Source organism: Chryseobacterium sp. c4a (assembly GCF_009900745.1).
Lineage (GTDB): Bacteria > Bacteroidota > Bacteroidia > Flavobacteriales > Weeksellaceae > Chryseobacterium.
Genome location: NZ_WXVU01000011.1, coordinates 115,344 through 171,949 on the forward strand (window position 1 = coordinate 115,344; position 56,606 = coordinate 171,949).

61 protein-coding genes and 1 pseudogene (2 of these 62 cut by a window edge) are annotated in these 56,606 nt (G+C 36.0%); 31 read left to right on the forward strand and 31 right to left on the reverse strand.

Going from position 1 to position 56,606, the window contains the following annotated elements:
* The 3 genes from GTR01_RS14915 to GTR01_RS14925 form a co-directional block, all read right to left on the reverse strand.
* On the reverse strand, window positions 1-1,156 hold the 5' portion of the coding sequence (locus GTR01_RS14915) for a serine hydrolase (RefSeq protein WP_160138606.1). The gene continues 332 nt to the left of window position 1, outside the view; only the first 1,156 of its 1,488 coding nucleotides appear in the window; it begins with the start codon at window positions 1,154-1,156; its stop codon lies off the left edge, out of view.
* A gap of 87 nt (window positions 1,157-1,243) precedes the next feature.
* The gene (locus GTR01_RS14920; protein ID WP_160138607.1) at window positions 1,244-1,828 is read right to left on the reverse strand and encodes a helix-turn-helix domain-containing protein; all 585 of its coding nucleotides are present in this window, start codon (window positions 1,826-1,828) and stop codon (window positions 1,244-1,246) included.
* A 275-nt stretch (window positions 1,829-2,103) separates the two neighbouring features.
* Window positions 2,104-3,582 carry a hypothetical protein gene (locus tag GTR01_RS14925; protein ID WP_160138608.1) on the reverse strand — a complete coding sequence of 493 codons (1,479 nt, stop codon included), beginning with the start codon at window positions 3,580-3,582 and terminating at the stop codon, window positions 2,104-2,106.
* Between the two features lie 402 nt (window positions 3,583-3,984).
* Between GTR01_RS14925 and GTR01_RS14930 the strand changes: the two genes are divergently transcribed.
* The 11 genes from GTR01_RS14930 (at window position 3,985) to GTR01_RS14980 (ending at window position 8,966) form a co-directional block, all read left to right on the forward strand.
* On the forward strand, window positions 3,985-4,200 hold the full coding sequence (locus GTR01_RS14930) for a RebB family R body protein (RefSeq protein ID WP_047400697.1): 216 nt from the start codon (window positions 3,985-3,987) through the stop codon (window positions 4,198-4,200).
* 18 nt (window positions 4,201-4,218) lie between these two features.
* Entirely contained in the window at window positions 4,219-4,953 is a 735-nt protein-coding gene (locus GTR01_RS14935) for a hypothetical protein (RefSeq protein WP_160138609.1), read from the forward strand.
* Window positions 4,950-5,774 (forward strand): hypothetical protein, encoded by an 825-nt coding sequence (locus GTR01_RS14940; protein ID WP_160138610.1) that lies wholly within the window; start codon window positions 4,950-4,952, stop codon window positions 5,772-5,774. The genes GTR01_RS14935 and GTR01_RS14940 overlap by 4 nt, the downstream gene beginning before the upstream one ends.
* 29 nt (window positions 5,775-5,803) lie before the next feature.
* Window positions 5,804-6,178: a hypothetical protein gene (locus tag GTR01_RS14945; RefSeq protein ID WP_160138611.1), complete on the forward strand. Its 375-nt coding sequence runs from the start codon at window positions 5,804-5,806 to the stop codon at window positions 6,176-6,178.
* A gap of 23 nt (window positions 6,179-6,201) precedes the next feature.
* Entirely contained in the window at window positions 6,202-6,429 is a 228-nt protein-coding gene (locus GTR01_RS14950) for a RebB family R body protein (protein WP_160138612.1), read from the forward strand.
* Window positions 6,430-6,918: 489 nt separating this feature from the next.
* Window positions 6,919-7,179 carry a RebB family R body protein gene (locus GTR01_RS14955; protein WP_160138613.1) on the forward strand — a complete coding sequence of 87 codons (261 nt, stop codon included), beginning with the start codon at window positions 6,919-6,921 and terminating at the stop codon, window positions 7,177-7,179.
* Between the two features lie 72 nt (window positions 7,180-7,251).
* Complete coding sequence (locus GTR01_RS14960) at window positions 7,252-7,512, forward strand: RebB family R body protein (RefSeq protein WP_068944076.1); 261 nt, start codon at window positions 7,252-7,254, stop codon at window positions 7,510-7,512.
* Window positions 7,513-7,594: 82 nt separating this feature from the next.
* On the forward strand, window positions 7,595-7,873 hold the full coding sequence (locus GTR01_RS14965; protein ID WP_160138614.1) for a RebB family R body protein: 279 nt from the start codon (window positions 7,595-7,597) through the stop codon (window positions 7,871-7,873).
* 85 nt (window positions 7,874-7,958) lie between these two features.
* The gene (locus GTR01_RS14970; protein WP_068944078.1) at window positions 7,959-8,237 is read left to right on the forward strand and encodes a RebB family R body protein; all 279 of its coding nucleotides are present in this window, start codon (window positions 7,959-7,961) and stop codon (window positions 8,235-8,237) included.
* Window positions 8,238-8,323: 86 nt separating this feature from the next.
* Window positions 8,324-8,602: a RebB family R body protein gene (locus GTR01_RS14975; protein WP_068944079.1), complete on the forward strand. Its 279-nt coding sequence runs from the start codon at window positions 8,324-8,326 to the stop codon at window positions 8,600-8,602.
* An 85-nt stretch (window positions 8,603-8,687) separates the two neighbouring features.
* On the forward strand, window positions 8,688-8,966 hold the full coding sequence (locus tag GTR01_RS14980) for a RebB family R body protein (protein ID WP_068944080.1): 279 nt from the start codon (window positions 8,688-8,690) through the stop codon (window positions 8,964-8,966).
* A gap of 67 nt (window positions 8,967-9,033) precedes the next feature.
* Here the strand turns inward: GTR01_RS14980 and GTR01_RS14985 are convergent, their stop codons facing one another.
* From GTR01_RS14985 to GTR01_RS15000, 4 genes are read right to left on the reverse strand one after another with little or no spacing between them, the layout of a single operon-like run.
* Complete coding sequence (locus GTR01_RS14985) at window positions 9,034-9,711, reverse strand: response regulator (protein ID WP_160138615.1); 678 nt, start codon at window positions 9,709-9,711, stop codon at window positions 9,034-9,036.
* A gap of 7 nt (window positions 9,712-9,718) precedes the next feature.
* The gene (locus tag GTR01_RS14990; protein ID WP_160138616.1) at window positions 9,719-10,468 is read right to left on the reverse strand and encodes a sensor histidine kinase; all 750 of its coding nucleotides are present in this window, start codon (window positions 10,466-10,468) and stop codon (window positions 9,719-9,721) included.
* Entirely contained in the window at window positions 10,438-11,082 is a 645-nt protein-coding gene (locus tag GTR01_RS14995; RefSeq protein ID WP_160138617.1) for a hypothetical protein, read from the reverse strand. Before GTR01_RS14995 ends, GTR01_RS14990 begins: the two co-directional genes overlap by 31 nt.
* Window positions 11,069-11,779 (reverse strand): hypothetical protein, encoded by a 711-nt coding sequence (locus GTR01_RS15000; protein ID WP_160138618.1) that lies wholly within the window; start codon window positions 11,777-11,779, stop codon window positions 11,069-11,071. The genes GTR01_RS14995 and GTR01_RS15000 overlap by 14 nt, the downstream gene beginning before the upstream one ends.
* A 202-nt stretch (window positions 11,780-11,981) precedes the next feature.
* On the opposite strand from GTR01_RS15000, the gene GTR01_RS15005 reads away from it, so the two are divergent.
* The 3 genes from GTR01_RS15005 to GTR01_RS15015 all read left to right on the forward strand — a co-directional run bounded on the left by GTR01_RS15005 (window position 11,982) and on the right by GTR01_RS15015 (window position 14,406).
* Window positions 11,982-12,617 carry a LysE family translocator gene (locus tag GTR01_RS15005; RefSeq protein ID WP_160138619.1) on the forward strand — a complete coding sequence of 212 codons (636 nt, stop codon included), beginning with the start codon at window positions 11,982-11,984 and terminating at the stop codon, window positions 12,615-12,617.
* Window positions 12,618-12,660: 43 nt separating this feature from the next.
* Window positions 12,661-13,524, forward strand: a complete 864-nt coding sequence (locus GTR01_RS15010; RefSeq protein WP_160138620.1) for a helix-turn-helix domain-containing protein — start codon at window positions 12,661-12,663, stop codon at window positions 13,522-13,524.
* Between the two features lie 159 nt (window positions 13,525-13,683).
* A complete protein-coding gene (locus GTR01_RS15015; RefSeq protein WP_160138621.1) occupies window positions 13,684-14,406 on the forward strand; it encodes a siderophore-interacting protein in 723 nt (240 codons plus the stop codon).
* Window positions 14,407-14,477: 71 nt separating this feature from the next.
* Here the strand turns inward: GTR01_RS15015 and GTR01_RS15020 are convergent, their stop codons facing one another.
* The 4 genes from GTR01_RS15020 to GTR01_RS15035 form a co-directional block, all read right to left on the reverse strand.
* Window positions 14,478-15,056 (reverse strand): NAD(P)H-dependent oxidoreductase, encoded by a 579-nt coding sequence (locus GTR01_RS15020; RefSeq protein WP_160138622.1) that lies wholly within the window; start codon window positions 15,054-15,056, stop codon window positions 14,478-14,480.
* Window positions 15,053-16,078, reverse strand: coding sequence for a saccharopine dehydrogenase (locus tag GTR01_RS15025; protein WP_160138623.1), 1,026 nt, complete (start codon window positions 16,076-16,078; stop codon window positions 15,053-15,055). Before GTR01_RS15025 ends, GTR01_RS15020 begins: the two co-directional genes overlap by 4 nt.
* A gap of 53 nt (window positions 16,079-16,131) precedes the next feature.
* On the reverse strand, window positions 16,132-16,698 hold the full coding sequence (locus GTR01_RS15030) for a Crp/Fnr family transcriptional regulator (RefSeq protein WP_160138624.1): 567 nt from the start codon (window positions 16,696-16,698) through the stop codon (window positions 16,132-16,134).
* Between the two features lie 475 nt (window positions 16,699-17,173).
* A complete protein-coding gene (locus GTR01_RS15035; RefSeq protein ID WP_160138625.1) occupies window positions 17,174-18,943 on the reverse strand; it encodes an aminopeptidase P family protein in 1,770 nt (589 codons plus the stop codon).
* A 441-nt stretch (window positions 18,944-19,384) separates the two neighbouring features.
* Here GTR01_RS15035 and GTR01_RS15040 point away from each other — a divergent pair, with 441 nt between their 5' ends.
* Both GTR01_RS15040 and GTR01_RS15045 read left to right on the forward strand, forming a co-directional pair.
* Complete coding sequence (locus tag GTR01_RS15040; RefSeq protein WP_160138626.1) at window positions 19,385-19,822, forward strand: DUF6526 family protein; 438 nt, start codon at window positions 19,385-19,387, stop codon at window positions 19,820-19,822.
* A gap of 201 nt (window positions 19,823-20,023) precedes the next feature.
* Window positions 20,024-21,133 carry a DNA topoisomerase IB gene (locus GTR01_RS15045; protein ID WP_160138627.1) on the forward strand — a complete coding sequence of 370 codons (1,110 nt, stop codon included), beginning with the start codon at window positions 20,024-20,026 and terminating at the stop codon, window positions 21,131-21,133.
* A 283-nt stretch (window positions 21,134-21,416) separates the two neighbouring features.
* Here the strand turns inward: GTR01_RS15045 and GTR01_RS15050 are convergent, their stop codons facing one another.
* The 13 genes from GTR01_RS15050 to GTR01_RS15110 form a co-directional block, all read right to left on the reverse strand.
* Entirely contained in the window at window positions 21,417-22,304 is an 888-nt protein-coding gene (locus tag GTR01_RS15050) for a helix-turn-helix domain-containing protein (protein ID WP_160138628.1), read from the reverse strand.
* Between the two features lie 126 nt (window positions 22,305-22,430).
* Window positions 22,431-24,677: a TonB-dependent receptor gene (locus tag GTR01_RS15055; protein WP_160138629.1), complete on the reverse strand. Its 2,247-nt coding sequence runs from the start codon at window positions 24,675-24,677 to the stop codon at window positions 22,431-22,433.
* Window positions 24,678-24,864: 187 nt separating this feature from the next.
* Window positions 24,865-25,752 (reverse strand): urea transporter, encoded by an 888-nt coding sequence (locus GTR01_RS15060; RefSeq protein ID WP_160138630.1) that lies wholly within the window; start codon window positions 25,750-25,752, stop codon window positions 24,865-24,867.
* 220 nt (window positions 25,753-25,972) lie between these two features.
* Window positions 25,973-26,674: a hypothetical protein gene (locus GTR01_RS15065; RefSeq protein WP_160138631.1), complete on the reverse strand. Its 702-nt coding sequence runs from the start codon at window positions 26,672-26,674 to the stop codon at window positions 25,973-25,975.
* A gap of 157 nt (window positions 26,675-26,831) precedes the next feature.
* The gene (locus GTR01_RS15070) at window positions 26,832-27,620 is read right to left on the reverse strand and encodes an urease accessory protein UreD (protein WP_160138632.1); all 789 of its coding nucleotides are present in this window, start codon (window positions 27,618-27,620) and stop codon (window positions 26,832-26,834) included.
* Window positions 27,621-28,259 carry an urease accessory protein UreG gene (gene ureG, locus GTR01_RS15075; protein ID WP_047094673.1) on the reverse strand — a complete coding sequence of 213 codons (639 nt, stop codon included), beginning with the start codon at window positions 28,257-28,259 and terminating at the stop codon, window positions 27,621-27,623.
* A gap of 141 nt (window positions 28,260-28,400) precedes the next feature.
* A complete protein-coding gene (locus GTR01_RS15080) occupies window positions 28,401-29,090 on the reverse strand; it encodes an urease accessory protein UreF (RefSeq protein WP_160138633.1) in 690 nt (229 codons plus the stop codon).
* A gap of 4 nt (window positions 29,091-29,094) precedes the next feature.
* Window positions 29,095-29,604, reverse strand: coding sequence for an urease accessory protein UreE (gene ureE, locus GTR01_RS15085; protein ID WP_160138634.1), 510 nt, complete (start codon window positions 29,602-29,604; stop codon window positions 29,095-29,097).
* Entirely contained in the window at window positions 29,594-30,244 is a 651-nt protein-coding gene (locus GTR01_RS15090) for a hypothetical protein (protein WP_160138635.1), read from the reverse strand. The genes ureE and GTR01_RS15090 overlap by 11 nt, the downstream gene beginning before the upstream one ends.
* Before the next feature lie 113 nt (window positions 30,245-30,357).
* Window positions 30,358-32,079: an urease subunit alpha gene (gene ureC / locus GTR01_RS15095; RefSeq protein ID WP_160138636.1), complete on the reverse strand. Its 1,722-nt coding sequence runs from the start codon at window positions 32,077-32,079 to the stop codon at window positions 30,358-30,360.
* A 1-nt stretch (window position 32,080) separates the two neighbouring features.
* A complete protein-coding gene (gene ureB / locus GTR01_RS15100; protein WP_027374325.1) occupies window positions 32,081-32,449 on the reverse strand; it encodes an urease subunit beta in 369 nt (122 codons plus the stop codon).
* Between the two features lie 12 nt (window positions 32,450-32,461).
* On the reverse strand, window positions 32,462-32,764 hold the full coding sequence (ureA, locus tag GTR01_RS15105; RefSeq protein ID WP_034697260.1) for an urease subunit gamma: 303 nt from the start codon (window positions 32,762-32,764) through the stop codon (window positions 32,462-32,464).
* 158 nt (window positions 32,765-32,922) lie between these two features.
* A complete protein-coding gene (locus GTR01_RS15110) occupies window positions 32,923-33,288 on the reverse strand; it encodes a hypothetical protein (protein ID WP_160138637.1) in 366 nt (121 codons plus the stop codon).
* 412 nt (window positions 33,289-33,700) lie between these two features.
* Here GTR01_RS15110 and pruA point away from each other — a divergent pair, with 412 nt between their 5' ends.
* The 3 genes from pruA to GTR01_RS15125 all read left to right on the forward strand — a co-directional run bounded on the left by pruA (window position 33,701) and on the right by GTR01_RS15125 (window position 36,506).
* Window positions 33,701-35,326 carry an L-glutamate gamma-semialdehyde dehydrogenase gene (pruA, locus tag GTR01_RS15115; protein WP_160138638.1) on the forward strand — a complete coding sequence of 542 codons (1,626 nt, stop codon included), beginning with the start codon at window positions 33,701-33,703 and terminating at the stop codon, window positions 35,324-35,326.
* 397 nt (window positions 35,327-35,723) lie between these two features.
* Window positions 35,724-35,933, forward strand: coding sequence for a cytochrome C551 (locus GTR01_RS15120; RefSeq protein WP_160138639.1), 210 nt, complete (start codon window positions 35,724-35,726; stop codon window positions 35,931-35,933).
* Between the two features lie 363 nt (window positions 35,934-36,296).
* A complete protein-coding gene (locus GTR01_RS15125; protein ID WP_160138640.1) occupies window positions 36,297-36,506 on the forward strand; it encodes a hypothetical protein in 210 nt (69 codons plus the stop codon).
* A 394-nt stretch (window positions 36,507-36,900) separates the two neighbouring features.
* On the opposite strand, the gene GTR01_RS15130 is transcribed toward GTR01_RS15125, so the two are convergent.
* A complete protein-coding gene (locus GTR01_RS15130; RefSeq protein WP_160138641.1) occupies window positions 36,901-38,529 on the reverse strand; it encodes a helix-turn-helix domain-containing protein in 1,629 nt (542 codons plus the stop codon).
* 294 nt (window positions 38,530-38,823) lie between these two features.
* On the opposite strand from GTR01_RS15130, the gene GTR01_RS15135 reads away from it, so the two are divergent.
* Together GTR01_RS15135 and GTR01_RS15140 are read left to right on the forward strand one after the other, a co-directional pair.
* Window positions 38,824-39,984: a thioredoxin family protein gene (locus GTR01_RS15135; protein ID WP_160138642.1), complete on the forward strand. Its 1,161-nt coding sequence runs from the start codon at window positions 38,824-38,826 to the stop codon at window positions 39,982-39,984.
* A 107-nt stretch (window positions 39,985-40,091) separates the two neighbouring features.
* Window positions 40,092-41,344 (forward strand): annotated as a pseudogene (locus tag GTR01_RS15140) (IS3 family transposase).
* Between the two features lie 76 nt (window positions 41,345-41,420).
* Here the strand turns inward: GTR01_RS15140 and GTR01_RS15145 are convergent.
* Window positions 41,421-42,443, reverse strand: a complete 1,023-nt coding sequence (locus tag GTR01_RS15145; protein WP_160138643.1) for a 3-oxoacyl-ACP synthase III family protein — start codon at window positions 42,441-42,443, stop codon at window positions 41,421-41,423.
* 73 nt (window positions 42,444-42,516) lie between these two features.
* Here GTR01_RS15145 and GTR01_RS15150 point away from each other — a divergent pair, with 73 nt between their 5' ends.
* The 5 genes from GTR01_RS15150 (at window position 42,517) to GTR01_RS15170 (ending at window position 47,550) form a co-directional block, all read left to right on the forward strand.
* Complete coding sequence (locus tag GTR01_RS15150; protein WP_160138644.1) at window positions 42,517-43,416, forward strand: CorA family divalent cation transporter; 900 nt, start codon at window positions 42,517-42,519, stop codon at window positions 43,414-43,416.
* A 235-nt stretch (window positions 43,417-43,651) separates the two neighbouring features.
* Window positions 43,652-45,238, forward strand: coding sequence for a patatin-like phospholipase family protein (locus GTR01_RS15155; protein ID WP_160138645.1), 1,587 nt, complete (start codon window positions 43,652-43,654; stop codon window positions 45,236-45,238).
* A gap of 37 nt (window positions 45,239-45,275) precedes the next feature.
* A complete protein-coding gene (locus GTR01_RS15160) occupies window positions 45,276-45,776 on the forward strand; it encodes a DUF2199 domain-containing protein (protein ID WP_160138646.1) in 501 nt (166 codons plus the stop codon).
* 25 nt (window positions 45,777-45,801) lie between these two features.
* Window positions 45,802-46,776: a hypothetical protein gene (locus tag GTR01_RS15165; protein ID WP_160138647.1), complete on the forward strand. Its 975-nt coding sequence runs from the start codon at window positions 45,802-45,804 to the stop codon at window positions 46,774-46,776.
* An 18-nt stretch (window positions 46,777-46,794) separates the two neighbouring features.
* Window positions 46,795-47,550 (forward strand): hypothetical protein, encoded by a 756-nt coding sequence (locus GTR01_RS15170; RefSeq protein ID WP_160138648.1) that lies wholly within the window; start codon window positions 46,795-46,797, stop codon window positions 47,548-47,550.
* On the opposite strand, the gene GTR01_RS15175 is transcribed toward GTR01_RS15170, so the two are convergent.
* The gene (locus tag GTR01_RS15175) at window positions 47,495-48,082 is read right to left on the reverse strand and encodes an NAD(P)H-dependent oxidoreductase (protein ID WP_160138649.1); all 588 of its coding nucleotides are present in this window, start codon (window positions 48,080-48,082) and stop codon (window positions 47,495-47,497) included. The two genes, GTR01_RS15170 and GTR01_RS15175, sit on opposite strands and share 56 nt — an antisense overlap.
* Before the next feature lie 92 nt (window positions 48,083-48,174).
* Between GTR01_RS15175 and GTR01_RS15180 the strand changes: the two genes are divergently transcribed.
* Together GTR01_RS15180 and GTR01_RS15185 are read left to right on the forward strand one after the other, a co-directional pair.
* Window positions 48,175-48,552 carry a winged helix-turn-helix transcriptional regulator gene (locus tag GTR01_RS15180; RefSeq protein ID WP_160138650.1) on the forward strand — a complete coding sequence of 126 codons (378 nt, stop codon included), beginning with the start codon at window positions 48,175-48,177 and terminating at the stop codon, window positions 48,550-48,552.
* Between the two features lie 114 nt (window positions 48,553-48,666).
* Window positions 48,667-49,176: a hypothetical protein gene (locus GTR01_RS15185; RefSeq protein WP_160138651.1), complete on the forward strand. Its 510-nt coding sequence runs from the start codon at window positions 48,667-48,669 to the stop codon at window positions 49,174-49,176.
* Window positions 49,177-49,303: 127 nt separating this feature from the next.
* On the opposite strand, the gene GTR01_RS15190 is transcribed toward GTR01_RS15185, so the two are convergent.
* Window positions 49,304-49,855: a DNA-3-methyladenine glycosylase I gene (locus tag GTR01_RS15190; RefSeq protein ID WP_160138652.1), complete on the reverse strand. Its 552-nt coding sequence runs from the start codon at window positions 49,853-49,855 to the stop codon at window positions 49,304-49,306.
* 232 nt (window positions 49,856-50,087) lie between these two features.
* Between GTR01_RS15190 and GTR01_RS15195 the strand changes: the two genes are divergently transcribed.
* Genes GTR01_RS15195 through GTR01_RS15205 form a run of 3 tightly spaced genes read left to right on the forward strand, consistent with a single transcriptional unit; the run spans window position 50,088 to window position 52,460 of the window.
* Window positions 50,088-51,002, forward strand: a complete 915-nt coding sequence (locus tag GTR01_RS15195) for an alpha/beta hydrolase (RefSeq protein ID WP_160138653.1) — start codon at window positions 50,088-50,090, stop codon at window positions 51,000-51,002.
* 38 nt (window positions 51,003-51,040) lie between these two features.
* Window positions 51,041-51,397 (forward strand): hypothetical protein, encoded by a 357-nt coding sequence (locus GTR01_RS15200; protein WP_160138654.1) that lies wholly within the window; start codon window positions 51,041-51,043, stop codon window positions 51,395-51,397.
* A gap of 49 nt (window positions 51,398-51,446) precedes the next feature.
* Window positions 51,447-52,460 carry a TQO small subunit DoxD gene (locus GTR01_RS15205; RefSeq protein ID WP_160138655.1) on the forward strand — a complete coding sequence of 338 codons (1,014 nt, stop codon included), beginning with the start codon at window positions 51,447-51,449 and terminating at the stop codon, window positions 52,458-52,460.
* Window positions 52,461-52,731: 271 nt separating this feature from the next.
* Here the strand turns inward: GTR01_RS15205 and GTR01_RS15210 are convergent, their stop codons facing one another.
* From GTR01_RS15210 to GTR01_RS15220, 3 genes are all read right to left on the reverse strand, one after another.
* Window positions 52,732-53,328 (reverse strand): hypothetical protein, encoded by a 597-nt coding sequence (locus GTR01_RS15210; protein ID WP_160138656.1) that lies wholly within the window; start codon window positions 53,326-53,328, stop codon window positions 52,732-52,734.
* Window positions 53,329-53,793: 465 nt separating this feature from the next.
* Window positions 53,794-55,371 carry a DHA2 family efflux MFS transporter permease subunit gene (locus tag GTR01_RS15215; RefSeq protein WP_160138657.1) on the reverse strand — a complete coding sequence of 526 codons (1,578 nt, stop codon included), beginning with the start codon at window positions 55,369-55,371 and terminating at the stop codon, window positions 53,794-53,796.
* Window positions 55,372-55,515: 144 nt separating this feature from the next.
* A protein-coding gene (locus GTR01_RS15220) for an HlyD family secretion protein (protein WP_160138658.1) crosses the window boundary here: on the reverse strand, window positions 55,516-56,606 show its 3' portion. It continues 13 nt past the right edge of the window; 1,091 of the gene's 1,104 nt are visible here — the last part of the coding sequence; its start codon lies beyond the right edge, outside the window; it ends in the stop codon at window positions 55,516-55,518.

The following is a 56,606-nucleotide window of genomic DNA, read 5'->3' on the forward strand; positions in this document are numbered from 1 at the left end:
CGATTGTAGTATGCAAATCGTCTGCAGCATTGGCCTTTTTATTTTTTTCTGTTGGATATGATTTTCCGTCTGTATTATATCCGATTACAAATCTTGATTCATCAGTCTTCTGATCCCAAATATAATTGGTATCATTCATTTTAAAAGGCTGAAAGATCAGTTCTTTTGCAAGTTCTTCCAATGGTTTTCCAAATTTCTTTTCAAGGGCTTTTCGCAGGTATTCAAAACCTTCTCCTGAATAGTGGTATTGTGTTCCCGGTTCAAATTGAAAGTTCAGTTTTTTATCAGGGTTCATCCATCTCCAATTGGGAAATCCTGTTTGGTGGGAAAGAATGAGCCTTGTTGTTATCTTTTTATGTCTTGGATCATTCACAATATCTGGATCTGTCCAATAAGTATCGAGAGGCTCATCCAAATTCCATTTCCCAAGGCTTATCAAGCGTAATGCAACCATTGCCGTAACGGGTTTGGTAAGAGAGGCTACATTAAAAAGGGCATTATCGGGAGCTGAAAGCCCTTTTGAAATATCTCCGAAAACTTTCACCTCCTGTAGTTTTCCGCCCTTGATGATCCCTAATCCAAGCACAGGAATATGATTTTCTTTAAGCCAGCTTTCCATTGACTGATCATTATCAAACATAGTTTCATGATCTGTAGTTTGCTTTGGATGATGATTAAAACTTAAGGAATTCTTCAGTTTCCACTCCTTATTTTCCAGTATCCACAAATGAGTAAAACTGGCTTCTCCTACTAGTTTTTCAGCATGATTTTCTACTTTTTCATAAAACAGATGGTCTCCGTTCTGAATGGCTGCATATATCTTACCGTCTTTATACATAGGATAGACCTGAGTGCTTTTCTCGATAAGGACTCTCTTTAATTGATATGTTTCCGGAGATTTGCATAAGCCATTTTTAAAATCGGTTATAAATTTATTTTTTTCTGCAAAGCCACCTTTATCGTGATAAAATTCAAATTTTTCACTTAGAAAACTTTCCATCTTCGGAACATCGCAGGTATTGTAAGCTACTGAAAAAAACATGCTGTCTTTAGACATAATGTTTCGGTAGAGCGAATCTGTTTTGGGTAATTGCGCCTGAATAGGATTAAAAAGAAAGGTAAAAAAAAGAAGTGCCAATGAAGCTGTCTTTGTCATGATTAAATTTTTGACAAAGATTATATTTTCATCTGCTTTACAACGAAAAATGAACCCGACAAAAACCCGACAAAGTGACGACAATTTTTATATCATACTGAAATTCAGATTTATATACAACTTCCTTTTCCTGTCAATCTCTGCAGCATTGCGAAGGATAATAAAAATATTAGAGAGCACAATTACAACCATAAGAATCAAGGTAAAAGGTCTTCCTAGTTTTAAAAATATCCCCAGGATGAATACAATGGGTGCCATTACTGTCCATATCATCTGAACTGAAATGATTTGTCTCACCAGATTATTTCGTTGCTTCATGGTAAACATCAGAATAAGAGGAACGAGAATATTCAATGGTGGCAGTAATGTAAATAACAGTGATGAAAGATTGATGATCTTAATGAGAGAATAATTAATATCAGGTTGCTGTTCTTTCTTCATCTCAGGAATACTTTCATCCTTTGCCTCATCATTCATCTCAGGAATTATAATAATATCCTGCAACGAAGTTTCCTCTACCTCTAAAGCTTGAGCCAATGCTCTTAGCGTATGTCCTTTCGGTTCTGTACCCGCTTCAATTCGTTGGATAGTTCTTACAGAAATCTTCGACTTTTCTGAAAGTTCTTCCTGAGTTAGGTTTTTTTGTTCTCTTACAGCTTTTAGTTTAGACATGGTAAAGATGGCGGGAAATGTATTCTCAATTAATTTTCGACCGCTAATTTACAGTTTTTTAAGAAGTAATATTTCTTTATCTGAGAATAGGGAATTGTTTTTAATCCATACCATTAAAATCCGGAACAGTTTTATGCTGTCCCGGATTTCGGTGTATAGTCATATAAAATTTAGGTACGAGATTATCGCGCTGCAAAACTCAGCATAAAGTTTCATATAGGAAACCGCAGAAATACGGATTTTAATTTGTCGGTATCACTTTGATGTTAAACCATTCAGGAGGGCTGGGTGGCTATTAGCTCTGTTCTTTTTTCTCTTTCACCCTGATTCAAAATTTTAGCTTCTTCAGTAGTACGCTTATCCAAATAATATTTCTTTTCTCTCATTATTGTAAATTCATTTTCTTTCCAACCTTCAGGACGTATATATTCATCAAAAAGCCTATTCAAGTCTGAGTAACCAAATCCTCTTAAGTATTCATCACGTATCTCATTAGGTTTTAGAGTTCCATCCTTCTTACCAGGAGTAAAATTTGGTCGTCTTATTTCATTTTTTATTATTTCTTTTACTATTTCTTCTATTTTTCTTTTGTCTGTTTTAACTAATTCTTTTTTAGTTTTTTCATCCATTCCCTTTATTCTCTCATTAACTTCTTTCTCTAAGTTCGCCTTTTTATCCTGAAGATATTTACCTGTCCTTGTTGGGAGTACATGTAACTGGAGTCGTTTATATCCAATATCCTGTATATTATCTATATTAATACCTTTTTTCTTAAGGTTCTTAAGGATTTTTCCACGATTTTCATTCCATTTGGCCATTCTGTTACCACCTTCACTGCCATATTCTTCCATATATAAGACTTTATAGCCTAACATAGCCATCACTTCAAGATTTCCACTTCTGAACCCGAGATGTTTTACCTCGTCAAAATTGTTTTTAAAATACTCATACAGTTTAAATTGCCCCATCCGAGTATTTCCACCCCATTTGGGAAGTTCATCTGAATCTTTATCATTCCAGAATTCGGTGATATTAAAAACATTAGAGACTCCATCTCTATTCTTAACCTCCTTTGCAATTTCGTCAAACTGATGACCTCTTTTCTTCGAATCGTCTTTTCTTCTCCAACCTATATCTCTTCTTTCCGTCTGATACCCCTTATCTCCTGTGATTATGATGGCATCATACATATTCACTGCTCTATCTATAATCTGCCTGATTCCAAAATAGCTGGTATCATGCTCTATATGAATATCTCCATTCTTACCACTGAACCGTGACCATAATATCAATAAACGACCTCCACTGATAGGTATGTGCTTTTCTTCCAACCATTTTTGTATAGCATTATTTTCTCTTTCATCACTCTTAACCTTCCATGCATCTCTTAGCTTCACCCGCATTTCAGCTGTGAAGTTTTCGGCAACATAATCCGTCCCATAGCCAAGAGGCACTTCTTTTTCTGGAATTACTTCTTGTTTCCGAAGCTTACAAATTGTCTCTTTTAATTCATCCTTATTGTTTCTTAATCTACTTACTTCCACCAGATGTATCCTCTTTTTAGCAATTTCGGACTCTTCATAAAACTTTTTGATAGAATCCGCTTTGTCTGTGGGATCTTTGCAATTTTCATTACCTTTTGTAATGATTACATGAAGATTATCATCATCAATTAAAGCAGCAGCAATTGCAAACATATCTCCTGTTGCATACCCCGGCTGAATGAGTACTTTAGGTTCTGTACTTGTTTCCATTATTGATTATTAAATAGGTTATTACACAAATTTCAAGGTAAAGCTCCTACCGGATTAGAGGGAATGCACCCATCTTTAGAAATTCAGGGTTTACTCTTAGTATGGATGATCAAAGTATATATAAATAATAGTTTTAGGGCTTCTATTAAGATCATGATTCATTATAACATCACTTCCTTTTCAATATAAAAATCACTCATAAGAGAATTCCCTTATTTTAAAAAAATCCGTTTTTTCCCTTAATGAAGATTTATTTTTAATAATGAAATTTGTATCAGACAAAAGAGGTCAACAATCTCATTCTAAAGACTCAGTCGAAAAATAAGATGGCTGGATTAAAAGAAAAGCCTTTGTAAAAGGATTGTAAAAATTAAAATAATTATAACCATTTAAACCCTAAATATGGCAGACACCGTAAACAACCAGACTACAGACGCAGTAACGCAGACCAATGTTACCGTACTTGGTGAATCTCCCGCACAGGCTATGAGTATGCTTTATCAAATGGCTACCCATGCCAGTGGAATTTCCATTCAGAATTCGGTAACCAATCAGCAGAACTTGAATCAGCTCAACCCAGCCATAGTTGCTGATGCCATTAAAATTTTAAAAGGATAACTCTAAAACCTTACCATCATGAATGAACTCAACAGTGAAAACTTACAGCCACAGGCAGCAGAAGCCACCACTCCGGCGGAAAAAGCTGTAGTATTTGTGAACAGTGAGGTGCTGGCACCCCCAAAAGCTTCGCCAATGACCGGAGTAACGAAAGTAATGATTGAACAGTCTACAGGAATGATGGTTCAGGACTTACAATCCTTTTTAAAGGGCTTTGAACAGGTCGGTCTTATCGCATTGAGCAGACTCGCTAATAATTTACTGACCTACGGAACGACTTTCGGGCCAGCTCCGGGCAGTAAAGAGGCATCCACTTCACCAACAGAAATGTTACAAGGTCAAGATGCAGGAAAAGGAAATGAAATGATGAAAGACTTATTTAAAATGGTAAGTGATTATGCAGAGGTAAAAGCTAAAGTTTCCAATACTATTTATAATGTCAACACGCTTCCTGTATCCAATGAAACTCATTCCTCTCCTACTTCGTTTACAGAAGTTTCTCAAGAGGCTGACGAGAGCGAAAAAAAAAAACGGATAAGACATCCGGTTCAGGAAGAAACCTCATCAGAGAAAGAAAATATGAGAAAAAACTTTATCACGGCTGCACATGAGGGAAAATTGGTATTGAAGTCAGTAAAACTGACACAGCCACTCGTAAAACCAATAATTACTTCAGGGGAACCTGAAGAACAAACAGAGAAAAAAACAATAATAACCCAACTCATTAACAAATTCAAAAATAATAAGACATGAATTATTCCTCAGTAACCAAACCCGCTAAAATTTTAAATCTGGAGAGTTTAAGTGATTTAAATGAACGTCTTTATCTGATCAGAGCCCATGACAGCTCTTATCTGGATACCAAAAGTACCGATCACAAAAAAGCTGAAAATAATGCCGAACGTTTTGTATTTAATCTCCAGACCTCAGACATCAACATTCAGCCAACCATCAGGCTGGTGAACTGTAAAAGTATTAGAAAGTATACCAACTATCAGTGTTTTGTGGTAGAACCTAAAGAAAAAGCGACAGGAATAGCTGTTGTGATGATCAAACTGGATGATCCCAAAGCTTTTTTCTGTAATGTAAGAATTCTCCCCCTCACGGCATTGAGTGATATTGCGGCTCCGGAAACCGATTCCAAGCTGCTAACCATCAATCTTGAAAAGGCAAAATGGATCCTCAAAACAGATATTACTATTACTCCCTCTGATACAGGAGAAGCTTTATATTCCGTGCATGATGTGGATGTATCAGCGGTTTCAGATTTAATAACCAACGAACAGACCGTGGAATTGAAAAGGGAACTGGAATTTCAGGTTTCGAGGCTGATTGCTCACTATTTCCAGCAAATTCTGAGAATCATAGCCAACGAAGGTGCTGAAAATCATTCTAAGAACACTTTATTTCCAAGTGAATATATTCTAAAACTGCCTCAAGATCAACTAAAAGAAATGCTTTCGGCGAATGCTATTTCAGCTTGTATTGCTCTGGAAGCCGTTGGATATACTGTTGTTCAGGATCTCAATCGGGATTGGAGAGCGGCGGCAGCATTCATTAATTATTTACTGTAATTCTATTATAACAGTAAAAAACAACCCCTATGAACAGAAAAGCCCCCAAGAAAGTTCCTGTTGCCCGACGACCAGCAGCAGTGACAGAGCCTGAAATGGTTCAGGAAGAGATTATGCCTTTCGTGTTGAGGCATGAAGATGAAATCGTTAACTACATCAAGGAAAAAGCAATTAAAGAGACGATGAAGTCACTGGCTCCTTTACTGCAAAAACTGGAAGAAGCGGTTAAACAACAAGAAGCGGCTCCGGCAGCAAGCCCATCTTCTGAAGTTCCTGCTATGAATTATGAAGAACAGTTGAAAAAACTTCAGGAAGCTTCCACAGCAAAATTAAGGCAAAAGGAGATCAAAATTGTAGACAGAATGAATAAACTGAATGCAAGATTTGGTAATCTCCGACCATAAATCATCAAACACCCATAATTATTATGAACGAAATCAATACAATAATCACCGGAATGTCCACAGCAGTACCACAAGCTATTTCTACCCAGGTAAGTGCACATTCTACAGGATTAATGCAGATCAATTCTGTACTGAATCAACAAAGGGACTCTATGATGGGAATGACCAATTATGTCATGGGAATGAAAAAAATGAGTTCCGGAAAACTGAAATACAGAGAACTGGGAGTTTTAAAAAAGGGTAGATTTTAATCCCGATTTTTCAATACTACGGATGCGGTTTACTTTCCTGTAACCAATAAGATCCGGTGCTATCCATATATACAATCAAGTCAACGTCAATTTTTGCACCGTCTTTAAGCGCTATCAATGTTCAAAAGCAATCATTCAGAATCCATTTTCAAGCCCAAAAGGAATCCGACATTGCCAGCTGCTATACCACAGGAATTCGTTTTTAAGACAGATATTAAAAATGGGAGCCGCATCCTTTTTCAACAACATTTTTTGCTTGTTGAGCTTTAAAAATATCCTTTAAACTCGCACAGATTTTACAGATAATGGTTTCAACCATTGTAATAAGAATCACCCTTCAGATCTCATCATCAATTACCAGTCTATATCAATGCTTTTGAAATGTATTTCATCTGCAGGATCTGTTGTGAGTTTAAAAATATAATAGAAAACTAGTTTACCTCAATAATTATTAACCGAGAGCAAAGCTCAAAAAAAACAATTACAACTATGGCAACAGTCAATGAACAAATCACGGATGCAGTAACGCAAGCAAACGTAAAGGTAATAGGCGAATCTCCAGCAATGGCTTTAAGCAATGTCTATCAATCTGCAGCCCATTCCACAGGCATTATGTTTCAAAATGCAGTAACGAATCAGAACCAACAGAACATTTTAGGTCAGGCAGCAACCACTCAGGGAATTCTGCAGATCTATAGCCTGGATACGGTATCAGATGCGGTTTCTATTGCTAAGATCCTGAGACCTTAATGTTTTTAAATAAAAAATTCATTCTCTCAACCGGAAAATCCGGTTGTTTCTAACCCATAAACAATAATCATTATGCCACCAGTAAACGGACAAATCACAGACGCAGTAACCCAGTCGAACGTAAAAGTAGTAGCAGAATCGCCTGCTGTAGCGTTGAGTAATGTGTATCAAACCGCTGCACATTCCACAGGTATTATGTTTGAAAATGCCATGAATGCACAAAATCAACATAATATTTTAACCCAGGCAGCCACAACGCAGGGTGTTACTCAAATTTACAGCAAAGACACCATCGCTGATGCGATCTCTATTGCTAAAATCCTTACTCCTTAATTTATTTTTTGCGAAAAGCAGACTTTCAATCTAACAACCGGAAAACCCGGATGTTTTTAACCTCAAATAAACAATAATCATTATGGCTAATGAAAAAGCTGGATCAACAGTAAACGAACAAATCACAGACGCAGTAACGCAGTCGAATGTAAAAGTAGTAGCAGAATCACCTGCTGTAGCATTGAGTAACGTGTATCAAACCGCTGCACATTCTACAGGAATCATGTTTGAAAATGCAGTGAATGCACAAAATCAACAAAATATTCTGACACAAGCAGCCACTACACAGGGAATTTCTCAGATCTATAGCCTGGATACCATCGCTGATGCAGTTTCTATTGCTAGAGTCCTTAATCCGTAATTCATTTTTTGCGAAAAGCAGAATTATCATCATCCGTACAGCCGGAGAATCCGGCTGTTTTTAACTCAAATAAACAATAATCATCATGGCTAACGAAAAAGCTGGCTCAACAGTAAACGAGCAAATCACAGACGCAGTAACGCAGTCAAACGTAAAAGTAGTAGCAGAATCTCCTGCAATGGCATTAAGTAATGTATATCAAACAGCAGCACATTCTACAGGAATTATGTTTGAAAATGCAGTGAATGCACAAAATCAACAAAATATTTTGACACAGGCTGCTACAACACAGGGAATTTCTCAGATCTATAGTCTGGATACCATTGCTGATGCAGTTTCTATTGCTAGAGTCCTTAATCCGTAATTCATTTTTTGCGAAAAGCAGAATTATCATCATCCGAATGGCCGGAAAACCCGGCTGTTTTTAAAACTAAATAAACAATAATCATCATGGCTAACGAAAAAGCTGGATCAACAGTAAACGAACAAATCACAGACGCAGTAACGCAGTCGAACGTAAAAGTAGTAGCAGAATCTCCTGCAATGGCATTAAGTAACGTATATCAAACCGCTGCACATTCTACAGGAATCATGTTTGAAAATGCAGTGAATTCACAGAACCAACAGAACATTGTGACTCAGGCTGCAACGACTCAGGGAATTTCTCAGATCTACAGTCTGGATACCATCGCTGACGCGGTTTCTATGGCTAAAATCCTTAATCCGTAATTCATTTTTTGCTAAAGGCAGAATATCACTATCCGAACAACCGGAAAATCCGGTTGTTTTTAAACCCAAATAAACAATCATTATTATGGCTAACGAAAAAGCTGGCTCAACAGTAAACGAGCAAATTACAGACGCAGTAACGCAGTCGAATGTAAAAGTAGTAGCAGAATCTCCTGCTGTAGCTTTAAGTAACGTATATCAAACAGCAGCACATTCCACTGGAATTATGTTTGAGAATGCAGTAACTGCACAAAACCAACAGAATATTTTAGGTCAAGCAGCCACTACACAAGGGGTAATCCAGATCTATAGTCTGGATACTATTGCAGATGCTGTTTCTATTGCGAAGGTATTAAATCCTTAATTATAGTGTGTTTTTTAGATTTCTTGTGGTCAGGGAGTACATCAGTGTACTCCCTGATTCTTTATGGTTATTTATCAAACAATACTATTTCGTGGGCATCAATAATGTTATTTTGTACAGCATAGATCACTAATCCGGCCATATTTTTCACTCCTGTTTTAATCATGAGATTGGTCTTATGAGTTTCTACAGTTTTGGGAGAAATAAATAATGCATCTGCAATTTCCTTGGTACTTAGCTGCTGGCAAACCAGTCTTAAAACATCAATTTCCCTATCGGTGAGTTCATTTTTAGAAAATGCATGAAACTCGGAAAGTTTATTAGAAAACTGGGTTCTCATCACATCAATCTGTTCATTAGAGAAATAATGTCCGGTGTTGTAAACAGTATTGATTACCACCAACAGTTCCTCGAGTTCAATTTCTTTGGATAAAAAGGCATGAGCTCCCATTTTAAGCATCTGCCCCATAAAAGAACGTCTGTAGAAACTGGAAAGCACTATAATTTTGATTTCGTTTTCCTGTTTTGACAATTCAGTCATCACTTCAAGGCCATCTCCGTTTGCCATCCTTAAATCCAAAATCAGGATGTCCAGCGTTGGAATATCTTCACTAAAAAATTGATTTCCACCGGTTGATGTAAGAACAACCTGATAATTCCCACTATTTTCAATATAATTTTTTAAAAGCTGCACAAACAGCAGGTCATCATCTACAATTCCTATTTTAATTTTTGAATGTTCCATATTTATTTTATTGTATTGCCATACAGGCTATAAATTTTGTTCCTTTTTCAGGCTGTGTTTTAAGTTTATAAATCGCTTTGATTTTCTGTGCCCGTGATTTAATATTCCTCAGGCCAATACCTCCGGAATGATTTCCGATTACGAAGCCTCTTCCGTTGTCTTCAATCGTCAGCATCAGATAATTCAGAGATATTCTCAGTGAAACATCAATTCTGGTAGCTTCTGCGTGCTTTAGAATATTGGTAACGAGTTCCTGAACAATTCTGAAAAGGTTTAATTTCACAGAGTTACTGAGCGGCATTCCTATTGTCATAGAATGAAAAACCACTTTTGTATTTTTATTAACCTGTTCCAGATAATCTTCAATCAAATCCTTTAGATCAATCTCATTAAGATCCGGTGGAGTAAGATTGTGTGACAGTTCGCGAATCAATTGCATCGATTTTTTTAAATCCCGACTGAGTTCTTCCGGTTTTTTATCATGAAGATTCAAACGAATGAGATTCAGCTGTGAAATAATGTTATCATGAAGCTCTTCTGCCAACCGCTCCCTATCCTTCTCTTGCAGAACCAGCATATTCTCCCAATATTCTTTTTGGGTACTACGAACCAGCTGAGAAACCTTCTTCTTATTTCTCTTTATACTTTTTAAATAGTTAACAACCAATAAAGTAATTAATAAAGTTGTTAATAAAAATAGTCCAATACCGATCCATATCCATATAACTATCTGATCCTGATTTTCCCAACGCCACATCCCAGATTAATAAAAGCAATATAAAAAGACAACAGCAAAACGCCTCTAAAAAGCCAAATGGGTGCTACCCAGTTCAAATGATTGCTGATTAGAAAATTAAAAGCAGTGGAGATGAGACATTCTACAGAAAAAAATAAAAAAACAATAACATTGACAATGAACATCTTCTTTTCTACACGTCCTTCTCTGATAATCTTCATAAAATAAGAGGCTGCATAGCTGCAAATAATGACACTGGTTATAATATTGGAATAAAAAGTAACCAATGCATCATTTTGTACATAAAGCATATTTCCCACCAAAACCAATCCTGCATAACAATAAATAATCCATCTTACTTGACGGGAAAGCTGAATATAATAATTGTTGTAAATCACTGTAAGGATCATCAAGCCAAAAAACTGGCTCAATGCATAATTGTAGGTATTGAGGGTATTGAGCTTCATCATCCGATCAATTAAGTCCGTAAGTTCCAGAATCAACTCTCCTGAAAGTAGGATGATCACAGGAACTTTTGCTTTCGCCTTTTCTTTTATCAATACAATCAATCCTGCCAATAAAACCAGATTAATGATAATTTGCAGATACAGAGACAGGTTGTTATACGAAAACACTACTGCTTTTCTTCAAAAGTTGATAATCACTGAGGGTATCAACGGAAAATGGAGGTCTTGGGGTAGAATAATTTTCTGCTTCTTTACTTATATGATCAACAGCAAGGCTTTCTACAGTAATAATTTCTATATGATACGGAAAATCTGGATCTTTCTTTTCCAGATCATCAGTAAGTCCGAAGAAACTCGTACAGGTTTTCTCTCCTTCAATCCTCATGTCTGTATAATCTGAAAAAGGAATTGAAATCACCTGGAAAAAATCTTTGTCTTTCTGAGACCGCAGCCATGCTGTTCCAAACATATTCCATCTAAAATTACGGTTAATAGCAGATTCTGCGGTAATTGTAGTAGGAAGATCTACCATATCACAACTGCTTTCAATCTTTGATTCCGGAAAATTGAATAAAAAATCTTTAGCAATAACGGTACTAAAATCAGCATCTTTATCACTTTTAGAATCAATCAGAAAAAACTTTAATTTCTTTTCATGAATACCTATATACGCATGAATTCTTTTGAGTTCTTCATTTTCCAGATTCTTTGCCCATTGCTCAATTTCTCTTCCTGAAACGCTGAAATGAGTTCCCTGATTTAAGTAATTCCAAATTTCGGTTCCATTCGTATCATTTTCAATGGTATAAGAATCAATAAGGTTTTTCCAGTTTCTAAGGGCTTCAAAGATGTTTTCCGTTGTCATGGTAATAAATATTTTTGAATGATAATTATTTTATGAGTTGAAATTTACAAAAAAAATGCACTGCTATCTGTTTTAAATCACATTTAAGTGTAAAATAAAACACAATTGAATAAAATTTAATATTCTTTTGTTTTTTATAAAATCAGTTCAAAAACAGCGTGTATCTTTGTTCTGAAAAATATGATGTAAAACATTCTGACTTATGATTCCATTTCAAGACCTACCATTTTTTATGGCGGCGGCACTTATACTGGCTATCAGCCCGGGGCCGAATATGATTTATTTGATTTCAAAATCGATCACTCAGGGTAAAAAGTCCGGATTTATCTCATTAACTGGGGTTATTTGTGGATTTATGTTTCACATCATTATGGTTTCTTTTGGACTCACAGCTGTATTGTTAGCCGTTCCGTTTGCTTACACAGTTTTGAAAACGGCAGGTACCGTTTATCTTTTATATTTAGCTTATCAAGCCATCAAACCTAAGAGTAAAAATATTTTTGAAGTGGATCATAGTATTTCACATGATAGCCCTAAAAAGCTATTCACTGTTGGTTTTCTGACCAATGTACTCAATCCCAAGGTAGCGGTATTCTACTTATCATTTTTTCCGCAGTTCATTAAACCCGAATATGGTTCGATACTAAGCCAGAGTTTAGAACTTGGAGTAGTACAGGTTTTGCTCAGTTTCAGCGTTAATTTCTTAATAGTCCTTACAGCAGCAAAAGTAGCCGTATTTTTTTCCAATAATCCGGCATGGATTAAGGTACAGAAATGGTTTATGGCAAGTGTACTCGTCTTCCTGGCTGTAAAAATGGCTTTTTCAAAAGCTAAATAACTGAATGTACAGAACCTTTTAATCTATAAAAAAGTTTCAAAAGATGAAGCATACCATTCCTACTTACGATTTAAGTGATGTTTCCAAACACCGTTTTCATATCAAAAGAATGGATAGGAATACCTATAATACAGAGGAAATCCTTATAGATAAAGGAATACATCGCGATAGTCATTATATTTTTACTTGTATGGAAAGCGGACATGTAAAAATGATGGTTGACTTCAACATCATTGAAGCTAAAGATTCCACCATTTTTTGTGTATTGCCAGGACAAGTACATCAAGGTCTTTTAATGGACAAAGTGAATGGATGGTTTATCGCTATAAAATCTGATCTGGTTCCGGATGCCGTACGTTCTGTCTTTGAGGAGTCTCTGGAAGGAATACAACCTCTGACGATAGATAAAAAATGGGTAGAAAAGTTTAATAATACAGCAGCGATACTTCATACCTTTTATACGGATGAAATGCTGGCTTCCAAAGAGGGTTTCCTTATTATTCAATCTTTATTACATTCTTTTATAGGAATGTTTGCCCTTATTTATTCAAAAGAGAATTCTTCTCAGGCTACTGGTGAAAATCGTTCTTTACAATTGACAAGAGCATTCAAAATCTTGGTACGGCAAAGCCATAAAACCATGAAAAGTCCATCCGAATATGCAGAAAAACTTAATATTTCAAGGGGATATCTCACAGAAGCAATTCGTGAGGTAACCGGAAAACCTGCACAACACTGGATTCATCAGGAAATTTTAATTGAAGCCAAGCGCTTACTTGTCTTTACTCATCTTACAGTAAAGGAAATTGCTTACGAATTAGGATATAATGATCATACTTATTTCAGCCGTTTGTTTTCAAAATTGGAAGATCAATCACCATCAGAGTTCAGGAATGCCAACAGGTAGCTCAACTTCATTTTCTTCATTATACTTAAAAATCTTCCTACTTCCACTTCCTTTAGTCCTTTTCATTTACTTCACCAACCACGAATTGTCCAATCATTTCCTTGAAATGGCTATCGGTATATTTTAATTTTGAAGCTTCCTTTGCAATAAAAATTATTTATGCCAAGTTTACCAAAATGGATCAATGATACAGTAGAGAATGTATGGTCTTCAAAATTTAAAGATTGTAAAGTTATTTACATAGACTCCATATCGCAAAATCTTCGCCTTGTACGTTTTGAAACCAATTTACAGGATATTCGGATTGAACCGGCTTATGCCATTGGAATAAGAATCAACGACAGGGATTTCCGCAATTATTCACCCTTCAATTTTAATAGAGAAGCGGGAACGTTTGAAGTTTTATTTCATCTCCATGATGATTCGGCGGTGGGCAGTCGCTTTGCCACGGAGTTATCTATCGGAGATTCAATCAAAATATTAATGCCCAGAGGAAAACGTTTTTTTGAGCCGGATGCAAAAATCCATTTTTCAATAGGAGACGAAACGTCATTAGGCAGCTCTCTTTCCATTAAAGAAGCCGTGGAAGAATGTGGTTCTTCATTTATTTGTCTTCATGAACTGGAAGAAGCTCAAGCTTTGGAAAGCCTCAATTTATATGGCTATCATAGTCCCAAAAACAGCACAATGAGAATTATAGAAGCCTTAACTGATTTTCTAAGAGAAGAAAAAGAAGCCATCTATAATGATGCTGCTGTCTTTTACCTTACCGGAAACGGCTCCAGAATGTCCTTAATAAGAAAGTTTCTTAAAGCTAAAGGAGTTTCTGCGAGATGCATCAGATCTCAAGCCTACTGGATTGAGGGGAAAAAGGGATTGTAAAAGACAGGAAGCTGGAGATTACATTATTTTTTAGAAGAATTTCCAACTTCCATGTTCTTTTTAATACTATTCTATTTTAATTTTTGCCCCAAAGATTTCACTTTCTTCAGCCATGTTTTTCGCTGATCTTCGTTAGAAGTCCGGATAATACCCAAATAGGTTACTTTCACGGGCTTTACTCCACAAAACTCCAGGGTTGATATTTTAAGCTGATTGACACTTGGTCTACCATACATCAAACGGTAATACCAGCCCGGCTGATCGATTGTGGTAATAATATGGGCTGTTTTTCCTTTTAAAAGCTTATCCCACCATAAAGAATTTTCTCTGTATTTATAAGCTAATCCAGGAAGGAAAAGCCTATCGATAAAACCTTTCATTAAAGCTGGTAAACCTCCCCACCAAACAGGGTGCACCCAAACCAAGTGATCTGCCCATTGAATAATTTCCCAGGCATTTAACAAATCTGGTTCAAGCTCCATTCTTTTTTGATACCCAAATTGCAAATTGGGATTAAAGTTTAACTCTGCAATGGTAATTTCTTTTACTTCTGCTCCTGCTTCCAGGGCTCCGTTTTTATAAGCCTCCGTCACTCCAAAATTGAAAGAGTCTTTATTAGGATGACCGTTGATAATCGCTATTTTTTTCATTGTGTTATATTGATATTAATGGTTTCATAGGCATTAAGCTGAGCCAATAATGATAAAGGCTCATGCAATTGATGACTGAAATACACATTGTGTTCGTGAGGATTTCTCAACAATTCTTCTGTATGCAAAACCGCTGATAAAGCTGTTAATTCTGCCTGTCCTTTTGTGCTTTGTAAGCTCAGCTTCTTCAGTTCGTATTGATCCTGTACGATGATTTCAAAAACAGATTGATCTCCATTCCCGCTGGCACTAAAGATCTGTTGTCTTGTTTTTAAGGATAAAATATCGAAAAGCCGGATATATTGGAAAGAGCCAAGAAGCCATGTTATCCATTTTGAACTGTACGTCATTTTTACACTTACATTTGGAATCCTTTCAGTTCTGTTTAGAATATACAGATCAGGAACATCAAAATTATAGGCACTTCTCTTTCCGATTCCAAAAGAAAAATCAAAAGTTTCCGTATCTAAAAAGTGTCTGATAGAATGAGGTCGGTCATTTTTATAGTCATGAAAAGGAACAGCAACATTCTCTGCCATAAAATGAGCTGAACTTTCCCCTGCCAAATCTTTAACAGAATAATATACAAAAAGCTTTACTCCCTTTATATCATCAGGATTTTCTGATAATGTATTAGCCAATCCGGGTACTATTCCCCCCATCCATCCTGAGCTGAAAACAATTCTGCTGTTTATTTCGGATTTTTCTGTAATATTATAAGCCTTTACCAAGGCAGGAGTAGGCTTGGTGATGTCCAGATAATCAATATGATTGGCTATTGCATATTTCAGAATATGGTCAGATTTATCATTCACGGAAAGAATGATCAGGTTTATGTTTTGATCCTTAATAACCTGAAAGGTACTGGGATCTGTTACGTTAATCTTTAAATCCCGACCTTTATTTCCGCCTTTACGTCCACCAATAAAAATATTGAGATGAGGGTTTCTCGTCTGTAAAATACGGGCAATCGTTTTGCCCACCAATCCATTTCCTCCGATAATCAGAATATTGTGCTCCATCTATTTTTTTGACAAAATTATAGAGCCTGTCAACCAATAAACAGGACAAATGTCTAAAAAGAGATCTCCTTTCTGATGCGGCTTAAATGTCGTTGCGTAATTCCCAGATAAGAAGCAAGATACTGTAACGGGATTTTCTGAATATAATCCGGGTAATTTTTAAGAAGTGTTATATAACGCTGGGTAGCACTATCTCTCTGAAGTTGAAAAAATCGTTTTTCCAATTCAAGATATTCCTGTTCTGCAATCATCTTCAAAAACTTCGTCCAGTTGAGATTGTCCTGAACCAAAGCATCTATCTTTTCTTTCTTCAAAATCAAAAGCTCTGCATCGGTAATCGCCTGCATGCTTTCTTTACTGAGGCAGCCGGAAATAAATGATGAATAAGCAGCCATCATTGTGCCAGGAAATCTGAAACAATACGTTGTATCTTTTCCGTCATCAGAAAGATAAAAGGAACGGAAAATTCCTGATTGTATAAAGGCCACTTCCCTGCATTTCTCACCTTCCTGTATAAAATACTCATTTTTGCTGACTTTCCTTATTTCAAAAAGCTGCAAAAACTCTTCAATCTCATTTTCTGAAAACAATTCAAAGCTCCGAAAAAAATCATGTACCATTTGTTGGAATTTCTTGATGTGGCGAAAATAAATAAAACTTAGCAGAAAATTAAATCCGGGGTGAGAAAGTTAGATGGAAGAAAGAGGCTGGAAGTTACTATCAGGATACAATTACTCCTGATTGTTATAACCCAATTAAAAAGAAAATAATATCTATTGGCCTTCATAACTTCCAGCTTCCCTGCTTCCAACAATAAAAAAACCATCCCAGAGCGGGATGATCAACCGTTTTGAATTACTAAGTTATTATATGAAGATATGAAATGATGTGTTTGTTGTTGCAAAGATAAAAAGAGCTGTACATCCTATCATCAGGAGAATCCCTACAATTTTATCCGTGAAAATACGGTTGTATAAATAAAAAAGCCCTGCAAGAAACTTACAGGACTTTTACTGATCTAACAATTATTTGTTTAGTATTATAAAGTTTAAAGTTCAATGTTTAAGGTTCTCACCACATTGACTTTAGTTTTTATTACAATGGGCTTACCAATTGTAAGAACCATTCTTTCACTTCTCCATCCAAATAAGGAGCAAGTTTTTCTTCACATGTTTTATGATAATCATTCAGCCATGCAATTTCACTTTCTGAAAGAATTTCTTTTACCACAGTATCTTTGAAGAATGGGCAGAACGTTAATGTTTCAAATTCATAGAATGTTCCGTGAATTGTTTTTTCTGCTTCTCTTACTGCGATAAGGTTTTCATGACGGATTCCGTAGTGTCCTTCAAGATAGTATCCCGGTTCGTTGGAACAAACCATTCCCGGAAGAAGATCCTGAGGATTAAGGTCTTTTCTGATATTCTGTGGCCCTTCGTGAACGTTCATAAAGCTTCCTACTCCATGTCCTGTTCCGTGGTTGAAGTCTTTGCCTTCCATCCATAACGGAAGTCTTGCAATAGCATCAAGATGTACTCCTTTTGTTCCTTTAGGGAATTTTACCATTGATAAACGAATCAATCCCTGCAATACCAAAGTAGAATTTCTTTTGAACTCTTCTGAAGGGGTTCCCAATGCAAAAGTTCTTGTAATATCAGTAGTTCCCTCAAGATATTGACCTCCTGAATCTACAAGGATTGTATCTTCATTGGTTACTTCTTTGCTTCCTTCTTTCTTAGCAGAATAGTGCATGATTGCGCCATTATCTTTGTACCCAATGATAGATCCGAAGCTTTCTCCTACAAAATTTTCCCCTGCAGCACGGAAACCTCTCAGTTTTTCACCGATAGAATATTCATTCATCGCTTCTTTTCCTGCATTGTGAGTCAGCCAATAAAGGAATTTCACCATAGCAACTCCGTCTCTTACCATTACTTTTCTGAAACCTTCCAACTCAGTTTCATTTTTCTGAGCTTTCATCAGGTTTCCTGGTACCGGAGCTTTGATAAATTGGTTGTCTGTTTTTAATGTTTCAAAAATCTGCTGGTTGCTGTTTGGAGAAACCAATACTTTTTCATTTTTGAAAGCTTTCAGATAGTTATAAAATTCTTCGTAAGGCATCATTTTTACGAAAGAATCATCCATTTGTTTTCTTGCTTCTACTTCAAGTTTTTCTAATCCTGTAAATAGAACAGCATCATTTTTAGTAATCACAATATATCCTAAAAATACAGGATTGCTCTGTACATCGCTTCCTCTTAGGTTAGATGTCCAGGCTACATCATCCAGACTTGAAATAATGTGAACGGTTGCCTCCTGCTCTTCCATTTTCTGACGGATAGCAGAAAGTTTATCTGCTACAGATTTACCTGCTCTTTCTACTGGTTGTATAAAGATTGGGTTAGCAGATGGAGTTCCTCTTTCTGTCCAAACCTCCTTTAAAAGAGGAATATCAGCAAGGGTAATATTTTTTAAATTAAATTTTTGAGAAAGTAGTTCCCAGTTGGCATTGGAAGCCGCTAAAGCATTTACAGCCACTTTACCTCCAGCCGGAATTTCAGAAATAATCCAATCAATATAATTAGGAGTTCCTTCTATCCCGTCTTTGAAAAGGTCGATTCCTGAACCGTCCAGTTCAATAGCAGCTTGTGTAAAGTATCTTCCGTCTGTCCAAAGGCCTGCTTTGTCCTTAGTTACCACCACAAAACCGGCAGAACCTAAGAATCCTGAAAGCCAAGCTCTTTCCTGCCATTCTTCAGGAAGGTACTCACTCATGTGCGGATCTGCAGAATATACTATAAATGCATCAACATTATTTTTCTGCATTTCTTCACGAAGCGCAGCAACTTTTTCCTTTGAAGTCATTCTTTTCATTTTTAAACACCGAAAGTTACGAAAAATTTGAAGTCGAAGAAGCAAATAAAGTCCCTATTTTCCGAATGATATGTTATTTTTTTATGAATTCTGATAGGGAACACATCTAAACTAGAATTTTTAATGCCCACTAATGCACGAATCGTTTTTATTTGTGCATTGACAACAAATACCTATATCATTTAAAAAGCTTAAATAACCTATAAGGCAAACACAAAAATCCGTAAAATTTGCGGTTAAGTCTTTCTTTTCAGCTTCATAAACTTATGCATCTATGTGGTTTAAATCATGTATTTATGTTTTTTAACCACATAGATGATAAAGTAAAACTCAACTTGCATTCTTGTAAAAAAAAGTAAAATTCATACCATAAAATGATATTTTTTATTAAAATAATAAATTTTTGGAAGGATTATTGCTGCATTAATTCCTATGAAACAGCAGAACTATAATAACCACAGAAAATTTTATCCACCTCATCATTTTATTTATCTCCCTTTATTAATTGTTTTGGAGATTTTAGGAATCTATAAAATCTGGGATGATCCCAGTAACCAGCTGGTCTGGATCTTATTTTCAATCGTCATATTTCTGCTTTTTTATCTGGCATTTATGACCAGGCAACATTATGCTTTAGGACTTCAGAACCGCATGATAATCCTAGAATTTAAGCAACGGTATTTTGAGATTTTTAACAGAAGGTCTGATGAAACAGTTGAAAAATTAAGGTTTGACCAGATTGCAGCTTTAAGATTTGCGCATGATGATGAATTTAAGGAGCTTTTGTACAGGGCACTTCATGAGAATATTTCAGGGGATGAGATCAAAAGATCCATCAAAAACTGGAAAGCCGACAAACTCCGAGTATAACCAGACACCAATAAAATATACACTATGAAAAAATGGAGCCTATATAGTATTACGATATTAAGTTTGTTAACATTAACAAGTTGTGAAGCAGTAGGAACAATCTTTAAAGCCGGAATGTGGTGGGGAATTTTCTTAGTTTGTGTAATAGTAGTGATTCTTTTACTGATTTTTTCGAAGGGTAAAAACTCTTAACCATGTTTTATGGAGGAGAAGAATACAGACTTAGAGATCATTTCTCACCTGAAGCCATCAAAGATTGTTAAAATCATGAAGGATCCGGAAGCTTCTGCAAAGGCGGTACATCTTATTTATACCACCGATGCAGAAACCACCGGAATTACCCGTAAGAAGACCGGGAAAAAATATTCTTATTATAAAGATGGTGAAAAGATCCGGGATAAAAACGAAATTACCAGGATCAATAAGCTGGTCATTCCTCCGGCTTGGGAAAATGTATGGATCTGTGCTTTAGAAAACGGCCATCTTCAGGCCACAGGCTTTGATGTAAAAAAAAGAAAGCAATACCGCTATCATCCGTTATGGAGTGCTTTAAGGAATCATACTAAGTTCTATAGAATGCTTCAGTTCGGATATGCATTACCAAACGTCCGGCTTCATATTGAGCAGGATCTCGCTTTAAGGAATTTTGAAAAGAGAAAAATACTAGCCCTGATTGTAAGCCTCATGCAAAGAACCAATATCCGTATTGGCAATAATGTCTATGAAAAATTGTATGGTTCGTTTGGCCTCACTACTTTGAAGGATAAACATGTTCAAATTAAAGGACAAAAAATAACTTTTTCATTTAAAGGGAAAAAGGGTATCATGCATCATGTAGACCTAAGAAGTAAGAGATTGGCAAGATTGGTACAGAAATGTAAAGATATTCCAGGCAAAGAGCTTTTTCAGTATCTGGATGATGAAGGAAACCAACATTCCATAGATTCCGGGATGGTGAATGACTATATCAAAGAAATAAGTGGTGACGATTTTACAGCCAAGGATTTCAGAACCTGGTCAGGTACAGTAAATGCTTTGATTGCTTTCAGGGAAATTGGGTATGCAGAAAACGATACTCAATATAAAAAGAAAGTAAAGGAAGCTCTGGATATTGTTGCTGAACATTTGGGGAATACCAGTGCTGTGTGCAGGAAATATTATGTTCATCCTTTAGTCATCAACCTTTACGAAAACAATACAATCAAAAAATATTTTGACGAACTGGAAGTCATTGAAGAAAATGACGGAAAAGCAGATCTGACCCAAGAGGAGAAGCTGGTGATTAAGATGTTGGAGAATGAGAAGATGTAGTTGGGAGGGAAGAGGGAAGCTGGAGGATGGAAGTGCTATTAGACGATAGTACTCCAGATGTCGTTTTAAATTTTTTAATGTTTTTATATTGGTTTTTTATTTTTAACGAAAGAAATCTTTCTGTATAGGAGATTCTTCCTTCGTCAGAATGACAAAAGACCATGAGTAAATAATAGTTATCCAATAGGCCCGTAGATAAATATAAATCCGTTAAAGAGCCAACAATTGATTTTGGAGGTTTCAAGAACTTCAAGCTTCCCTCTCCCAGCTTCCAGCCCCAGACTTACCCTTTCACTCTATTGCTCAAAAACTGAGTCCTGTACTCTTTCGGTGTAATTCCTGCAATTTTTTTGAAAAGCTGGGTAAAATGGGACGCAGTGTGAAAGTTTAGTTCATAAGCAATTTCAGCAATGTCTTTACTAGAATGCAGCAATGCTTTACTGTAATTGATATCGATTTCATTGATCCATTGCTTTGGTGATTTTTGGGTCACACTTTTCACACATTTATTCAGATAACTTTCAGTTACAGATAGTTTATCAGCATAAAATGCTACTCTTTTTTCGCCTACATGATACTTGAATAAAAGATCCCGAAACTGAAGTGACAGCTCCATCGGTCGTGTGGCAGATTTATGATGAGTATCTGAATCTGTACTGAGCATTTTGATCAAAATCAGGTGAAGCATAGTGACAACAACATCATTCACATTCAGACTATTCAGCCAAAGTTCCTGTTCCATGATGGGTAAAAGCTGGGTAATGGTGCCATAAGTCAGACTATCCAGATTCAGGAAAGGAGTCATAAAGAAAATACTGCTTTTATGTTTAGGCAGTTCTTGTTCGGAAAGGATATTATTTTCGTAGGCAAGAAAGAAACCTTCAATATCATCGGATAGTTCTACGGTAGCTGTAATGGTTCCCTGCTTAATAAAGATTACCCCACCTTTTTCAGCATGGTATTCTTTATTTTCAAGATATTGCTTAATATGCCCGTTGGTCACGAAAATAATAAAGTTAAACGTTGTACGGTATGGAATTACCGGCATCAGAATCCCTTTGAGGTAATTCTCTATCCGATAAAGCTGTATATCCGCATTATTGGCTAATATTTTCTCTGTGATATTGGGCAGAAAAAGTTTTTTGTATTGAAAATTGGATAATACTTCCATTTACGATATTATGATAAATTAAAATTAGACAAAATTCATAAAGCAGAGCAAGGAGAATTTGAAAATTTGAGAATGAGTTAATTTGAAAATAGCGCTTTAACCTTAAAGCTCTAAAATTCTCTCACTCTAAAACTTGTAATACACTCCCACTCTTACTCCAAACGGACTTCCCGGTGTATAGGTAAGATCTGTAATAGGTTCAGCTTCACCTTTTAATTGGGTTTCGGTAGCAAACTGAGCTTCATTCCATTTTACATTGAACAGGTTGTTGACCTGAATGTTTGCCCCCCACTTCTGACGGTTATAAGAAAGTATCAGATCATTGACAAAATAAGCTTTTGTTTTAATGCTATTGTCTTCTACTGCTGGTCTTTCACCAAGATAACGGTACTGAAGACCTAGAGAAAATCCTTTTAAGAAATCCCAGTTTACGGATCCTGTACTGGTCACTACTGGTGCTAATGGAATATAATCCTGTCCTTTTTCTTCTTCAATAAATCTTGCATGAGAATAATTGATGTCTGCGTTCAGGTAAAAGTTTTCCAATGGCTGAAAACGGATTCCCAGATCAGCACCGAAACGTCTGGATTTTCCAGAGGGTTCTACCACCGCATCATCTCCTACATATACAAATTCCTGCTGCAGATCCATATACCACACCGTAGGTGTAATAATTAATGATTTGAATGGATGTAATCTTACTCCAAAATCAGCTCCTATAGAATAAGGAAGCGTATTTTCATTTTTATTGGTAACGACTACTCTCATATCATTGGAATGGAATCCCATCCCTGTTTTTAGAAACCACATTACATTATCACTCTGAGCATAAGAAAAGTTCAATTTAGGACTCACTCTTGTTGCTTCTTTTGATTGTCCTGAAGGCAATTGTTCAGGATCCAATAGATTATGCATATTGAAGATAAAGTGATCGACTCTTACGGCTGGATTAATTGTCCATTTTCCCGTTTTCCAAACCAAGCCCGAATAGGCATGAAGATTAGTTTCTGTTCCGTTCACATCAGACAATCGATCAAGCAGCATATCTCTGTGATAGACATGGTTCAGTTGTAAGGTATTGACATCATCGTTTCTTAAGCCAATTCCGGAAGTCCAGTTTAATGAGCTATTAGGAAGAGAGAAGCTTTTGGTGTATTTAACTTCTGCTCCATAGATATTTCTTCCATCAGTCTGTTGAATTTCATCCCCGTGATCTTTATCTTTCAAGAAAAATGTAAAATCGGAATACAGATTGAAATTATACTTTGAATAAAAAGCCATCGCATCAATCTGCTCAGATGGAGAAATGATATGCTTAAAGTTCATCTGAAGGTTTGTTCTGGATGTTTTTCCGCCTTCGGTAGGGTCTATACTTCCCCATCTTCCGATGATTCCTTCATCTACTGCACGTTCAGGAATCTGCCCTGAAGCGTTCCATGAGGAATTGAAGGTTGAAAATTGAATATTGAAGTAATCATTATCCGTAATCCATTGGTTATACTTTCCGAAAATATTAACTCTGTTGAAATTTTGTTTTACATCAAAAGGCCCATCAGTATAATTGTATTCGGCAGCGACATACGCATTTTTTCTACCCAGATCATCATGAAGGATATTGAACATTCCCAATACTCTTTTGGAGTTGAATGAACCTCCTTCGAGTTTAATCATACTATTTTTCAATCCATTATACGTTTGAAAATCTACATACCCTGCGGTATTGAAGTCTCCACGATCCATATAATAGGCTCCTTTTCCAAAATCAATATTATTTACTGTTTCAGGAATTACAAAGTGAAGATCAGAATACCCTTGTCCGTGAGCATGAGATACGATATTCACAGGCATTCCGTCTACATTTACGCTTACATCTGTTCCATGATCGGCATCAAATCCTCTTAGAAAAAGCTGTTCGGCTTTTCCTCCGCCCGCATGCTGTGCAATGAATAACCCTGGTACTTTTCTCAATAAATCCTGTGCTGAATTAACAGGAAATTTATTCAGATCTACCTTAGTAATTGCTGATAAAAAAGAACTATGATTAATAGCTACTTCAGAGATCTGAAATGGTTTATGCTGTAAAAAAATAACTTTATTTTTATCATCATCATTGGTAACCAACCATTTTACCTCATCATATCCCTGACGGCTGATCATCAATGTATCAGGAAGTGATTTAACAGGAATAGCGAAAGTACCGTCCGTTCCGGTATGAGTGTGGCTGTTACCGTGGTCATACTTCACCAATACATCCGCAATGGGGAATTTGTCTTCTGCATCTTTGATTTGCAACTGCTTTTCTGCTTCCTGAGCCATCATTTTTCCACTGAATACCATGACAAGAAAAGCGGCTGCTATTTTAGTTATTTTCATTTTTTGTTTTAGTTAAATTATAAATTAGAGGGTGGATAGAAGATGATAGATAATACACGAAGAGATGATAGATGTTTTAGTCTTAAATTCAATAGGAAATTTTGAAATTCCAATTACTCGTGAAAGAATCACAACCTTGAACATTCCTACTCTCAAACTCTCAAACTCTAGAACCCCCAACCCAAGCCTACGCTTTTGCTTTAAGAAATATCTTTTGAATTAAAAGAGTAATCCATGTTCCTGCTACGAAAGGGAAAGTAAATACTCCGCCTACAGCATCCAGGTAATGGTTATCCACCAAAAGATCATCGATTACTATTGTTAGAAACACAGCAATAAGCACCCATAAACCATCTGTTTTTTTAACTCCGGAAAATACAATCGCTGAAAGGACAGCATTAAATCCGAATAATCCCATGTGAATTTCTTTAATAGGTTCCCCATTCAGTTGTGAAAGTCCAGCACCAAGAATAGATGCCGCTAATCCATATAAAGCAGCAATAGGTGAGCTGATAAATACAGCAAGAAAGAAAATCATTCCTGAAAGCACACCTCCCTGAAATATAACTTCACCAAAACCGTTGGTACAGGTAAGGAAATCATCATACTTTGTAGATACAACCTCTGCACTCAACATTGCAGATGGAGGAATATGTGTAAAATGATGCAAAGCAAACACAAGAATCCATGTAATCACAATAAAAGGAAAAGTAAACACCGGAATTTTCTTTTGAATGAAAAAATGCTGAATAACAGCTGCCAATGCACCTCCCAATATAATAAGTACCCAAATTAAGATTGTTGTTTCAAATAAAAAAGCCAATGCTACTCCTACAAGTGCTGCACTGAAACCGTACAATCCGGCATTAATTTCAGACTGACTGTACTTCAGCTTCATGGCAGTAAAGGTTCCGACTGCTGTTGAAAGCAATACCGCAACTCCACATTGCCAGCTTCCCATAAAGATTCCTATAAGAAACAGAAGCCCAGTCCATCTGTTTTCCTGAAGCATAATCTGCCCGATTCCTTTTAAAACATTGTCTAAAAAAGGTAGTTTTTTGAAAAATTCGTCCATAGTTTTTTTAATTGTATTAATAATGTAAGGTGAAATATTGTTCGAGATGCGGAGTACGGGTTTCGAGATGTGTGGTGCGGGGTACAAGGTGCGGAACATTGTAGACTTAAAGATCAACAGTTTATTTTGCTTTGCAAGTGAATGGTTAATCTTTAGTGAAGATACAACAACTTTAAACCTTGAACTTTAAGCGCTCCTACTCTAAAACCCTCAAACCTCACTACCATCCCAGAAAGACCATTCCGATTCCGCAGACTGTTACCACAGCGCCACTTACAACTCCCATATATCTTTCCAGTTTTTCAGTATTGAATAATGTTGAATAGCCATACCGTCCTAAAAGAACCATTCCAAGCATTGTTAAAACAGTAGTAACAGTAAATGAAGTTACCAGAACGGCAATCTCAGACATAGAATGTTTTACTCCGGAATAGAATAATAAAGGAATCAAAGGTTCACTTGGTCCCATCACGAAAATCATAAAAAGAACAAGTGGGGTTACTTTTATCCTTTTTTGAGGCATTACTACTTCACTATGATTGTGTTCATAAACGTAAACATCATCACCCATTACATCGAAATGTTTATGAGGTTTATTCCTGATGGCCTGAATAAGCCCATATACCAAATAAATTCCGCCAAAGATCAGCAATGCCCATCCCGAGAAGTTTCCTCTGATATCCTGAAACCAGGAGATTTTATTCAGCTGCCAGCCTAAAAACACTCCAACAAAACCAAGGATCAGAGAGCTAAGAACATGTCCAAACCCACAAACCACAGTTAATATTGCCGTTTTCATTCCACTCCATTTTTTGGATTTGGAAATTACAATAAAGGGTAAATAATGATCTGGCCCTGAAGCTGTGTGTATAAAACTTATTGAAACGGCACTCAAAAGAAGCGCCCAAACTGTACTATCCATTTTCTATTAATGCTGTTATTTCAGATTCTTTATTACGTTTTGGCTAAAGCCAATGGAAGGTTTCTTTTATTTGCGCGGGCTAAAGCCCGCTTCTGTTGAATAGATGTTCTCGGAGATTTCGGAGATACCAGCCTTTACAAGGCTCCTGATTTCCTTTTTACTCCAGAGACCAAAGGATTTCCTGCACATACACGAAAAAGTTGTACATCAGTTCTCCACCATGCCCTAAAGCTCTTACTACAAAACCATTATCTTCCATAGCAGAAACGCCCACCTCCATATCTTCATGATGCTGTGCTGCAGCTTCTATAATTTCTTCAATCAGACTATTTTTATCTACATTTTCTTTTGTACTATAGAAGATCAAAGTTCCCTGGTGGGTATATTGCTCAAGATTACCGATACTGCTGATCGGAATCAGATCAGGCTGGATCACCACATTATCTTTTACAACCAATTTATTGTTATGATAGATTTCCATCAAGTTCTGGAAACGTCTCAGTTTAAAGACTTCACCATAATGTTTTCTTCCACAAGTAATGATCTCACTGATGATAATCTGGCTGTTTTTCCCGATATGAATATGGGCTTTACTTTTAAAGTTTGAATCTTCATGCGGAACAATGGGATGCGGAACATAAGCAAAAGAGGTTTCATCCTCCATCGTTACATTCAACTCCTGAACAGCCTTATCTTCCATATTGAAAAGTCTCTGATACGACTGTGATTGTAACTGAAGGGAAGATCCTTTTTCAAGAGCTACATCCAGGTGATAATGATCTCCATCCAGAATTCCCGGGGAGGAACTCATCACCATTTGATACAGTTTCTTATCATTTTTCCTCTGCCCTACAGAAACAACTCTGAAAGGCAGTGAAACGTAAAGATCCTTCACATATGATTCTCCTCCCTTAAATCCTGCGATAATATTTAAACGACTATCCATTTATCTTACTAAGTTCGGTTCTTCAATTTCTTCTAAAAGAGCATATTTTTTGATCCATCCAATCACTTTATCCAATCCTTCATCTGTTTTAAGATTGGTGAAAACAAAAGGATTTCCTTTTCTCATTCTTCTGGCATCATTTTCCATTACTTCAAGGCTTGCCCCTACATAAGGAGCCAGGTCGATTTTGTTGATAATCAATAAATCTGATCTTGTAATACCAGGGCCTCCTTTTCTAGGGATTTTTTCTCCTTCTGCAACATCAATAATGAAAATAGTAACGTCTGCAAGGTCCGGACTGAAAGTTGCAGAAAGGTTATCACCTCCACTTTCAATAAGAACCAATTCAATTTCAGGGAAACGCGCAGCTAGTTCATCTACTGCTTCAAGGTTCATACTTGCATCTTCACGGATCGCAGTGTGAGGACAACCTCCTGTTTCTACTCCGATAATTCTATCATGAGGAAGAAGACTGTTTTTAGCCATAAATTCAGCATCTTCTTTAGTATAAATATCATTCGTGATTACTCCAAGATCGTAAGTTCCGAATAATTTTCTGCTTAAACGTTCTAATAATGCAGTTTTTCCTGATCCTACAGGCCCTGCAACTCCTACTTTTATATATTTTCTGTTTTCCATTTTGTTAAATTTTACTTTGTTTGATTTTTGATTGTTTTAACGCTGAGAGCGCTAAGATTTTTTATTGATGGTGAAGATTTTTCGTTCGCAGGGGCGTTACACTCAGCAAAGACCTCTTCATCCATTTAACTTATTTATTTTCTACGACATATAAAGTCTTGAATAAAGCCTTTCGTGCTGCATACATCTGATATCAAAAGCTGTATTGCAAAGCCCTACCAGATCTCTGTCCAGCTCCATGGTTTCCCAAACTGTTTTTTCCATAACAGGATATAAAGCGAATAAGATATCCTGCCCATCAAGCTGTCCTAGCGGAACCAACTTTACCGCATTGGTAATCATTCCGGCAACTGAGGTATAATAAAATCCTAACAGCGCTTCATATAAAGGAATTTTCATCAAATAAGCATAGACTCCAAATACGATACAGTAATGAGAATTGGCTTCTTTATTTCGAACAGCCTTTTCAAATTCATCCATCAATGGGAAGTTGTCTCTTCTTTTGAAGATTTTAATTAACCTTAATCCTAATTTCTGACTAGCTTGGCGGATTTCTTTTGGACATTTTATCGCATTACACTCATTATCGAGATCCAAAAGTGCCTGTAAATCTCCTTTTTCGGCTGCTTTATAAGCTAGTTTTACAAAGGCCCCATCATTGAACTTAAGGTTGTACTGGAGCATGTTCTGTACAAACTCTCTCGCGGTCTCCAAATTATGAACGATTCTTTCCTGTACATACGTTTCAAGTCCGTTGGAATGCGTATAACCACCGATTGGAAGCGTGGGATCTGCAAGATGAAGCAGCCCTGATAAAAAATTTATGTTCATATTATTATTCATCTTTTGGAGCGGCCATTTTTAAGATTTTGGTAAAAATTGTAGAGCCAAGACTTCCGTGTCCGTGAGGTTCTACATTCGATTTTAGAAGATTAAGCAGCTTTACCGATTGTTTTACCGGTTTAAAACCACTTGCTTCCAGCCATCTGAACATAGGCATTTCAAACGGAAGCAATACTTTATCTTCTTGAATGAAAAGCGGAATATGCTTGTTTCCGATTTCATAACATACTGTTCCCATTTCCAATAAAGATCCGGGAACCATTACGATGGCCTCTGTTTCCAGAACATTGATCGCAATTACTTTTTCTGCATCCTCAAAAAGAATATCTCCTTCACGCAAACGCTGCCCTTCTTTTAGAAATTTGATGGCAACATCTACCCCATTTCTGGTTCTTTTACGTTGAATCCTTTTCGTGGTTTCAAACCATTCAAGATCCAGATAATCTATATTCTTTTGGGTAGGATTTTCGGTGAGATTGCCTATGGTTTGATTAATTATCATCTTTAGCCGATTTTTTTCTGAAGTCAAAGTTTTTAGAAATGCCTACCCCGAATGTTGAACCACTGATTCCTGCTACATAGCTCTTCGTCCAACCTTCTTGTTTGGTTTTCGTCTGAAGCATTGAAAGTTCTGCAAATTTGAATTTCAACGCCCAGCCACCGCCTAATAAAACTCCGATCAAAGGGTAAGCACGGAGACGGAAACCATTAAAGTTCTCCATCGCATCAGCCGTGATTGTCTGTTGTTGTCCCCATACATAATGAGCATCTACCTGTCCGATCAATACAAAGTACTTTCCAAGCATTACCGATGGGCTATACCAAATTCCGGCTTCATTTTGTTTATAAACAACATTATGGTTCACAGAATTCTGAGAGTAAGCATAATTAACCCCGATAAGGTCATTATTATTGATAAAATATCCTACTCCAAGGGGCGCGCTGGAAACGGTACTGCTGCTGTTTGTAGGAGTTGTGACCTTTGAGTAATCCAATGAACCATACATCATAAATTGTCCTTTTGGCCCATCTTCATCACTTTTAAGCCTGTGTCCTCCTAAAAATTGAGCACTCACTTTACCAGAAAATAAAGACATTCCGGCTACAGCAAGAGAAAAAACTGTTTTATTTAAATATTTCATTCTAAACGTAGTTCTATAATTGTTTTAAAATAGGGTCTGATAAATCTTTTTTTGCTGTTAAATAAACCTAACAGGTTTTTAAAATCTGTTAGGTTTTATTGATAAGATTTATCTTAGAACAAGTAATACAACTGTGTTAAAGGAAGTGTCTCTGCCGGTTCGCAAGTGATGTATTCACCATCTACCGTTACTTTATAGTTTTCAGGATTTACTTCAATTAGAGGAGTCTTATCGTTATGGATAAGGTCTTTTTTACCAATATTTCTACAGTTTTTCACTGGAAGAATCATTTTTTCTAATCCGTAAGAAGCAATCGTTCCGTTATCGATAGAGATCTGAGATACGAAGTTGGCACAAATACCATACTTAGCTTTTCCGTGAGCTCCAAACATATTTCTGTAAATAATTGGCTGTGGCGTTGGAATAGAAGCGTTAGGATCTCCCATTTTTGCAGCAATTACAAATCCTCCTTTTACAATCATTTCAGGTTTCACTCCGAATAAAGCTGGCTTCCAGATTACTAAATCTGCTAGTTTTCCTTCTTCAAGAGATCCTACGTATTCTGAAATACCGTGTGCAATCGCCGGGTTGATGGTATATTTGGCAACATATCTTTTTGCACGATAGTTATCGTTTCCACTATCCTTATCTTCCGCTAAATCACCTCTCTGCCCCTTCATTTTGCTTGCCGTCTGCCAGGTTCTTGTAATCACTTCACCTGGTCTACCCATTGCCTGAGAGTCTGAACTCATGATACTGAAAACTCCCATGTCATGAAGGATATCTTCTGCTGCAATGGTTTCAGGACGAATACGAGAATCTGCGAATGCCACATCTTCAGGGATGTTTTTACTCAAATGGTGGCAAACCATCAACATATCTAAGTGCTCGTCGATTGTATTGACTGTATAAGGACGCGTAGGGTTGGTAGACGCAGGTAATACGTTTGGATACATCGCAGCTTTGATGATGTCCGGCGCGTGACCTCCACCTGCACCTTCCGTGTGGAATGTATGGATTACTCTTCCATTGATCGCTCTCATCGTATCTTCAAGGAAACCACCTTCATTTAAAGTATCTGTGTGGATGGCAACCTGAACGTCATATTTATCTGCTACTTTTAAAGCAGCATCAATAGTTGCTGGCGTTGCTCCCCAGTCTTCGTGAATTTTTACTCCTAAAGCTCCCGCCTCAACTTGTTCTTCGATAGGCTCTTCTGCTGAGCAGTTTCCTTTTCCGAAGAACCCTAAATTCATTGGATACTCTTCTGCTGCTTCAAGCATTTTCTGCATGTTGAATTTCCCTGGAGTTACTGTTGTAGCATTCGTTCCGTCGTTAGGGCCTGTTCCTCCTCCGATCATGGTAGTGATCCCACTATATAGAGAGGTTTCAATTTGTTGTGGGCAGATATAATGAATGTGAGTATCAATTCCTCCGGCAGTTACGATATATCCTTTTCCACCATGAACTTCAGTAGAAGCCCCAATGATCATGTTAGGAGATACTCCATCCATGGTATCAGGGTTACCTGCTTTACCGATTCCTACGATTTTACCATCTTTAATCCCGATATCACCTTTTACAATTCCCCAGTGATCGATAATTACTGCTCCTGTAATACAAAGATCCAGAACTCCTTCATCTCTTTTTGCAGTAACATTTTGTCCCATACCATCACGTACGGTTTTACCTCCTCCAAAAACGGCTTCGTCTCCGTAATGGGTGAAATCTTTTTCAATTTCAATAATAATTTCAGTGTCTCCCAGTCTGATTTTATCTCCGGCTGTAGGACCTAATATATTGGCGTACTGTTTTCTATCTACGTTTAAGCTCATTTTACTGATTTTTAAAGTTTAACTCCTGAACTTTTGCTAAGCTTGCTTTTTTCTGATCTTCAGAATCTACCTGTCCATCAACAAGGTTATTGAAGCCCATTGCTTTTTTAGTTCCTCCTATTTCTACCAATTCCACTTCTTTTTCTTCTCCCGGCTCGAAACGTACTGCAGTACTTGCTACAATATTCAATCTCTTTCCGAAAGCTTTTTCACGATCAAAGCTCATCGCCTTGTTCACTTCGAAAAAGTGAAAGTGTGATCCTACCTGGATAGGACGGTCTCCCGTGTTGGTTACTTTTATTTTAACTGTTTCTCTGCCTTCGTTGCAGATAATAGTACCTTCTTTTACAAAAATTTCTCCTGGTATCATAATCAATAGGAATTAACGGATTGGGTTGTGTACGGTTACCAGCTTCGTTCCATCAGGGAATGTAGCTTCGATCTGAACATCGTGGATCATTTCTGATACACCCGGCATCACATCTTCTTTAGTCAGAAGATTTGCGCCTTCTTGCATGAGTTCAGCAACTTTTTTTCCATCTCTTGCTCCTTCAAGCAAGAAGTGACTGATTAATGCAATAGATTCTGGGTAGTTTAATTTAAGGCCTCTAGCCTTTCTTTTTAGAGCCAGCTCGCCTGCCAGAAATAGCATAAGCTTCTCCGTTTCTCTCGGTGTTAAGTGCATAGTATTTTTATTTAAAATTGGACAAACAGTATCCGGTTCGCCTTTCTCAAAAGACAAATTGATATGTTCAAAAAATGTAAAATGTGGAATGAAGCCTATGGATCTGTATCTACCATAGAATACAAACCACAAAGGATCATTAAAAGTTTAAAATAAGATTAGCAGCCCGCTATTTGCAGGGAATGATACAGAATGTATCTTGGTGCTGTAATATAAACACGATTTTGAACGGCCGCAACCGGTGTATTAAAAGTATACTTATCAAAGAAATAGTTGAGCCATTGCTGAGCAAGTATTGAATAATCAAATTTTACTTTCTCCCAATCATTAGAATCCTGTACATCCTGGGCATCTGAAAAACTATAGATTTCAGGCTGAGTCTGCTGATCGGATTTTTGTTGAAGAAGATGAATTTTTGATAAGAGATCAGAGTATGATTTAGTTTTTCCCGTATGTGTAAGAAGACCTACACATAAAGCTGAGAAAAATAATACAAAAGAGAAAAATAGGACTCTTTTTTTCATGTCTGATAATAATGGTGTAAAATTAGAGTAATCTTAAATTCCGGGCTATCAAAAAAATTATTTAAAATGTTCAAAATCGCAACAAATACAATTTTATATAAATTTAACATTTCTTTATAAATCCTTTATTTACAATACTTAAAGACTATTAATGAACTATGACAAATATTTTATTGTCCCAATTCCAATAATTACAACAATCCTCTATATCTTTTTCTTCTATATAAAGAATCGAATAAATATATTAAATAAATTCAATATAAAACATTAAAAAAACGTTATATATCAATGTTTTCTTGACAATAAAGTTTATTTCACAAAAAGAGATCGGATTTTTTTCTTTCCTTATAATTATCGTAAATTTGTATACAACTTACTTATTTTAATTTTAATAAAAATAATAAAACGTAATATGTCAAAAGCAATTTCGCAAGTACCATTAGCGGTAAACGAACCGGTAAATTCTTATGAACCGGGATCTCCAGAAGTTAAAAGCCTTATCAACACTTACAAAAAAATGTGGGCTGAGAAGGTAGAAATCCCAATGATCATTAATGGAAAGGAAGTAAAAACTGATTCAAAAGTACAGCTTCAATCTCCACAGGATCATGCACACGACTTCGGATTTTACTACCAAGGTGGTATGCAACATGTGGATGACGCTATCAACGCGGCATTGGCAGCTAAAGAAGCATGGAATGAACTAGGTTGGGAACAACGTGCAGCAATTTTCTTAAAGGCGGCTGATCTATTGGCAGGCCCTTACAGAGATGTAATTAATGCAGCGACAATGATCGGACAGTCTAAAAATGTACACCAGGCTGAAATTGATTCTGCTTGTGAGTTCATCGACTTTTTAAGATTCAATGTAGAGTTCATGACTGAAATGTATTCTGAGCAGCCAGTTTCTGATAACGGAATCTGGAACCGTGTAGAGTACAGACCACTAGAAGGATTCTGCTTTGCAGTAACTCCATTCAACTTTACAGCTATTTCAGGAAATCTTCCAACTTGTATGGCAATGTTAGGAAACGTTGTGGTATGGAAGCCTTCTGACAAGCAGGTTTATTCAGCAAAAGTAATCATGGATGTATTAATTGAGGCTGGTCTTCCTGCTGGGGTTATCAACATGATCTTTACAGATGGTAAAGAAACTGCTGAGAAAGTATTAGCTCACAAAGATTTTGCAGGTCTTCACTTCACAGGTTCTACAAAAGTATTCCAGGGAATGTGGAAAATGATCGGTGATAATATCCACAACTACAGAACTTATCCAAGAATTGTTGGAGAAACTGGTGGTAAAGATTTCGTAATTGCTCACCCTTCTGCAAACGTAGAGGCAGTAGCTACTGCTTTAGTAAGAGGTGCTTTCGAATACCAAGGACAGAAATGTTCTGCGGCTTCAAGAGCTTATGTACCTAAGTCTCTTTGGGCTGATGTGAAAAAAGTAATGGAAGCTCAAATGGCTACTATTAAAATCGGTTCTCCTGAAGATACATCTAACTTCGTAAACGCTGTAATCGACAAAAATTCTTTCGAAAAATGTAAAGGATATATTACAAGAGCAAACGAATCTTCTGAGGCTACTGTAGCAATCGGTGGAACTTGTGATGATTCTAAAGGATGGTTTGTACACCCAACAGTAATTGAAACTACAAACCCTCAATACGAAAGTATGGTAGAAGAAATCTTCGGCCCAATCCTTTCTGTATTTGTATACGAAGATCAGGACTGGAAAGAAACTCTTAAATTAGTTGATTCTTCTTCTCCTTATTCACTAACAGGTTCTGTATTCTCTCAAGACCGTTACGCTATTGCTGAGGCTTACAAAGCTTTAGAAAACGCATCTGGTAACTTCTACATCAATGATAAGCCAACTGGTGCTGTAGTAGGTCAACAACCTTTCGGTGGTGGTAGAGCTTCAGGAACTAACGATAAAGCGGGTTCTAAAATGAACCTTCTTAGATGGACATCTGTAAGAAGTGTGAAAGAAACTTTTGTTTCTCCAAAAGATTACAAATATCCATACCTAGGGTAATTATAAATAATGAGCAATAGACAATAAGTATAAGTAATTGTTGTCTTGTTCTTTCAACACAGCCTCGGAATTTCGGTTTCGGGGCTTTTTTATGGTGTGTTGCGAGATGTCAGGATACGAGATACGGGGTGAAAGTTCAAGATTTCCATACTTTCACTGATCACTAGCAATTCATTATTCACTTGCGAAGCAAAACCGCCCCTTGAAATTGAAAACTAAAACATCTATCATCTCTTCGTCTATTATCCCCCATTTCTAATACTCTAACACTCTCAAACCCTCCCATTTCCTTACTACCTAACATCTTTTAACAAACTTTACCTATATTTTACGACTTCCAGTCCCTTGTTAGGAATAAAAATTGTTTTTTCATCAATACACCCCAAAATAAAATTGTATGAAAAAGTTATTGCTAACAGCCATCGGCATAGGATTATTTGCAGTGAGCTGTGGAACCAAGGAGTCATCCATGTCTACAAGTAATAGTGATTCAGTTAATACACGGGCTGCATCGCCAACTACAACAGACACCATGACCACAAAAATGAAGAATCCTGATAGTATCAAGATGAAAAAGGATTCGATGGCAACACCTCCTGCCAAGTAGTATTATATACGTTTAATTTAAAATGGAAAATCTGCAGATGAAAGCGCTGCAGATTTTTTTGATAATAGGTTTAAGGATAAATACATTAATTGACTTATTGGATGAAAAAAATAGGTTTTGGCTAAAGCCAATGAATTGGTTTATTTTATTTATTGAGCGGCCAGGCTAAAGCCCGCCCCTATTGATGTTGATATCCTCATGCATATGTACACAGATAAAAGTTGTTTAACGACAAGATCTTTTATCTTTTATCTTTTATCTTTTATCTTTTATCTTTTATCTTTTATCTTTTATCTTTTATCTTTTATCTTTTATCTTTTATCTCTATATTTGATTAATCACCAAACATAAAAAAGTATTATTATGAAAAAATTATGGCTAGGAGCAATTCTTGGGCTTCTTTTCCTTGGAAGTTGTGCTCAAAACAAAGAAAAAAGAGAGGAATTTAAGGAAGCTCACAATAAAGATTCTTTAAGAAACAGAATGGGTGATTCTGCTGTTGCCAATTCTGAACCGGCATCGGTAACTCCTGATACTTCAAAAATAAAAACCGACAGTACAAAGACTAAATAAAATCGCAAATCCACAGAATATCTGTGGACTTGCACTTAAAAAAACTTGACTGAAAAAAAACCGGGCAATCAACCCCGATTATATGATATGTATATATTCTTTTGTAGAATATTTCATTGCATAGGAAAAGAGGAACCGTGGCTATTTCATGAAAAACGAAATATACACGCGTTCCATATCAAAATTTCATGGTTTGGCTTGTTGTTGGGAGAACATACCTTATTTCAGGAAAAAGAAAATTCATTCCTTCAAAATTAAAAGGGTAAGATGTGATATGATTGTGGTCATTCCCGTAACACTTTCACAAAGATATGATAGTAGCCGTCTTACAAAAAACAATAGGTTATCCATTTTCGTGAAAATAGCAAGACAGAATGGATGAAACTATTCACTTTTAATCGTTTTCCCGAAAATGAACATTTTTATCTAATTGATTTTCAAGATCTAGATGCTTAATATACGCAGATGGTGAAAAGTCCGTAACTGCTTTGAATACTGCAGCAAACTTGCTATGTGAAGAAAAACCACATTCATCAGCAAGAATACTGATTTTGTATTGTCTATACTTTTCGTCATTGATAAGTTTATCTACAATATAACTGATTCTTAATCTATTGATATACGTTTTAAAGTCTGCACTTTTGTGCTGATTGATCACATAAGACAGATACTTGGTATTGGTATTAAGTTCTCCTGCTAAAAATGAAAGAGACATTCCTTTATTGTTGTAAAGATTTCCTTTTTCAAACTCTTCAAGAAGTTCAAGCAGTTTTGTTTCTGTTTCAGATGTCATCAGAGAGTCATTCCTCTTTCGGTCTGCTTCAGAATCTTTTTCGTCTATTTCCTCTACCGATATATTTGAAAATTCAGAATGGGCGGGCTGTCTTAATAATGTTCCTTTATAGCCATTGGTTACTTTTACTTGAGTTCTTATGATATTCCTCAACTTTGAAAGTTGTCTTTTCTGTCTTATTTTAAAGAAAATAATCAAGCCTACCAATGAAACAAACAATATGATGATAGCCGCATTTTTAGCTACATTCATTTGCCCACTTCCTTTATTAACTTTAATTGCAGCTTCTTCTTTAGGTATTCCTGAAAACCCCTGATTACGGGCAGCAATACTGTCATAAGCTCTCACATATTTCACAGCATATAAAGAGGCTTTAAAATTGTCGCCTGTTCCTTCGTAATAATCATTAATATTGGAATAAACTGCTTTTTTAAGTTTTAGACTTCGGGAAGTATCCGCAATTTTTTCGGCTTTTTTCAAATATATTTCAGCATCTTTCCAGTTCTTTTGTTTTAAACGAATCCCCCCTAGCCCATTATAAACCAGTCCTAATGTACAGCTTCCGTCTTTGAGCAAGTCTTCAGCTTTCCTGTAATAACCTTCAGAAACGACATAATCATTAAGCTTAAAATAAACATCTCCCAATAATTGATAGGAAGCCGCCTGGGTTCTTTCTTCATTCTGACTATCAATTTTTCCGAAGTTTTTAAGAGAAAATTCAATGTATTGTATTGCATTTACATAGTTGCCTACTTCCATTTCATAAAAAGCCATCTCCTGATTCAACAATCCTTCTGCTTCATTACTTTCCTGAAAACCAGAAATTTGCCTAGACGCATTCAGTCCTTTGAAAATATATTTCTTGGCTCTTTCATATAACCCTACCTGTCTATATTGTCTCGCCAATAATCGACATACACTGGCCATCCATTCTCTATTATTAGCTTGCTCAATTAATGAATGGGCATTTTCGCTAAAACATATTGCTTTTTTAAGTTCACCGCTATGATGGTAAAGCTCTGAGGAAAGCATAAGACTTTTCACCTTCTCTGAGGGTTGGCGAGCAGACATGTAGAGTGAATCAGCTGTTTTTATAGCCTTAGGTAAATTTTTATAGGCCATGATAGAGGAAGTCCTTTCGCACGCCTGATCGAAATTGCTTTTTTTCTGAGCTGATATGAAGATTGCTGTGGTCAGCAAAAACAAAAGTTTCAATAGATTATTAGACATAAAAAAACAAATTATTATTCTTATAATAATTCATCATTTTCTCACGGGTGTCTTTTTGTTTTTTACAAAATTAGTAATATTTTGCTTTTTATTAAAATATTCTATTGAAATTTAATCATTTAACTAAAATTATCATTTACATTAATTTTAATAATAAGTCCAAAACAATAGATGTTTTTCTTTCATATAAGCCTAAACCTGTATTAAAAATAAGGTTCTTTAAAAATTATTTTCAATGTGACGAACTTAAATGTCATCATATTTATTACATTTGCAGGGAACAAATCGTTTTTTATGAAAAAGATCGCTATACTTTCTACTCTTTTTATAGGTGCACTAGCATGGGCACAAGGTATCAAATTTGAGGAAGGCAACTTTGCTTCTATCCTCGCTAAAGCCAAAAAGGAAAACAAATTGGTGTTTATAGATGCTTATGCATCATGGTGCGGCCCCTGCAAACTGATGGTAAAAAATATTTTCCCATTGAAAAATGTAGGTGACTATTATAATTCTCATTTTATCAATGCTAAAATTGATATGGAGAAAGGAGAAGGTATTGATCTTGCTAAAAAATATAATGTAAAGGCATTTCCTACTTACTTATTCATTGATGGAAATGGTGAAGCGGTACACAGAACGTTGGGATATGTTGAAGAAAAAGATTTCATTCAGTTTGCAAAAGATGCAGAAGATCCGAATAAAAAATTGACTTCTTTAAAACAACAATTTGAAAATGGAGAAAAAGAACCTGCTTTTTTGAAGAATCTTGCAGAGCTTACCATATATAACGATTCAGAATTTGCCGGTAAGGTATTGAATCGCTATTTCCAGGTAAAACCTACGATGGAAGAAGAGGATGCTCAATTGCTTATTGCTGGTACATCCACTACAGAAAGTCCTTTGTATAAGATTTTTCAGGATAAAAAAACAGAAATTTTTAAATTTTATCCTGAAGATAAATATGCTAAGATTGACCAAAGCATTAAAATCAATACGATCTCTAAAAAGGCATATAATTCTGAGACTAAGACCTGGAATGACCCATATTTTCTTGCAGAAATTCAAAAATTAATGAGTAAAGAGGATGCAGAGAAATTATTAAAAAAACTGAAAGCCAACAGAGCTTTAAAGAATAAAGACATTCCATTGTATGAGAAATTAACTTTAGAACTATACAAAGATTATTCTAAGGCAAGTTCTGCAGAATTAAACTCTATTGCCTGGAATTTCTTTGAAAACATAAGCAATAAAACGTCTTTACAACAAGCAGTAGCATGGGGTGAAGAATCTGTAAAAAAGGATCAGAATTTTGCCAATACAGATACTCTTGCTAATCTTTACAATAAGGTGGGTGACAAGAAAAACGCAAAAATTTGGGCTGAAAAATCTATAGAACTGGCTAAAAGCTCAGGCCAGGATAGTTCTGATACGGAAAAATTATTGAAAAGTCTTTAATAGATAAAAGTATAAAAATAAAAACCGCAGAATGTTCTGCGGTTTTTTTATGTGTTTGTCTCGTCCTGAAAAAGGTTGACTAAAAAACGCTAAAATCAGTCATCCTTATGAAATTAAAAAAAACATCTTCTCCTGTACAAGAATACAGTGAAGCTTTCAAAAGACAGGTTGTCTCTTAATATGAACGGGGATTATATACAAAATCCCAATTACAAACCCGATACAACATTCGAGGTAATTCATGCATTCCGAGTTGGTTAATAAAATTTGGTAACTTTAGTTATGAAAAACAGCTAAGTAAAGGTAGGCCAATGAAAGATCCGCAGAAACAAAAAATCAAAGAGCTTGAAGCAGCTTTAGCCAAAAAAGAAGAAGAGCTTAAAGTATTCAGGAAGTTTATAGAAATCGCAGAACGAGAGCTTAAGATTGAGATTGTAAAAAAGTCTGGTTCCAATCAATCCAGGAAATAAGGTTAGATACTACACTTACACTGGAAGATATCTGCCGATTGTTTGGATATAGCAAACAAGCTTATTACAAGAGGAAAAAACGCTCCACGTTGAATAATAACGATGATAGAGCCATAGAGTTGGTATTATCCATCCGTAAAAAGATGCCTAAGATAGGCACTCGAAAACTTTATGTATTGCTTAAAAATGATTTTGAGAAAGAGGAACTCCATATAGGAAGAGATCGTTTATTCAATCTTTTAAGATTAAATTATCTTTTGATTCCCAGAAAACACAGTTACTTCAAAACAACGAATTCCAGACATTGGATGAAGAAATACCCCAATATCATCAAAGAGAAGGAACTGAAGTGTTCAGAAAAGGTCTGGGTTGCAGACATTACCTATCTGAAGACCAAAGAGAAGAGTTATTATCTTCATTTGATTACCGATGCGTATTCGAAGAAAATTGTAGGATATGAATTGAGTGATAATTTACAGACCAGCTCCACATTGAAGGCATTAAAACAAGCTATAAAGAACAGGTTGTACAAGCATTCATTAATTCATCATTCAGACAGGGGACTACAGTATTGCAGTAAAGAATATACCGAAATGCTGAAGAAAAGTGATATTCTTATCAGTATGACCGAAAACTCGGATCCTTATGAAAATGCTGTAGCGGAGAGAGTGAATGGCATTCTGAAATATGAATTTGGATTGATTGATACTTTTGAAGACTTTAAAAATCTCTCACAACAGCTTGAACAATCAATTTACTATTATAATAATTTAAGACCGCATTGTTCCCTGAACTACAACATTCCAAGCCAAGTACACATGAAAAATAATGTGAAATTAAAAACATATAAAAAACAAAATCAGAATAGGAAAATTCCTACTCTGATTTAAGTATATTTGAATTAGTAAACCAGTCAACCTTTTTCAGGACTAGTCAGTTTGGTTTTTTATACCGTTCTTAGTTTCATTAATATTCAAAAAGAACACTTCCCCAAGTGAATCCACTACCAAAAGCGGAAAGAAGGACTAGGTCACCTCTTTTAATTTTGCCTTGTTCAATGGCCTCGCTTAAAGCGATAGGAATAGAAGCTGCTGTTGTATTTCCGTATTTCTGAATGTTGTTGAAGATTTTTTCATCCGGCAATCCAAACTTCTGCTGAACAAACTGAGCTATTCTCAGATTCGCCTGGTGTGGAATAAACATATCAAGATCTTCGATTGTTTTTCCAGCTTTATTTAAAGCCTCCATCATGGTTTCCGGGAATCTTGTTACCGCATGTTTGAATACGAAGTTTCCGTTCATGATAGGATATACTTCTTTGTCTGTTACATTTTCAGGTTCTTTTCTCATTCTGTCGCTCCATCCGAACTTAGAACCTGGGAATTGTGTACATAATTCATCGGCATATTTCCCCTCAGAATGCATATTGACCGCTAATACATCTCCTGCTTTTTCGTCTTCTGTTGCTGAAAGAACTATAGCTCCTGCTCCATCTCCAAAAATAACAGAAACACCTCTTCCTTCATCAGAAAAATCTAACCCGAAAGAATGAATTTCTGCCCCTACCACAAGGATATTTTTATAAGTTCCCGATTTAATGAAAGCATTAGCTACACTCATAGAATATACGAATCCTGAACACTGATTTCTTACGTCTAATGCTCCAATGGTATCACATCCCAGCATATCCTGAAGTAAAACGCCACACCCTGGAAAATAATAATCCGGAGAAAGGGTTGCAAAAACAATATAGTCGATATCTTTAGCTGTTAAACCTGCATTTTCAATAGCCTTTTCTGATGCCTTGAAGCCTAAGTAAGCTGCAGTTTCCTGAGAATCATTTCTGTTTTTTCTGTGTCTTCGCTCCTTGATGCCTGTTCTTTCGGTAATCCATTCATCATTGGTAGTCATTAGTTTTGCTAGATCATCATTTGTAACAATGTTATCTGGGACATAAAATCCCACACCTTTTATTGTACTTTTAATCATATAGTTTTATAATTTTGGCAAAGATAAAACTTATTTAACACATAGTTTTTCAAAATATTAGTATTTTTACTTTATGCCAATTGATACGATATACAGAAGTACCCACTGCGAATGGGTAGATGTAGAGGCTCCTACTGCAGAAGACCTAAAATTCCTTCATGAACGATACGAAATCAACAATCTTCTTCTGGAAGATACCATAGATCCTAATCACCTTCCAAAATATGAAGAAGACGGAAATGTAAAATTCTTTCTTCTCCGTGAAAGTACAGAGCTGGAAAGAAAAAATCTGAACACCATCAGTGATATCAGCACAAAGATTGCGATTTTCATTCTGGATAAAACCATTATCACCATCCATAGGATGAAAACCAGAAGTATTTCTGAAACAAAAAAGAAACTTTCTCTCATTCAGGAAGAAGCTACTCCACAAAAAGTAGCTTTAATGATCGCCATATTGATTATGAAAAGTTTTGATGATGAATCGGTAAGTTTACTGGAAACCATGGACAATATTGAAAATGAGATCTTCCTCAAGAATACTAACCACACCAGCCAGATCCGAAGATTGTACAAACTGAAACGAAAATCCGGGTTGAACTCGCGGGTTTTGGTGATTTCAACAGATGCCATCGACAAGTTCAAGCTTTTGAACCTGCAAGACTCTGAAATTGTGGATTTAAAGGATAAACACAAGGATGTAGTGGCCGATTTTGACCATTTAAATATACAGATCACCAACCTTATTTCAATGTTTTTGGCGCTTTCGGATCAAAAAGCTAACCAGGTGATGAAAGTGTTGGCCATTTACTCAGTATATTTCTTACCTATCACCTTTATTGCCGGTGTGTACGGAATGAACTTTGAGAATATGCCTGAACTTCATCATAAACATGGTTATTTTATAACATTGGGGGTAATGGCTACCGTTGTTATCAGTACATTTATCTATGTGAGACGCAGACAATGGTGATCTTATGAAGGAATATATTTCTCCTGCAGATTTTGTTGATAATACTGCAAAAGAACATGCTTAATCAGCAAAAGCTGTGAGAGAATTCAATATAACATTATCCTAAATGTTCTCAATATAAAAAAGATGATCAATCTTTATCTTATGGTTTACAAATAAACAGTAATTTAGAGATTGCTCCACCTACAGTTTACAATGACCTAAACAAAATATTAAGACCCGAAAACCAGAGACCATGAAAACTGAAGATCTTAACAAAATTCTGCAGGATAATTCTCTTTCACAGGCATCCAAAGATAAACTGGTTTCTTTGTATGGAAATATCTCTGCTAAAGAATTTTCTGATCTTTTGGATGCAGAGGGAAATCAATATATAGAATTTGTTCAGGAAGGTGGTGGTGTCTGGGGAAGTGCATTGGTAGGTTATCTTTATGGCCTGGAAATCTTTGGAATCCGTTTTTTGAAAATAGCAGGAACCAGTGCCGGAGCTATCAATACCATGCTTATTGCCGCTTGCAAAACAAAGGAAGAACCTAAAAGCGAACTGATTAAAGAGATTCTTTTTAGCTGGAACTTTGCTGATTTTATGGATGGGAAAACGTATGTAAAAACAACCCTTCACGGGATGTTGAACAATAAAGACTTCTTTAAAATCAATGCTATTATTGCTGTTATTTTATTCATTATTCTCGTTAGTATTCCTTTTGCAGCTCCTTCGGGAAGTATTCTGAGTGCCAAACTGATGTTTTTAATTCCTTTGATTCCGGCGCTTATTCTTTTTCTCTGTATCAAAAAATTATACAATAATTTCAGAAAGGAAAATAGCGGGCTTAATCCCGGAAATATATTTTTAAATACGATGAAAGCAGCTTTGGATAATTTTGGAATTCAAACCGTAGCCAATCTTAATGAGAAATTTATACAAAAAGAACATGATCTGAACCTGAACTATCGCTATGGAAACGAACAGGAATATTATAACATCACTTTAGCCAGTATTGAAAAAATCAAAGCTAAAAACCTGGAACACATTGATCAAACCCGATATAAAATCTTTTACGACAGTGCTGTGAACAATGATTATTATAAAAACAACCCTTTTTACCTTCTTCGATCTGAGTATGTTGTGATTGCTACAGATATCAATGCCAAAATAAAAGTAGAACTTCCTACCATGGCCAATTTATACTGGTCTGAAGAAGAGTTAAAACATATCAGTCCCGCAGAATTTGTAAGAGCTTCCATGTCTGTCCCTTTTTTCTTTGAACCTTTTCAGAAGAGAATCAATAAGGATGACAGTTCGGTAAAATATGCATGGAGATTTTGGATGAATACAAAAAAGGAAGATATTAATCCTGTTGGTGTTTTCATTGATGGCGGCAGTATTTCCAATTTCCCTATTGATCTGTTTCATGCAGATGAAGTCTTCTATCCTAGGATGCCTCTTTTTGGAGTACAATTGACGAGTGATTCTGATCTTCTTTCTGAAAAAGGAAAAACCAGTGAGGAAATCCTCAAAACGCCTTTTAGTTATGCCGGAAATATCATCAGTACTTTAAAGGGTTTTAATGATAAAACCTTTCTTACTAAACATAGTTTCTATAAGCTGTACAGCATACAGACTGTCAATTGTGGAACCAGCAGCTGGCTTAATTTCTTTATGAAAAGAGAAGAGAAAGAAGATCTTTTCAACAGAGGTTTTCAGGCTGCCCTTGACTTCCTGAACCAGTTTGATTGGGAAAAATATAAGTATGAACGCATGATGCTTACTATGAAGGAAAAGAAAATACTGAAGGAAGAGGATACGCCTACGGTGGGATAAGGATTTTTAAGTATTTTAGCTGAAAAGCAAACTCATTATGAAATACATCTGTGAATGCTGTGGCGAAGAAAAAGAAGACTGGCCTGCACTGGCCTATAATTCACCTTATTTCTATTCTTGTTTATCTGAGGAAGAACAGAAAAATGCTGAACTTACTTCAGACCTTTGTGTAGTTAAAACTCCTGAAGATACTCATCGATTTATCCGCACTGTTTTAATACAGGAAGTTACCGATGACTGCAGGGATCTTGATTATGGAGTCTGGGTTTCATTAAGTGAAAAAAGCTATACTGAATATGTCGAAAATTACGATAATAAAGAATTCAAAGCTGAATATTTCGGATGGCTTAATACCTATCTTCCTGACTATGATTTTTCTGAGAGCATTCCTACAACAGTTGTGGTAGACAATACCATCGGCCGTCCGTTTGTTTTTCCTCATCAAAGCTATGAGCATCCTTTTGTACATGATTTTTATAATGGAATTACAAAAGACGAGGCAGAGAAAAGGATTAACAGGGTTTTAAATAGCAAATAATACTGAACAGACCTGAAATTCAACTATGGAGGTGCAAAACTCATTAAAGAATAACACTCCCGAAATGCTTGCCTATATTTATTTTATGGCTCCGCATTCTTATTCAGAGGAATATATTCAATCTATTAAAGAAGAATTAGAAAATAGGAATTACAATTTCGGCAATTTCAACGAATATTCATACATCCAATATTTCATTAAAGATCTTTATCCGGGATGGGAAAAGGAAGGAAAAAGAATGTTTGCCGAACTTTCTTCCAATGGATGGACTTATCTTCAGCCTATACAGTACAAATATTCTTGGGGAGTATTTACAATGAAAGGATTTCGTGCCGGTGGTAACGAAAAACTTTGTACTATTATTGATAAATATCTTGATATATATGAATCAACTTGCTCTCAATGTGGTAGTCGAAAACGGGTAGAAAGTTCTTTACAGGAACCTTTCTGTAAAAAATGTAAAGTTAAAAAGTTAAAAAACAAGAGGATCAGGAATATCAATCAATTAGGTTTTACGTATTATGATAAAAAAATACACCGTATCTCATGGTCAGAAATCAAACAGGTGTATTTTGAAATTAATGATTCTTATTCCTATCACATTGAATTGAAGAGATTAACAAAAGAAGAAGAACAGGAAAAGGAATTTGATAATCTGGACTATATATTTTTTTCTGATGGATCATTGAATTTCTTCAAACTACTGACCAAAATCCCAAGAATACTGCTTTCAGATGGCCAGTACAATGAAATCAATACTGTTTGTAATCATTTTGAAAAATGTATCGTATGTCACAGAAAATCAGTATTTAATAACCAGTGTATCATCTGCAGAAATAGGATCAGCTCAATAGAATCTCCGACACCCAGGAATCTGGAACGCTTCAATTCCAAAGCCGGAATTCTAAAATATGAGCAAAAACTTTTTAAACAAACACTTGAATATTGGGCTGAGGAAAGATATAGATACGAAACAGAATCCTTTTTTAAATCAAAATAAAACTTATCAGAAGAAAAAATGGGAGGATTTATAGAATTTTACAAACTGGATAAAGCAAGGATCAGAGAAAACCTGTATCCGAAAATTTCAGATACAAACCTTCCTGATGTATTTTTAGAGGTCATTAATAAATGTTTTGGAACTTTCCGGGATTTTCTGAACAGCGAAAAAGAATTTTCAAGAATATCCTATGAAAAGCTCATGTTAAAACTTCAGCAAGAAGATTACACTTTAGAAAATAATGAGTTTACAGCTCTTTTCGATTGGTTTACCTGGTATTATCAAAATGATCATGAAGGAAGCGAAGAAATATTTGCCCATCACGGATTTGTCAGCATCTGGCATCTGGCTACCCGCTATGAAGTCCCCTTACTCTTTTCAGTTACAGCCATGGGAATTGAAGAATTTTATATTCCACTTCTTGAGACTGCCCTGGAATTGACTATTGACTCTATTTTAAGCAGTGATGAACTTCTTCTGATGGTGGATTACCTTATTCTACTTTCCTTTAAGGTTGCTGTTTTTAAAGAGTCTCCTGATGTAGAGGAAATGAGAAAATCACTTGAGATCTCAAAGTTTGACTCCTCTCCCAACCTGCATATCAGTACAGAAAAGCATTTAAAAACCTACCTTCAAGACCATGATTATCTATACCGTGATGATATGGAACATCTTCTTGAAGGAGGTTATGAATATATTCCTGAGATAATGATGAGCATTAAAGAGAGTCTTGGCTGCTATCAAGGGGCAATTTACCTTGATCACAGCTATTGACCGAAAGAGCCTCTAAAAAATCAAGATACATAGGAACACTTCTCTCAATCCATTCATCTGAAGGGTTACGCTCTATACCGTAATAAACGAAAGGATCTTTATATTGTGCTTTAATATATTCAAAGGTCAGTTCATAAGGTCTGAGAAGCTCCTCCATCGTATATTTATATTTTCCTGAAGCAGAGTATACGTCTTCATCAATACCGGCAGTAACCGCTAAAGCCATTTTTTTGCCAGCCAGTTTAAATCCGCTGTTACTTCCATAAGCCCAACCATACAGGATAACCTCATCCAGCCATTGTTTTAAAAGGGGCGGGCTGCTGAACCAGTAGAAAGGAAACTGGAATACAATAGTATCATGAGACTCCATCAACTGTTGCTCTTTCGCTATATCAATTTTCCCATCAGGATAGGCTTTATACAATTGATGAACCGTATATTTTTGGGGATCTTTTTCCAACTCTTCAATCCATCTTTTATTGATGATAGAATTTTCAATTTCAGGATGGGTAACAATTATCAGTGTTTTCATTATGTTTATAATTTCTACAACAAAATTACAACACTTTACTTACATTTCGTACATTAGCTACCTATTGTAGGGTACTATAAAAAATGTAAGTAATGACTAAAATAAAGGAAACTTCCACCAATTTTGCCAATAAAAAAGCACTTGCAGATGAATGTCCGGAAATCTACGCATCCAATATCGTTGGTGGCCAATGGGCTCTTGCGATCTGCTGTTATCTCATCAATGGTAAAATGAGATTCGGAGAATTGAAGAAACATCTTCAGAATATTACTGAACGTATGCTTACGCTTCAGCTTCGCAGGCTGGAAGAAGATAAAATCATCACAAGAACTGTGTATGCAGAAGTTCCGCCACGAGTAGAATATGAACTAACGGAAATCGGCTATAAGCTGAAACCTATTATCCTGGAATTCGAAAAATGGGGAATAGAACACAAACAGTTAACCGAAGAGACTTCTGAAAATGAATAAAAAAGATATTCAATATATGGATACTTTTATTCACACAAACAATCTTTAAAGTGTAAATTATACTTCATTTTCTTATTTTGTGTATATTTAATAAACCTAACACAATGTAATAGTATGAAAAACTTGGTATTCTTTATCTCCCTCTCCACAACAATTCTTTGGTGTTCTTCTTTACATGCACAAAAGATTTCCGACGGCCAAGCCTTAGACGTTAACGGTATGGAAGTAACCTTCAACATCCTTAATAAAGAAAGTGTTGAATCTGGTGGAAAACAGTATGACCGTTATAAAGTTTCGGCATCCGTAAAAAATAAATCGGATAAAGCTTACAATATCAGACTTTCCGCATTCCCTCAGATTGTAAGCAATATTGGTCTTGTTGAATTAGACTGCATTAATGCTACCGGATCAAGGCTTACCTCTAAAAAAATTGAGCTGAAAATGAAAGCCCAAATGCTTAACGTAACCTACTCTGCATATGACAAATCCGGGAAATTTATCACCAGTACTATTCCTGTAACCGGTAGTTATTATTTTGATCCCGGAGATACCATTAATGACAATGCTATTTTCATTGTTCCACAGGGTGAAAAACCTGATGTTACCGTGAGAAGCTTAAGATAAGAATTGCTTTAGCAAAAACCTTTCAAACCTATTTTTCTATGTGCCTATGTTAAACATTAAAATATATTTTTTGAACCACATAGACAAATCGTTCTTATACAATGATGACAAGAAAATTCTTTATGTTCTAACTCTCTTTCCACAAAGGTTTTTGTTCCAAAACTTTGGCATGAATCGGACAGGTTTCATGGTGTGCTCCTTTCAGATATCCTGTGCTCATCAGAAACTCATTTACAATTTCACCACCTGTAAATTTGAATGTTTTTTTGAATAATTTCATCCACTCTGGTAGTGTTTTAGGATGATGATGTTCTATCCATTTTTCAAATGATCCAAAATCTTTTTGTAACTCAATGATTGTTTTGGCATTTTCAATGGCCGCGTTTACTTTCAGTTTATTTCTGATAATTCCACTGTCGTTTAAAAGCCTTTCACGATCTTCCTCTGTATAGGCCGCTATTTTTTGAATATTAAAATTATCGTAAGCCTTTCTGAAGCTCTCTTCTTTCTTCAAAACGGTTTCCCAGCTTAAACCTGCCTGGTTGATTTCCAGAATAAGCCTTCCAAACAATTCATTATCATCATGAATTGGAAATCCGTAATAATTATCGTGATAATTTTTATGCAATTCTTTTCTGCTCTCTGGCTGCATTCCGTCTATGGCTAAGCAATAACTCATTGAAGTATCTGTTTTGGTTTAACGGGATAAAGATAAGACAAGGTTGTGACAACTGTTAGTCAGTAGTGTATTTTTTGAGAAAAAAAGCTGGAGGATGGAAGATGGAAGTTTCTTGGGGAAAAAAGAACACTTTGAAGGCCTTTTAATTAATAATTTAGCAAACTCATCAACAACTTTTTTCATTCAGCACCTCAAAAATATTAACTAGCTTAGCTACTATAAAGTATCAATTATGAAATCATTATTCTCCCTTATTTTTTCCTTATTCTTAATCTCCATAAATGCTCAGCATATCTATTCAAAAGCTTATGGAAACGAAAAGAATCCGGCTGTTATTTTTATTCATGGCGGGCCGAGTGGAAATGCCACTTTATTTGAAGGAACTACAGCTCAAAAGCTTGCTGATAAAGGATTTTATGTGATTGTATATGATAGACGTGGTGAAGGACGCTCCAAAGATGAAAATGCTACCATGACTTTTAAAGAAAGTTTTGACGATCTGCATCAGCTTTATAGTACTTATCACCTCAAAAAAGCTCATATCCTTGCCCATAGCTTTGGAGGAATCATTGGTACTTTATTTACCCAGCAGTTTCCATCAAAAGTACGAACACTTACCCTTGCAGGAGCCTTATTTTCCCAACAGGAAACTTACGATCACATTTTGAAGGAAGCCAAGGAATATTTTAAAAATGATCCGGCTCAATTACAAGAGATTTCTGAAATAGAAAATTTGCCTAAAAATTCAGCAGCTTATCGAAAAAGATGCTACGAAACTGCCAGTAAACTAAAATTCTTCGACATGCCCTATCCTACCCTGGAAAGTAAGACTCTTCGACAAGAATATGAAGCTGGCGAATTCTTCAAAAACAATATCAGAAATCAGAACTCTCCGATCAAATTCTACAAGAACGAACCTTTAAACAATCTTGATAATACAGCTGTTTTAAAAGAAATCAAAAGAAAAGGAATTCCTCTTTTCGCTGTTTATGGAAAGAATGATGGAATATTCTCTGAAAAGCAACTGAACAACCTTAAAAACATTGTTGGAAAAGAAAATTTTAAGCTTATTGATAATTGCTCACACTATTTATTTGTAGATCAGCAGGATGAATTTTTGAAATTTATTGAGCTAAAATTAAAATAAAGTGTAGTTTTGTAGGAATGTCAAATACCAGAATCCATATGAAGACTTATAAAGCCATCATTACGATGCTTATTCTGGTATTTTCATTATCACCATGTTCCGTTAAAAGAAATGTTCTCGATATTTTTGACATTCAATATATCAGTGGTTTAAATAAAGTCAAAATAACTTCAGGACTTTCCTTAAACTGTGATACTTCAACAACTTCCTCAAAAGTTTCCATTTCAAAGGCTGAAGCAAAATCCAAATACAAAAGATATTTTTGGAATAGTAATGCTACAGCAAAAAATACCAGGGAAGACAAACTATTTTTTAATGAATATTCAGGGCTTAGTACAGGAAACAGCCCTCCGAAGTATATTTTATTTAAAAGATTGAAATTGAATCTGGCTTAGAACCGCTAATTCATCACAATCAGTTTTTTATAATACAATATTAACTTCAATGAAACATACAACAAACAGCCAGTCTTATGATTTGGCCGGATTATATACTTTATCTCTCCGAATGGTTATCGGATGGACTTACTTTTCAGCTTTCTGGCGCAGACTTATCCTTGAAAACAAGCTTATTCCTGATGAAAAGGGATATATCGGAGAAAAATTCAATCATTTTTTACCCAACGCCTTAGGAATTAAACCCATTATAGAATATCTGGTTACTCATCCGGATGCATTACAAAGATCTATGATGACTTTTACAATTATCGAAGCTATTGTAGGATTATTTATCATTCTTGGCCTTTTTACCCGGCTTATGAGCATAGGAATCTTCAGTCTTGCATTGGGAATTCTATTGGGATCAGGATGGCTGGGAACCACCTGTCTGGATGAATGGCAGATTGGTGTTCTGGGAGTTGCAGGCGGCTTTGTTCTCTTTCTTACGGGAAGTGGTTCTTATTCCCTTGATGATTATTTTATCAAGAAAAGCAAACATTTTACTCAAAAAAAATGGTTTCAATGGCTGGGATCCGGAGTATTTCCTATTTCCCGCCCCAAAATATTTGTTCTGACAGGTTCTCTGATTATTTTTGCTCTTACTCTTTACACCAACCAATATTTTCACGGTGGTGTTTGGGGAACATTGCATAATAAGTCTGTAAAGCCTAAGCTTGAGATTTCCAATATTTCACATAATAACTCTGATCTAAAATTCGAAGTGTACCGAACGGAAGGTGCTGATGTGTATGGATCTTTCCTTATTGGCATTCATGTTCTCGACAAAAACGGAAATATTTTAAAGGAATTCGATCATAAGGAGCTTTCAGAGCTTTCTAAAGACCATATTAAAAATCATTATGTAGCCAAGGTAAAACCTGGAAAATATAGTCTTGTCATTCCATTGGGGGCAAAGGCAGATATTCATATCGGAATTGGGGATATTCTTCAAAAAGAAGATATTCATACTTTAAAACTGATTGATATCAGTGGGATTGAGTGGGAACAGAGGATAAGATAATTCGAGCAAGTGGAGTCCGTGATATTGGTTTACGATTCTATACGCTCTTTCTTCATAGATGTTACAGCCGAACGGGTCATTTCGGATCTTTTATGTTTTGGCTAAAGCCGGATGAATGTGGATTTATAATGAGAGCGGGCTAAAGCCCGCTCCTATTAATATTTTATGGATCATTGATGTCAATAATAAGGTTACGTAAAAACCATCATCATGATTGATTCAAATAAATCTTGATATTCAGTGATTAGATCTTTTATCTTAAAAACCCATTTTATTTTTCCTCTACTATCACCTGATAGCTACATGAGCTGTCAGGATCGAGCTTCAGCACTTTTATTTCCAATAAAACATCCAGTCCCATAGTATCGCATACTCCCTGTATAAAAGGTTCTATAACCGGCCACTTCAACAGTCCTGCGATCTGGAGACTTTGTGTGATTTTGTGGTAACGGTCTACTCCTTTAATCAGTACTTCAACTCTCTGGTCATTTAATTCTTTGAAATCAAAATTATATTCGGGACTGGATGTAAAAACTGCTCCTATTAATATTTTTGCCACTGCAGGAATTCCCGGCTGCAAATTAGGTTGGGTTTGTAAAATTCTCAACGCCATTTTTGATCCGAGATCATGCATGAAAGCAGTAGAAAGTTTATTAATGGCTTCCTCACCGTAAAGAGTACCTGCCTGCTTCAATAATCCACCATAGAATGCTCCTGTAATATCTGAAAGACGCTGAGTAAGTTCTGTAAACGTTGCAGGAAAGAGATCTAAGATAATCTGATCCTGATCTATTTCAGGAAGATAAACATCATGTTTTCTAAAATCTGATAATGCCATAAAGGTTTCAGGCAATTGTATCTGGCTCATATAAATTTTAAATTTTAAGGTTATTAGCTATAAAAGTTAATGAATACAGAATATAGTATGGTGTAAAAAGATGGGTAAGTACATCATATCGCTTAATTATAAGACCAGTTAATTCCACACCTTCTCGGGATTATAAAAATCACAAATATTGCCTTTATTATAACATAAGACATCAAAACTTCATAAAGTTGTGGGTAAACAAATCGGTGTAAATCAGAAAATGGTACTCCGGATTTTAATTCCTGAAGGAGGATTCTTGAGGTGAGGGAATGTATTCATATTTTTTCATTTGGTAGTGTAAAGCTAAAAAAAATAAACAAATTCTCCAATAAGTGATTTTATTTTTAACAAAAAGAAATGAAAAATTAATATAAGAAGGGAGCTGGAAATCAGAAATTACTGAACCCAGGAAATAGGATTTCTTCATAAAAAAACCTTCGGAAAATCCGAAGGTTTAATTAAAATTTAGTGCATGGCTTCACTCAAATCTATTTTTTCTTTACTCTTTCTTTCTTTGATAAATAAGATAAACGGAATACATATTAAAAATATTACCCCGAGGTAAAGAAATACATCCATATAAGACAATACTGTAGCCTGTTTGGTGACAGATAGGTCAAGCATTTTATAAGCGGCATTCATTGCGGCATCAGGAGTCATTCCTTTTGCGATAAAGCTAGCCTTCAAAGTTGCCAGCCTCTGCTGAACATCAAAACTGTTCGCATCTAAATGGGAAATCAGATTATTCCTGTAGGTCTGGCCTGCATTGGCTATAAATGTGGTAATCGCTGCAATCCCAAAGGATCCTCCTAACTGTCTCATCATCCCTGTAAATGCAGCACCCTGGCCAATTTCCTGACCTTTCAGTGTACTTAAAGACAAAGAAGTGATCGGAATAAACAATAGCCCTAGACCGGCACCTCTTACGATAAGCATCCAGAAGAAGGCATCTTTACTGGTATCTGGTGTCAGGATTTTATATCCCCAGAAACTATAGACAAAGAAAATAAACAATCCTAAAGATACTAAGATCTGTTGTTTAGCACCTTTTGCTAATAATCTACCAATAATAGGCATCATGAAGGCTGTTGTTAATGCTGCCGGAATCATCAATGCTCCCGATTGCAGGGCTGTCCATCCTAAAATACTCTGCGTATACAGAGGTACAATGAAAGTAGAACCATACAATCCAAATCCTAGCACAAACGACATCATAGTTCCAATTCTTAGATTACTATTTTTAAGTACTCTAAGCTCCACAATCGGATATTTAAAGGTAAGCTCTCTCCAGAGGAATAATATAAATCCTAAAACTGCAGCTACTGTAAACGCTACAATCATTCCGCTTGCAAACCAGTCTTCCTCATGTCCTCTTTCCAGGATAAATTGTAATGAGCCTACTGTTACGGCTAGCAGTGCAATTCCTATCCAGTCTACATCGGATACTTTACGTTTTTCAGCATATTTCGGGCTCTTTACAAACTGAAGTGTCATTAGAGTTGCCGCAATCCCAATTGGAATATTAATATAGAAAATATATGGCCAGCTAAAGTTATCTACGATATATCCTCCAAGTGGCGGTCCTAAGGTTGGCCCGATAATTACCCCCAATCCATAGATAGCCTGCGCCATACTTCTTTTTTCAATAGGATAAGACTCGGTAATAATCGTTTGCGAAGTTACCAGAAGTGCTCCTCCTCCAATTCCCTGCATCAGTCTGAAAAATACCAGTTCCCAGATATTCGTTGCATTTCCGCAGAGGAATGAAAACAGGGTAAATATAATGATGGAAGCAGCAAAGTAATTTCTACGCCCGAACTGCTGAGAAAGCCAGCTGGTCATCGGTACGATAATTACGTTTCCGATGGCATAAGCAGTAATCACCCAGCCCACTTCTGAAAGTGTAGCTCCCAGGTTACCCTTCATTTCATTAAGGGCAACATTCACAATCGTGGAGTCCACAATCTCAAGCAGAGCACAAAGAATAGCTGTGATCGTAATGATCACTCTTCGGGCTCCATATTCTACTAATGAATCTTGCATAAGTTTTTTCGATGTTAAAAAGTCAATGGTCAATTTCGCTTCGCTAGTGAATGGTGAATTTTAGAGCAGCCTATTCTTATAGTAACTGCCAATTGGATTCACTGCTGATAAGGGAATGGATTAACTTTTAAACAATTTTAAGTGTTATTTCAATGAAACTTCAGCCTTCACATTCATTCCTGTTCTTAATCTTTTCGCAATATTCTTGTCAAGATTTATAAAATCAATTTTTACAGGAAGTCGCTGAACTACTTTTACGAAGTTTCCACTTGCATTATCTGGAGGAAGAATAGAAAAAGTAGCTCCTGTAGCTGGAGAGAATGAACTTACAACTCCATCAAATTCTTGATCAGGGAAAGCATCAATTTCAATTTTCACTTTCTGTCCTTCTACCATTTTATCTACCTGCGTTTCTTTGAAGTTAGCGACTACCCATTTCTGATCATTTTTAACCAAAGCAAATAGCTGAGCTCCTGCCTGAAGATATTGTCCTGCCTGTGTAGGTACTTTCCCAACATATCCGTCTTCAGGAGCAAGAATTACAGTGTATGATAAGTTTAATTTAGCATTATCTACATCTACTTCTCTCTGCTTCGCTACTGAATTCGCAACGCTGATCTGTTGAGAACTTGCAGCTGTCTGAGAAGAAGCAATGGTCGTTTGCTGAGCAATTTGATTTCTTTGTTCTACCAATACCTGTAGTTGTTTATCTGCAGATTGCTTGGCAGCTAAAGCCTGCTCGTATTGCTGTTCTGTAATAGAGTGATCTTTTACAAGGTTAGCATATCTTTTTAAATCCTGTGAAGTTTTCCAAACGTTTACTTTTGCTGCTTCAATCTGTGCGTTTGCTGTTGCTACAGCCGCTTCAGAGCTGTTGATATTTTTAGAAGTAGCAGTCGTTGTAGCTTCCGCAGTAGAAATATTACTTCTTGCAGTAGATAAAGCTGCCTGTGACTGTTCAAGAGCCATTTTCTGATCTCTGTTATCTAAGATGACAAGAGTGTCCCCTTTCTTTACGAACTGGTTATCCTTTACTTTTACTTCAGCTACATATCCTGATATTTTAGAAATTACCGGTGCCATATTGGAAGCAATCTGAGCATCGTCAGTCTCTTCATGATACTGTCCGTAGCTATATGCTCTGTAACCGTAGAGTCCTCCTCCGATTACTAAAGCTGCTAAAATGATAGGAAAAACTAAACTTTTTTTCTTTTTAGGTTCAGCTGCCTGTGTAT

Excerpts from the sequence above, each read along its gene's own strand:
- ureG (WP_047094673.1), bottom strand. The coding sequence starts at position 28,259 with ATGGAAAACAGAAAATATATAAAAGTAGGAGTTGCAGGGCCTGTAGGA.
- GTR01_RS15035 (WP_160138625.1), bottom strand. The coding sequence starts at position 18,943 with ATGACTTCAAAGGAAAAAGTTGCTGCGCTTCGTGAAGAAATGCAGAAA.
- ureC (WP_160138636.1), bottom strand. The coding sequence starts at position 32,079 with ATGAGCTTAAACGTAGATAGAAAACAGTACGCCAATATATTAGGTCCT.
- GTR01_RS15125 (WP_160138640.1), top strand. The coding sequence starts at position 36,297 with ATGAAAAAATTATGGCTAGGAGCAATTCTTGGGCTTCTTTTCCTTGGA.
- GTR01_RS14945 (WP_160138611.1), top strand. The coding sequence starts at position 5,804 with ATGAACAGAAAAGCCCCCAAGAAAGTTCCTGTTGCCCGACGACCAGCA.
- ureB (WP_027374325.1), bottom strand. The coding sequence starts at position 32,449 with ATGATACCAGGAGAAATTTTTGTAAAAGAAGGTACTATTATCTGCAAC.
- GTR01_RS15030 (WP_160138624.1), bottom strand. The coding sequence starts at position 16,698 with ATGGTACATGATTTTTTTCGGAGCTTTGAATTGTTTTCAGAAAATGAG.
- GTR01_RS15185 (WP_160138651.1), top strand. The coding sequence starts at position 48,667 with ATGAAAAACTTGGTATTCTTTATCTCCCTCTCCACAACAATTCTTTGG.
- GTR01_RS15045 (WP_160138627.1), top strand. The coding sequence starts at position 20,024 with ATGGAGGAGAAGAATACAGACTTAGAGATCATTTCTCACCTGAAGCCA.
- GTR01_RS15050 (WP_160138628.1), bottom strand. The coding sequence starts at position 22,304 with ATGGAAGTATTATCCAATTTTCAATACAAAAAACTTTTTCTGCCCAAT.
- GTR01_RS15010 (WP_160138620.1), top strand. The coding sequence starts at position 12,661 with ATGAAGCATACCATTCCTACTTACGATTTAAGTGATGTTTCCAAACAC.
- GTR01_RS14975 (WP_068944079.1), top strand. The coding sequence starts at position 8,324 with ATGGCTAACGAAAAAGCTGGATCAACAGTAAACGAACAAATCACAGAC.
- GTR01_RS14920 (WP_160138607.1), bottom strand. The coding sequence starts at position 1,828 with ATGTCTAAACTAAAAGCTGTAAGAGAACAAAAAAACCTAACTCAGGAA.
- GTR01_RS15025 (WP_160138623.1), bottom strand. The coding sequence starts at position 16,078 with ATGGAGCACAATATTCTGATTATCGGAGGAAATGGATTGGTGGGCAAA.
- GTR01_RS15090 (WP_160138635.1), bottom strand. The coding sequence starts at position 30,244 with ATGAAATATTTAAATAAAACAGTTTTTTCTCTTGCTGTAGCCGGAATG.
- GTR01_RS15080 (WP_160138633.1), bottom strand. The coding sequence starts at position 29,090 with ATGAACATAAATTTTTTATCAGGGCTGCTTCATCTTGCAGATCCCACG.
- GTR01_RS14925 (WP_160138608.1), bottom strand. The coding sequence starts at position 3,582 with ATGGAAACAAGTACAGAACCTAAAGTACTCATTCAGCCGGGGTATGCA.
- GTR01_RS15145 (WP_160138643.1), bottom strand. The coding sequence starts at position 42,443 with ATGATTAAAAGTACAATAAAAGGTGTGGGATTTTATGTCCCAGATAAC.
- GTR01_RS15180 (WP_160138650.1), top strand. The coding sequence starts at position 48,175 with ATGACTAAAATAAAGGAAACTTCCACCAATTTTGCCAATAAAAAAGCA.
- GTR01_RS15190 (WP_160138652.1), bottom strand. The coding sequence starts at position 49,855 with ATGAGTTATTGCTTAGCCATAGACGGAATGCAGCCAGAGAGCAGAAAA.
- GTR01_RS15000 (WP_160138618.1), bottom strand. The coding sequence starts at position 11,779 with ATGACAACGGAAAACATCTTTGAAGCCCTTAGAAACTGGAAAAACCTT.
- GTR01_RS15005 (WP_160138619.1), top strand. The coding sequence starts at position 11,982 with ATGATTCCATTTCAAGACCTACCATTTTTTATGGCGGCGGCACTTATA.
- GTR01_RS15205 (WP_160138655.1), top strand. The coding sequence starts at position 51,447 with ATGAAACATACAACAAACAGCCAGTCTTATGATTTGGCCGGATTATAT.
- GTR01_RS14935 (WP_160138609.1), top strand. The coding sequence starts at position 4,219 with ATGAATGAACTCAACAGTGAAAACTTACAGCCACAGGCAGCAGAAGCC.
- GTR01_RS15060 (WP_160138630.1), bottom strand. The coding sequence starts at position 25,752 with ATGGACGAATTTTTCAAAAAACTACCTTTTTTAGACAATGTTTTAAAA.
- ureE (WP_160138634.1), bottom strand. The coding sequence starts at position 29,604 with ATGATAATTAATCAAACCATAGGCAATCTCACCGAAAATCCTACCCAA.
- GTR01_RS14965 (WP_160138614.1), top strand. The coding sequence starts at position 7,595 with ATGGCTAATGAAAAAGCTGGATCAACAGTAAACGAACAAATCACAGAC.
- GTR01_RS15055 (WP_160138629.1), bottom strand. The coding sequence starts at position 24,677 with ATGAAAATAACTAAAATAGCAGCCGCTTTTCTTGTCATGGTATTCAGT.
- GTR01_RS14930 (WP_047400697.1), top strand. The coding sequence starts at position 3,985 with ATGGCAGACACCGTAAACAACCAGACTACAGACGCAGTAACGCAGACC.
- GTR01_RS15175 (WP_160138649.1), bottom strand. The coding sequence starts at position 48,082 with ATGAAAACACTGATAATTGTTACCCATCCTGAAATTGAAAATTCTATC.
- GTR01_RS15150 (WP_160138644.1), top strand. The coding sequence starts at position 42,517 with ATGCCAATTGATACGATATACAGAAGTACCCACTGCGAATGGGTAGAT.
- GTR01_RS14970 (WP_068944078.1), top strand. The coding sequence starts at position 7,959 with ATGGCTAACGAAAAAGCTGGCTCAACAGTAAACGAGCAAATCACAGAC.
- GTR01_RS15155 (WP_160138645.1), top strand. The coding sequence starts at position 43,652 with ATGAAAACTGAAGATCTTAACAAAATTCTGCAGGATAATTCTCTTTCA.
- GTR01_RS14990 (WP_160138616.1), bottom strand. The coding sequence starts at position 10,468 with ATGTGGCGTTGGGAAAATCAGGATCAGATAGTTATATGGATATGGATC.
- GTR01_RS15130 (WP_160138641.1), bottom strand. The coding sequence starts at position 38,529 with ATGTCTAATAATCTATTGAAACTTTTGTTTTTGCTGACCACAGCAATC.
- GTR01_RS15120 (WP_160138639.1), top strand. The coding sequence starts at position 35,724 with ATGAAAAAGTTATTGCTAACAGCCATCGGCATAGGATTATTTGCAGTG.
- GTR01_RS15110 (WP_160138637.1), bottom strand. The coding sequence starts at position 33,288 with ATGAAAAAAAGAGTCCTATTTTTCTCTTTTGTATTATTTTTCTCAGCT.
- GTR01_RS14985 (WP_160138615.1), bottom strand. The coding sequence starts at position 9,711 with ATGGAACATTCAAAAATTAAAATAGGAATTGTAGATGATGACCTGCTG.
- GTR01_RS15210 (WP_160138656.1), bottom strand. The coding sequence starts at position 53,328 with ATGAGCCAGATACAATTGCCTGAAACCTTTATGGCATTATCAGATTTT.
- GTR01_RS15040 (WP_160138626.1), top strand. The coding sequence starts at position 19,385 with ATGAAACAGCAGAACTATAATAACCACAGAAAATTTTATCCACCTCAT.
- pruA (WP_160138638.1), top strand. The coding sequence starts at position 33,701 with ATGTCAAAAGCAATTTCGCAAGTACCATTAGCGGTAAACGAACCGGTA.
- GTR01_RS15020 (WP_160138622.1), bottom strand. The coding sequence starts at position 15,056 with ATGAAAAAAATAGCGATTATCAACGGTCATCCTAATAAAGACTCTTTC.
- GTR01_RS15015 (WP_160138621.1), top strand. The coding sequence starts at position 13,684 with ATGCCAAGTTTACCAAAATGGATCAATGATACAGTAGAGAATGTATGG.
- GTR01_RS15165 (WP_160138647.1), top strand. The coding sequence starts at position 45,802 with ATGGAGGTGCAAAACTCATTAAAGAATAACACTCCCGAAATGCTTGCC.
- GTR01_RS14955 (WP_160138613.1), top strand. The coding sequence starts at position 6,919 with ATGGCAACAGTCAATGAACAAATCACGGATGCAGTAACGCAAGCAAAC.
- GTR01_RS15195 (WP_160138653.1), top strand. The coding sequence starts at position 50,088 with ATGAAATCATTATTCTCCCTTATTTTTTCCTTATTCTTAATCTCCATA.
- GTR01_RS15170 (WP_160138648.1), top strand. The coding sequence starts at position 46,795 with ATGGGAGGATTTATAGAATTTTACAAACTGGATAAAGCAAGGATCAGA.
- GTR01_RS14960 (WP_068944076.1), top strand. The coding sequence starts at position 7,252 with ATGCCACCAGTAAACGGACAAATCACAGACGCAGTAACCCAGTCGAAC.
- GTR01_RS15070 (WP_160138632.1), bottom strand. The coding sequence starts at position 27,620 with ATGGATAGTCGTTTAAATATTATCGCAGGATTTAAGGGAGGAGAATCA.
- GTR01_RS14950 (WP_160138612.1), top strand. The coding sequence starts at position 6,202 with ATGAACGAAATCAATACAATAATCACCGGAATGTCCACAGCAGTACCA.
- GTR01_RS15215 (WP_160138657.1), bottom strand. The coding sequence starts at position 55,371 with ATGCAAGATTCATTAGTAGAATATGGAGCCCGAAGAGTGATCATTACG.
- GTR01_RS15200 (WP_160138654.1), top strand. The coding sequence starts at position 51,041 with ATGAAGACTTATAAAGCCATCATTACGATGCTTATTCTGGTATTTTCA.
- GTR01_RS14940 (WP_160138610.1), top strand. The coding sequence starts at position 4,950 with ATGAATTATTCCTCAGTAACCAAACCCGCTAAAATTTTAAATCTGGAG.
- GTR01_RS15160 (WP_160138646.1), top strand. The coding sequence starts at position 45,276 with ATGAAATACATCTGTGAATGCTGTGGCGAAGAAAAAGAAGACTGGCCT.
- GTR01_RS14980 (WP_068944080.1), top strand. The coding sequence starts at position 8,688 with ATGGCTAACGAAAAAGCTGGCTCAACAGTAAACGAGCAAATTACAGAC.
- ureA (WP_034697260.1), bottom strand. The coding sequence starts at position 32,764 with ATGCACTTAACACCGAGAGAAACGGAGAAGCTTATGCTATTTCTGGCA.
- GTR01_RS15135 (WP_160138642.1), top strand. The coding sequence starts at position 38,824 with ATGAAAAAGATCGCTATACTTTCTACTCTTTTTATAGGTGCACTAGCA.
- GTR01_RS15065 (WP_160138631.1), bottom strand. The coding sequence starts at position 26,674 with ATGGATAGTACAGTTTGGGCGCTTCTTTTGAGTGCCGTTTCAATAAGT.